Source organism: Pseudomonas sp. PS02302 (genome assembly GCF_029959585.1).
GTDB classification, from domain to species: domain Bacteria; phylum Pseudomonadota; class Gammaproteobacteria; order Pseudomonadales; family Pseudomonadaceae; genus Chryseomonas; species Chryseomonas aestiva.
Window position 1 is genome coordinate 55083 of record NZ_JASCON010000005.1, and the last position, 56721, is coordinate 111803.

At 63.8% G+C, this 56721-nt stretch carries 54 protein-coding genes and 1 other RNA gene (2 of these 55 running past the window's edge); 23 read left to right on the forward strand and 32 right to left on the reverse strand.

Annotated features, from left to right (window positions below):
* Both QMX82_RS03175 and QMX82_RS03180 read left to right on the forward strand, forming a co-directional pair.
* A protein-coding gene (locus QMX82_RS03175; RefSeq protein ID WP_282281237.1) for a sensor histidine kinase crosses the window boundary here: on the forward strand, positions 1–1128 show its 3' portion. 447 nt of this gene lie to the left of the window's left edge; only the last 1128 of its 1575 coding nucleotides appear in the window; the start codon falls outside the window, past its left edge; the stop codon is at positions 1126–1128.
* Between the two features lie 2 nt (positions 1129–1130).
* A complete protein-coding gene (locus tag QMX82_RS03180) occupies positions 1131–2471 on the forward strand; it encodes a sigma-54-dependent transcriptional regulator (protein ID WP_282281238.1) in 1341 nt (446 codons plus the stop codon).
* Here QMX82_RS03180 and thiO read toward each other — a convergent pair whose 3' ends face one another.
* Positions 2472–3575: a glycine oxidase ThiO gene (thiO, locus tag QMX82_RS03185; RefSeq protein WP_282281240.1), complete on the reverse strand. Its 1104-nt coding sequence runs from the start codon at positions 3573–3575 to the stop codon at positions 2472–2474. It abuts the gene before it with no gap.
* 95 nt (positions 3576–3670) lie between these two features.
* Here thiO and QMX82_RS03190 point away from each other — a divergent pair, with 95 nt between their 5' ends.
* The 7 genes from QMX82_RS03190 to QMX82_RS03220 all read left to right on the forward strand — a co-directional run bounded on the left by QMX82_RS03190 (position 3671) and on the right by QMX82_RS03220 (position 11107).
* Complete coding sequence (locus QMX82_RS03190) at positions 3671–4195, forward strand: GspH/FimT family pseudopilin (RefSeq protein WP_208692774.1); 525 nt, start codon at positions 3671–3673, stop codon at positions 4193–4195.
* A 105-nt stretch (positions 4196–4300) separates the two neighbouring features.
* Entirely contained in the window at positions 4301–4777 is a 477-nt protein-coding gene (locus QMX82_RS03195; protein WP_208692776.1) for a GspH/FimT family pseudopilin, read from the forward strand.
* On the forward strand, positions 4774–5265 hold the full coding sequence (pilV, locus tag QMX82_RS03200) for a type IV pilus modification protein PilV (RefSeq protein WP_133861304.1): 492 nt from the start codon (positions 4774–4776) through the stop codon (positions 5263–5265). Before QMX82_RS03195 ends, pilV begins: the two co-directional genes overlap by 4 nt.
* Positions 5262–6269, forward strand: a complete 1008-nt coding sequence (locus QMX82_RS03205) for a PilW family protein (RefSeq protein WP_208692778.1) — start codon at positions 5262–5264, stop codon at positions 6267–6269. The genes pilV and QMX82_RS03205 overlap by 4 nt, the downstream gene beginning before the upstream one ends.
* Positions 6266–6736 carry a pilus assembly PilX family protein gene (locus QMX82_RS03210; RefSeq protein WP_133861305.1) on the forward strand — a complete coding sequence of 157 codons (471 nt, stop codon included), beginning with the start codon at positions 6266–6268 and terminating at the stop codon, positions 6734–6736. Before QMX82_RS03205 ends, QMX82_RS03210 begins: the two co-directional genes overlap by 4 nt.
* A gap of 16 nt (positions 6737–6752) precedes the next feature.
* The gene (locus QMX82_RS03215; RefSeq protein ID WP_282281244.1) at positions 6753–10652 is read left to right on the forward strand and encodes a pilus assembly protein; all 3900 of its coding nucleotides are present in this window, start codon (positions 6753–6755) and stop codon (positions 10650–10652) included.
* Complete coding sequence (locus QMX82_RS03220) at positions 10649–11107, forward strand: type IV pilin protein (protein WP_208692782.1); 459 nt, start codon at positions 10649–10651, stop codon at positions 11105–11107. The genes QMX82_RS03215 and QMX82_RS03220 overlap by 4 nt, the downstream gene beginning before the upstream one ends.
* Positions 11108–11122: 15 nt before the next feature.
* Here the strand turns inward: QMX82_RS03220 and ispH are convergent, their stop codons facing one another.
* The 6 genes from ispH to murJ form a co-directional block, all read right to left on the reverse strand.
* Positions 11123–12067, reverse strand: coding sequence for a 4-hydroxy-3-methylbut-2-enyl diphosphate reductase (gene ispH / locus QMX82_RS03225; protein WP_208692784.1), 945 nt, complete (start codon positions 12065–12067; stop codon positions 11123–11125).
* A gap of 34 nt (positions 12068–12101) precedes the next feature.
* A complete protein-coding gene (locus tag QMX82_RS03230) occupies positions 12102–12548 on the reverse strand; it encodes an FKBP-type peptidyl-prolyl cis-trans isomerase (RefSeq protein WP_183633015.1) in 447 nt (148 codons plus the stop codon).
* Entirely contained in the window at positions 12541–13044 is a 504-nt protein-coding gene (gene lspA, locus QMX82_RS03235; RefSeq protein ID WP_133861310.1) for a signal peptidase II, read from the reverse strand. The genes QMX82_RS03230 and lspA overlap by 8 nt, the downstream gene beginning before the upstream one ends.
* Positions 13037–15871, reverse strand: a complete 2835-nt coding sequence (gene ileS / locus QMX82_RS03240; RefSeq protein ID WP_282281246.1) for an isoleucine--tRNA ligase — start codon at positions 15869–15871, stop codon at positions 13037–13039. The genes lspA and ileS overlap by 8 nt, the downstream gene beginning before the upstream one ends.
* Position 15872: 1 nt before the next feature.
* Positions 15873–16820: a bifunctional riboflavin kinase/FAD synthetase gene (ribF, locus tag QMX82_RS03245; protein ID WP_282281248.1), complete on the reverse strand. Its 948-nt coding sequence runs from the start codon at positions 16818–16820 to the stop codon at positions 15873–15875.
* 79 nt (positions 16821–16899) lie between these two features.
* Positions 16900–18438 (reverse strand): murein biosynthesis integral membrane protein MurJ, encoded by a 1539-nt coding sequence (gene murJ / locus QMX82_RS03250; protein WP_208692789.1) that lies wholly within the window; start codon positions 18436–18438, stop codon positions 16900–16902.
* Positions 18439–18681: 243 nt separating this feature from the next.
* On the opposite strand from murJ, the gene rpsT reads away from it, so the two are divergent.
* The gene (gene rpsT / locus QMX82_RS03255) at positions 18682–18960 is read left to right on the forward strand and encodes a 30S ribosomal protein S20 (RefSeq protein ID WP_007160795.1); all 279 of its coding nucleotides are present in this window, start codon (positions 18682–18684) and stop codon (positions 18958–18960) included.
* Between the two features lie 95 nt (positions 18961–19055).
* On the opposite strand, the gene proB is transcribed toward rpsT, so the two are convergent.
* The 4 genes from proB to rplU form a co-directional block, all read right to left on the reverse strand.
* Positions 19056–20174, reverse strand: coding sequence for a glutamate 5-kinase (gene proB, locus QMX82_RS03260; protein ID WP_282281252.1), 1119 nt, complete (start codon positions 20172–20174; stop codon positions 19056–19058).
* A gap of 15 nt (positions 20175–20189) precedes the next feature.
* Positions 20190–21401, reverse strand: a complete 1212-nt coding sequence (gene cgtA / locus QMX82_RS03265; protein WP_133861314.1) for an Obg family GTPase CgtA — start codon at positions 21399–21401, stop codon at positions 20190–20192.
* Between the two features lie 122 nt (positions 21402–21523).
* The gene (rpmA, locus tag QMX82_RS03270; RefSeq protein ID WP_007160792.1) at positions 21524–21784 is read right to left on the reverse strand and encodes a 50S ribosomal protein L27; all 261 of its coding nucleotides are present in this window, start codon (positions 21782–21784) and stop codon (positions 21524–21526) included.
* A gap of 26 nt (positions 21785–21810) precedes the next feature.
* On the reverse strand, positions 21811–22125 hold the full coding sequence (rplU, locus tag QMX82_RS03275; RefSeq protein WP_007160791.1) for a 50S ribosomal protein L21: 315 nt from the start codon (positions 22123–22125) through the stop codon (positions 21811–21813).
* A gap of 400 nt (positions 22126–22525) precedes the next feature.
* On the opposite strand from rplU, the gene QMX82_RS03280 reads away from it, so the two are divergent.
* Together QMX82_RS03280 and QMX82_RS03285 are read left to right on the forward strand one after the other, a co-directional pair.
* Positions 22526–23500 carry a polyprenyl synthetase family protein gene (locus QMX82_RS03280; protein ID WP_027600172.1) on the forward strand — a complete coding sequence of 325 codons (975 nt, stop codon included), beginning with the start codon at positions 22526–22528 and terminating at the stop codon, positions 23498–23500.
* 137 nt (positions 23501–23637) lie between these two features.
* Positions 23638–23892, forward strand: a complete 255-nt coding sequence (locus tag QMX82_RS03285) for a PA4570 family protein (protein WP_007160789.1) — start codon at positions 23638–23640, stop codon at positions 23890–23892.
* A gap of 12 nt (positions 23893–23904) precedes the next feature.
* On the opposite strand, the gene QMX82_RS03290 is transcribed toward QMX82_RS03285, so the two are convergent.
* The 8 genes from QMX82_RS03290 to QMX82_RS03325 form a co-directional block, all read right to left on the reverse strand.
* Positions 23905–23980, reverse strand: a non-coding RNA gene (locus QMX82_RS03290) — sX9 sRNA.
* Between the two features lie 61 nt (positions 23981–24041).
* On the reverse strand, positions 24042–24659 hold the full coding sequence (locus tag QMX82_RS03295) for an FKBP-type peptidyl-prolyl cis-trans isomerase (protein ID WP_187980262.1): 618 nt from the start codon (positions 24657–24659) through the stop codon (positions 24042–24044).
* A 41-nt stretch (positions 24660–24700) separates the two neighbouring features.
* A complete protein-coding gene (locus tag QMX82_RS03300) occupies positions 24701–24859 on the reverse strand; it encodes a DUF2256 domain-containing protein (protein WP_158891806.1) in 159 nt (52 codons plus the stop codon).
* Positions 24856–26406 carry a cryptochrome/photolyase family protein gene (locus tag QMX82_RS03305; protein ID WP_282281258.1) on the reverse strand — a complete coding sequence of 517 codons (1551 nt, stop codon included), beginning with the start codon at positions 26404–26406 and terminating at the stop codon, positions 24856–24858. Before QMX82_RS03305 ends, QMX82_RS03300 begins: the two co-directional genes overlap by 4 nt.
* A complete protein-coding gene (locus QMX82_RS03310; RefSeq protein ID WP_208692796.1) occupies positions 26403–26708 on the reverse strand; it encodes a DUF6482 family protein in 306 nt (101 codons plus the stop codon). The genes QMX82_RS03305 and QMX82_RS03310 overlap by 4 nt, the downstream gene beginning before the upstream one ends.
* A 147-nt stretch (positions 26709–26855) precedes the next feature.
* On the reverse strand, positions 26856–27344 hold the full coding sequence (locus QMX82_RS03315; protein ID WP_133861321.1) for a TIGR00645 family protein: 489 nt from the start codon (positions 27342–27344) through the stop codon (positions 26856–26858).
* Between the two features lie 80 nt (positions 27345–27424).
* The gene (locus tag QMX82_RS03320; protein WP_007160783.1) at positions 27425–27766 is read right to left on the reverse strand and encodes a PA4575 family protein; all 342 of its coding nucleotides are present in this window, start codon (positions 27764–27766) and stop codon (positions 27425–27427) included.
* A 161-nt stretch (positions 27767–27927) separates the two neighbouring features.
* Positions 27928–30372 (reverse strand): Lon protease family protein, encoded by a 2445-nt coding sequence (locus QMX82_RS03325; protein ID WP_208692797.1) that lies wholly within the window; start codon positions 30370–30372, stop codon positions 27928–27930.
* 229 nt (positions 30373–30601) lie between these two features.
* Between QMX82_RS03325 and QMX82_RS03330 the strand changes: the two genes are divergently transcribed.
* From QMX82_RS03330 to QMX82_RS03340, 3 genes are all read left to right on the forward strand, one after another.
* Positions 30602–30946 (forward strand): hypothetical protein, encoded by a 345-nt coding sequence (locus tag QMX82_RS03330; RefSeq protein WP_208692799.1) that lies wholly within the window; start codon positions 30602–30604, stop codon positions 30944–30946.
* Positions 30947–31015: 69 nt separating this feature from the next.
* Positions 31016–31879, forward strand: coding sequence for an EamA family transporter (locus tag QMX82_RS03335; RefSeq protein WP_282281259.1), 864 nt, complete (start codon positions 31016–31018; stop codon positions 31877–31879).
* 41 nt (positions 31880–31920) lie between these two features.
* Positions 31921–32415 carry a gluconokinase gene (locus QMX82_RS03340; RefSeq protein WP_282281260.1) on the forward strand — a complete coding sequence of 165 codons (495 nt, stop codon included), beginning with the start codon at positions 31921–31923 and terminating at the stop codon, positions 32413–32415.
* A gap of 17 nt (positions 32416–32432) precedes the next feature.
* Here the strand turns inward: QMX82_RS03340 and QMX82_RS03345 are convergent, their stop codons facing one another.
* From QMX82_RS03345 to QMX82_RS03385, 9 genes are all read right to left on the reverse strand, one after another.
* Positions 32433–33227, reverse strand: a complete 795-nt coding sequence (locus tag QMX82_RS03345; RefSeq protein WP_282281261.1) for a thymidylate synthase — start codon at positions 33225–33227, stop codon at positions 32433–32435.
* 128 nt (positions 33228–33355) lie between these two features.
* A complete protein-coding gene (locus tag QMX82_RS03350) occupies positions 33356–34252 on the reverse strand; it encodes an ABC transporter permease subunit (RefSeq protein ID WP_208692807.1) in 897 nt (298 codons plus the stop codon).
* Entirely contained in the window at positions 34249–35157 is a 909-nt protein-coding gene (locus QMX82_RS03355; RefSeq protein WP_208692809.1) for an ABC transporter permease subunit, read from the reverse strand. The genes QMX82_RS03350 and QMX82_RS03355 overlap by 4 nt, the downstream gene beginning before the upstream one ends.
* Positions 35154–36308: a polyamine ABC transporter ATP-binding protein gene (potA, locus tag QMX82_RS03360; RefSeq protein ID WP_133861329.1), complete on the reverse strand. Its 1155-nt coding sequence runs from the start codon at positions 36306–36308 to the stop codon at positions 35154–35156. Before potA ends, QMX82_RS03355 begins: the two co-directional genes overlap by 4 nt.
* Positions 36309–36363: 55 nt before the next feature.
* A complete protein-coding gene (locus QMX82_RS03365) occupies positions 36364–37422 on the reverse strand; it encodes a polyamine ABC transporter substrate-binding protein (RefSeq protein WP_208695047.1) in 1059 nt (352 codons plus the stop codon).
* A 148-nt stretch (positions 37423–37570) separates the two neighbouring features.
* Positions 37571–38668 (reverse strand): polyamine ABC transporter substrate-binding protein, encoded by a 1098-nt coding sequence (locus QMX82_RS03370; protein WP_133861330.1) that lies wholly within the window; start codon positions 38666–38668, stop codon positions 37571–37573.
* Between the two features lie 105 nt (positions 38669–38773).
* Positions 38774–40132 (reverse strand): aspartate aminotransferase family protein, encoded by a 1359-nt coding sequence (locus QMX82_RS03375; protein WP_282281262.1) that lies wholly within the window; start codon positions 40130–40132, stop codon positions 38774–38776.
* A gap of 22 nt (positions 40133–40154) precedes the next feature.
* Positions 40155–41513: a glutamine synthetase family protein gene (locus QMX82_RS03380; RefSeq protein WP_133861332.1), complete on the reverse strand. Its 1359-nt coding sequence runs from the start codon at positions 41511–41513 to the stop codon at positions 40155–40157.
* 34 nt (positions 41514–41547) lie between these two features.
* Entirely contained in the window at positions 41548–42297 is a 750-nt protein-coding gene (locus QMX82_RS03385) for a gamma-glutamyl-gamma-aminobutyrate hydrolase family protein (protein ID WP_282281263.1), read from the reverse strand.
* Positions 42298–42703: 406 nt separating this feature from the next.
* Between QMX82_RS03385 and QMX82_RS03390 the strand changes: the two genes are divergently transcribed.
* On the forward strand, positions 42704–44080 hold the full coding sequence (locus tag QMX82_RS03390) for a glutamine synthetase family protein (protein WP_133861334.1): 1377 nt from the start codon (positions 42704–42706) through the stop codon (positions 44078–44080).
* A gap of 141 nt (positions 44081–44221) precedes the next feature.
* Positions 44222–45319 (forward strand): agmatine deiminase, encoded by a 1098-nt coding sequence (aguA, locus tag QMX82_RS03395; protein ID WP_282281264.1) that lies wholly within the window; start codon positions 44222–44224, stop codon positions 45317–45319.
* A gap of 60 nt (positions 45320–45379) precedes the next feature.
* Here aguA and QMX82_RS03400 read toward each other — a convergent pair whose 3' ends face one another.
* The 3 genes from QMX82_RS03400 to desA all read right to left on the reverse strand — a co-directional run bounded on the left by QMX82_RS03400 (position 45380) and on the right by desA (position 49820).
* Positions 45380–46756 carry an OprD family porin gene (locus QMX82_RS03400; protein WP_282281265.1) on the reverse strand — a complete coding sequence of 459 codons (1377 nt, stop codon included), beginning with the start codon at positions 46754–46756 and terminating at the stop codon, positions 45380–45382.
* A 779-nt stretch (positions 46757–47535) separates the two neighbouring features.
* Positions 47536–48513, reverse strand: coding sequence for a sensor domain-containing diguanylate cyclase (locus QMX82_RS03405; protein WP_282281266.1), 978 nt, complete (start codon positions 48511–48513; stop codon positions 47536–47538).
* A gap of 113 nt (positions 48514–48626) precedes the next feature.
* The gene (gene desA, locus QMX82_RS03410) at positions 48627–49820 is read right to left on the reverse strand and encodes a delta-9 fatty acid desaturase DesA (RefSeq protein WP_208692819.1); all 1194 of its coding nucleotides are present in this window, start codon (positions 49818–49820) and stop codon (positions 48627–48629) included.
* Between the two features lie 250 nt (positions 49821–50070).
* On the opposite strand from desA, the gene oscA reads away from it, so the two are divergent.
* The 6 genes from oscA to QMX82_RS03440 all read left to right on the forward strand — a co-directional run bounded on the left by oscA (position 50071) and on the right by QMX82_RS03440 (position 55800).
* Positions 50071–50256, forward strand: a complete 186-nt coding sequence (gene oscA, locus QMX82_RS03415; RefSeq protein WP_133861339.1) for a sulfur starvation response protein OscA — start codon at positions 50071–50073, stop codon at positions 50254–50256.
* A gap of 77 nt (positions 50257–50333) precedes the next feature.
* Positions 50334–51335, forward strand: coding sequence for a sulfate ABC transporter substrate-binding protein (locus QMX82_RS03420; RefSeq protein ID WP_282281267.1), 1002 nt, complete (start codon positions 50334–50336; stop codon positions 51333–51335).
* A 106-nt stretch (positions 51336–51441) separates the two neighbouring features.
* A complete protein-coding gene (gene cysT / locus QMX82_RS03425) occupies positions 51442–52254 on the forward strand; it encodes a sulfate ABC transporter permease subunit CysT (RefSeq protein WP_133861341.1) in 813 nt (270 codons plus the stop codon).
* 10 nt (positions 52255–52264) lie between these two features.
* Positions 52265–53131 carry a sulfate ABC transporter permease subunit CysW gene (gene cysW / locus QMX82_RS03430; protein WP_273861767.1) on the forward strand — a complete coding sequence of 289 codons (867 nt, stop codon included), beginning with the start codon at positions 52265–52267 and terminating at the stop codon, positions 53129–53131.
* Between the two features lie 6 nt (positions 53132–53137).
* Entirely contained in the window at positions 53138–54106 is a 969-nt protein-coding gene (locus tag QMX82_RS03435) for a sulfate/molybdate ABC transporter ATP-binding protein (protein WP_208692826.1), read from the forward strand.
* Positions 54107–54348: 242 nt separating this feature from the next.
* Entirely contained in the window at positions 54349–55800 is a 1452-nt protein-coding gene (locus tag QMX82_RS03440) for a methyl-accepting chemotaxis protein (protein ID WP_410003745.1), read from the forward strand.
* On the opposite strand, the gene QMX82_RS03445 is transcribed toward QMX82_RS03440, so the two are convergent.
* Positions 55797–56721, reverse strand: partial view of an HDOD domain-containing protein gene (locus QMX82_RS03445; protein ID WP_282281268.1) — the 3' portion only. 272 nt of this gene lie beyond the right edge of the window; only the last 925 of its 1197 coding nucleotides appear in the window; the start codon falls outside the window, past its right edge; its stop codon occupies positions 55797–55799. The two genes, QMX82_RS03440 and QMX82_RS03445, sit on opposite strands and share 4 nt — an antisense overlap.

Sequence of the window (56721 nt, forward strand, 5' to 3'; positions counted from 1 at the left end):
TATGTGCAGGCGGCGGGCCTGGGCACCCTCTGCTTCGCCACGGCCCTGCTGGTGCAGGGCCTGGTCCGGCGGCTGCTGGACAGCCAGGCATTGGCCGAAACCCGCGCCACCGCCGTGGCCGAACTGGAAGCCCTCAACGCCCTCATCCTCGAACGCATGCGGACCGGCATCCTGGTGTTCGATGCCGAATACCAGGTGCTACTGGTGAATCCGGCAGCCCGCCGCCTGCTGGGGGTGGACGACGAGGGCACCATCGCCCCCCTGGCACTGGGGCTCGCCCAGCGCCTCGAGGAATGGGAGCGCAATCCCAGTATCCGGCCCGCGCCCTGGCGCGCCTATGCCAACGGCCCCCTATTGCAACCCAGCTTCGCCCGTTTGCAGCAGGGCGAGGGCGAGCGGGTGCTGACCTTTCTCGAAGACGTCTCACGCATCGCCCAGCAGGCCCAGCAACTCAAGCTCGCCTCCCTCGGCCGTCTCACTGCCGGCATCGCCCACGAGATCCGCAATCCGCTGGGCGCCATCAGTCACGCCGCGCAACTGCTGCAGGAATCCGAAGAACTGACCACGCCGGATCGGCGCCTGGCGCAGATCATCCAGGACCAGTCGCGGCGGATGAACCGGGTGGTGGAAAACGTCCTGCAGCTGTCTCGCCGCCAGCAGGCCGCCCCCCAGCTGATCGATCTGCGCTACTGGGCGCACCGTTTCGCCGGGGAGCTGCGCCCTACCCTGCCCGCCGGCCAGACGCTGCACGTCAAGACCGAGCCGGGTACCCTGCAGACGCACATGGATCCTCACCAGCTGGGCCAGATCCTGACCAACCTGGTGCAGAACGGCCTGCGCTACAGCTGCCAGAAGCACGGCATCGGTCAGGTCTGGCTCAGCACCTACCGCGATCCGGAAAGCGACCTGCCCATCCTCGAGGTGGTCGACGACGGAGCCGGCGTCGCCGCCGAGCAGCTCGACCACCTGTTCGAGCCCTTCTTCACCACCGAAAACAAGGGGACCGGGCTGGGCCTGTACATCTCCCGCGAGCTTTGCGAGAGCAACCAGGCCAGACTTGGCTATCATCCCTTGGCGAATGGCAGCTGTTTTCGCATCACCTTCGCCCATCCCCGCACAATGAGCTGAGCATGGCCCGACAGAAAGTCCTGATCGTCGACGATGAACCCGATATCCGCGAACTCCTGGAGATCACCCTGGGGCGGATGAAACTCGACACCGCCAGCGCCAAGAACATCGCCGACGCCCGGGCCATCCTCGAACGGGAAAGCTTCGACCTCTGCCTGACCGACATGCGCCTGCCCGACGGCTCGGGACTGGACCTGATCCAGTTCATCCAGCAGCGCTTTCCGCAACTGCCGGTAGCCATGATCACCGCCTTCGGCAGTCTGGAAACCGCGGTCCAGGCGCTCAAGGCCGGTGCTTTCGACTACCTCACCAAGCCGGTCGACCTGCCGCGCCTGCGCGAGCTGGTGGGCACCGCCCTGCGGCTGTCCGGGCCTGCCCCGGCAGCGGCCGGCGCCAGCGAAACCCAGCTGCTCGGCGAATCGCCGCCCATGCGCGCCCTGCGGGGCCAGATCGCCAAGCTGGCGCGCAGCCAGGCGCCGGTCTACATCAGTGGGGAATCGGGCAGCGGCAAGGAGCGGGTGGCACGACTGATCCATGAGCAGGGTCCGCGCGCGGGCCGCCCTTTCGTCCCGGTCAACTGCGGCGCCATCCCCTCGGAATTGGTGGAGAGCGAATTCTTCGGCCACCGCAAAGGCAGCTTCACCGGCGCCATCGAGGACAAGCAGGGCCTGTTCCAAGCAGCCCAGGGCGGCACCCTCTTTCTCGACGAGGTGGCCGACCTGCCGCTGCCGATGCAGGTCAAGCTCCTGCGCGCCATCCAGGAAAAGGCCGTGCGCCCGGTAGGCAGCCAGCAAGAGCTCAGCCTGGACGTGCGCATTCTCAGCGCCACCCACCGGGATCTCGCCGCTGAGGTCGCCGCCGGGACCTTCCGCCAGGATCTCTACTACCGCCTCAACGTCATCGAACTGCAGGTGCCAGCCCTGCGCGAGCGCCGCGAAGACATCGGCGCCCTGGCCAGCCACATGCTCGAACGTCTGGCGCGCGATTCCGGCCTGGCCGCGGCCACGCTGGGCGACGATGCCCTGGCCAAGCTCAAGAGCTACAGATTCCCCGGCAACGTGCGGGAACTGGAAAACATGCTGGAGCGGGCCTACACCCTCTGCGACGGCGACGTCATCCGCCCGGCCGATCTGCGCCTGGCCGATGCGCCGGCGGCCACCGCCACTGGCGAAGCCAGCCTGGCCAATATCGCCAATCTCGAAGACCACCTGGAATCCATCGAGCGCCAGCTGATCATGCAGGCGCTCGAAGAGACCCGCTGGAATCGCACCGCTGCCGCGGAACGCCTGGGCCTCTCCTTCCGGTCGATGCGCTACCGCCTGAAAAAGCTCGGCATCGACTGATCAGCCCACCGCCAGCCGCGTGCCTGGCGCATAGGGCGCCGGATCGATGATCGGCGTGCGTTCGGTGAGCAGATCGGTCAGCAATTGGCAGGAGGCCGGTGCCAGCACCAGGCCATTGCGATAGTGCCCGCAGTTGAGCCACAGGCCGGGCAGCTCGGGCACCGGCCCGATGAAGGGCACGCCATCCGGCGACCCTGGCCGCAGTCCTGCCCAGTGCCCCACCGGCGCCTGGCCGGCCAGCGCCGGCAGCAACTCGGCGGCCGAGGCCTGCAAACTGGCCAGTGCCTCGGCGGTTGGGGTCTTGTCGAATTCGGCGTGCTCCAGGGTGCTGCCGATGAGGATATGACCATCGCGCCGCGGAATGGCGTAGCGCCCCTTGGCCAGCACCATGCTGGTCAGAAAGCCCACCGGCTGGCGATACAGCAGCATCTGCCCCTTCACCGGCCGCACCGGCACCGCCAGCCCCAGACTCTGCAGCAACTCACCGCTCCAGGCCCCCGCACACACCACCACGGACTCGGCGTGGATGGCCTCGCGCGCGGTCTGCACGCCCACCACGCGCTCGCCCTGGCGCAGGAAGCCGGTCACCGGCGACTCGCTCACCAGCGTCACATTCGGCATGCGCAGCAAGGCTTCGCGCAGAGAGCGCACCAGCCGGGGATTGCGTACATTGGCCACCCCCGCCATGAAGACCGCCCGTTCATAGCCTGGTCCCAGCACCGGCACCCGCTGCCGCACCTCCGCGACCGATACCGCCGCCAGCGGCCGCACATTACGCCGTGCCCAATCCAGCGCCTCGGCCTCGTCCTCCAGATCGAGCCAGTACAGCCCGGTCACCTCAACCTCGGGGTCCACCCCCGTTTCCTGCCGCAACCGTTCCCCCAGCACCGGATAGAAATCCTGCGACCAGTGCGCCAGCGCCGTCACCGCCGGCTGATAACGCCAGGGGTACAGCGGCGAAACGATCCCGCCACCAGCCCAGGACGCCTCCCGCCCCGGCTCGCCACGCTCGACCACCACCACCCGCCGACCGCTCAAGGACAGGCAATAGGCCGACATAAGCCCTAGCGCACCCGCCCCGACCACCGCTGCATCAAAGATCACGTCACACCTCTACATCCTGCAATTGACTGTTCCGCCGTCTTGGCGCAAAACGGCTAGCGCGGCCAGGAAGGCCGCCTACCCACAAGGACGTCAACATGACCTATCGCATCGCGCGAGGCTTCAGCCTCTTCGAATCCCTGATCTGCCTCAGCGTGCTGAGCATCGTCGCTTCCCTCGCCATTCCCGCCTTTGGTGGAATACTGCAGCGCAATCGTCAGCAGCTCGCCATTCAACAACTCAGGGAGACGGTCAACTTCGCACGGGCGGCTGCCATCAACGGCGCTGGCAGCGTGTCCATCTGTCATGCACCGGCAGGTGACTGCGACAGCTCGAATCTCTGGTCGGTCACCACGCGGGTCTTCCGCGACTGGGATCGCGACGGCCTTCAGTCAGCCGAGGAGCCCACCCTGCTGACCAGTCAGCTCCCCGACGGCCTGCACTGGCGCTGGAACAATTTCCGTACGCTACCTCATCTGACGTTTTTGAACAGCGGCGTGACCAACGCCCTGAACGGCAGCTTCATCCTCTGCCAGGGCACCGAGCCGCGCGCACGACTGGTCCTGAACAAGGCCGGACGGATCGAGACCGCGGATCTTCGCGACAGCGATCGCTGCGCCTGAACCCCCTGACCAGACACCTTCCCGTTTCGACCGGATATCCGCCGTACGCTGTTCCAGGCGCCTGCGATACCCCATGCTTGGCTTTCCAGCCCGGCGAAAACGACGATGCGTACCCAGTACGGCTTTACCCTGATCGAAACCCTGGTAGCGCTCGCCATTCTGGCGATCGTGATCAGCATTGCTGCGCCGTCGTTTACCCGAACGCTACAGAGCAACAGGGCTGCGGTCATGAGCAATGAATTGCTTGGCGCCATGCAGATAGCACGCTCCGAGGCCCTTAAACGTCGCGCTGACGTCACGTTATGTCGGCGCAACATCGCAGGTGATGCCTGCGAAAACGGTACCGACTGGACAGCAGGTTGGCTGATGATTCAGGGCGCGAACGTCATTCGGATCTGGGAGCCCACCACCGGCATTACCTTGACTGGTCTCGTCAATGGCGTCACCTATCGCAGCACCGGTCTCACCACCCTGACTGCCGCCCAATCATTCAGCATCGAAACACCGAGTTGCCGCCGCACGGTTTCGGTAAGCCTCACCGGGAACGCCTTCGTCAACCAGAACGGCTGCCAGTCGCCATGAATGCAAAGCAGCAAAGGGGCGCAACCCTGATCGAGGTATTGGTTGCCATGGTCATTCTGGCCATAGGCCTACTGGGGCTTGCAGGGCTGCAATCGGTAAGCGTCCAGAGCAACCAGGGTGCCTACTACCGCTCACAGGCGACTATCCTGGCCAACGACATGGCTGATCGTATGCGTGCGAACCGTACCGCTGCCTTGGCCGGCAGCTACGCCCTGACCACCTTTCCCGCTCCTTCGACCAGTAACGCCATTACTGGTACCCCTGCCCAGCGCGATACAGGGCAATGGCTCAACAATCTCGCAGCCACGCTGCCACAGGGTACAGGCACCATAGTGACCAGCGGAAAGATAGTGACCCTGACCATCTGCTGGAACGACAGCCGAGCCCGGATCAAGTCCACTCAATACGTGGCGCCACAGAACGACAGCTGTACCTCTACCGCCGAGAATTCGGGCTTCGAAGTCTTCTCCTACAGGACTCGCCTATGAAACACCGGGCGACTCGCCGCCAATCCGGCCTCTCCATAATCGAACTCATGATCGCCTTGCTTCTGGGCCTATTGCTCATGGGCGGCGTCATGCAGGTCTTCCTGTCTTCCCGGCAGACCTATCAGACCAATTCCGCGCTATCCCAGGTACAGGAATCAGGGCGCTTCGCCTTGGACTTTCTGGCCTATGATCTGAAGAACGCCGGCTATCGCGGAGACTGTCTGTTTCCGCTCTATGATCCAACCCCCTCGACTTTGACTAAAGACGAGCGCTATGTCCTCGGCACCGGCATCGAAGGCTGGAATGACACGGGAGAAAACTCGATCCCTGCCTGGCTGAACGACGTCTACACCACAAGCCGGCGAGCCGGAACGGACGTTGTTCTGCTCAAGCATGCCGCTGGCGCGACCGGGATAACACTGTCCAATTCGATAGGTGCGAACACCGACAGGCTTGCAACCACAGCAGCAACCGGCCAGACACCCGGTAGCCTGCTGATCATTTCCGACACAGCCGGTTGCCAGCTTTTCATTAATCAGAGCGCAGCCAACGCAGCCACCCTTACAACACAGCAGGTAATCAACCGCGCTTATGCGCAAACGGCGGTAATCTCGAATTTCCAAAGTTCGCTCTATTACATAGGTCAGAGTTCCGTTGCAGCCGGCCTTCCTGCTCTACGCCGAGTCCGCTATCTGGCCACAACCGACGCTCAGCCTTTGATTGTCGATGAGGAGTTGGTCAGTGGCATTCAGGACCTGCAGATCCAATATGCCGTAGGTGACAGCAACGGTCAGATAACGGGTGAATACAGAGATGCCCAGCTGATTACCGACTGGCAGGCAGTGATTTCCGCTCAGATCAACTTGATCGCCGTGAGTAGAGATACTCAGGCCGTATCGCCCGATCAGCAACTTACCTTCCGTGGCAATACCGTCACCCTTGCCAATGGCCGCCTGGGGCAGGTGTTCAACCAAACTGTCAGCATTCGGAACCACCTGCCATGAGAAAGTCGGTCGAACGCCAACAGGGCGCGGTATTGATCGTGACGTTGGTGATGCTGCTACTCATGACCTTGATCGCTCTCGCCAGCATGAGGGGCACTACGCTGCAGGAACGCATGGCAGGTAACGCCCGCGACCAAAGCCAGGCGTTTCAGGCGTCGGAGATGGCGCAGCGACAGGCCGAAGCCTTCGCCCTCACACGCAGCGTCACCGATTGGCAAAACACTGCCCAAACTGCCAACTGGACAAATGCGGATGCTTTGACAGACCTGCCCAATCAATCCCGCTTCAGGATCAATCCAACACCAGGGGTCAATCCGCTGAGATCCGGCGACGGCCTTCAGGTGATTCCGCTGGATGTCAGTGTGCTGCGCATCGAAACCCAAGGTGCTGGAGCAGCTACCACTGCCGGAGCCGGGTCGGCGTCCACGGCGAATGTCACCATCAACACCATCTTTGTCAGGCGATAGATACTTGGAGAGCGTCATGCCTCATCAGTTGCGATTTCTGACGTGGACTCTGCCTTCGGCGATGGTGCTGCTTCTGGTGAGTACGTCCGGTAACGCCACGGTATCCCAAACTCCGCTGGCCGTAGGAGGGGACATTCCGGGCAGCCTGGCATTGGTGCCCTCGGTAGAATGGCCGACGGTCCTATCTGTAGCCAACCTTGGCAGCTACAGTTCCGGCAATGTCTATAGCGGGTACTTCGATTCGGACAAGTGCTACACCTACGCCTTTGGCGGCTCACTGGACAATAGTTGGTTCAACCCTGTCAGCGCCGCCAATAGCCGCCGCTGCAGCGGTGCCAGGCAATGGAGCGGCAATTTTCTCAACTGGGCCGCTACTCCGACCATCGACCCTTTCCGCAGTGCCCTGACTGGTGGTGCCAGGGTGCGGGACGATGTTGGCCTTACCGTCCTGCAAAAAGCCCGTCACAGCGGGCAAAACTCTGCTGGCAACCGTTTGAATAGCGGTCAGGGACTGCTTCCAGCGTCAGAGATTGCTGGCGCTACCCCCTTTGCGGCCAACTGGGTCGGCTTCTATGTTCGTCTGGAAGGCCAGGGGTTCGACATGCTGTTCTCTAACTGGAACGATCGAATCGGTGGCGGCGGCTCTGCCGACTATGGCGCAGGCAACAATATGTCGAGCGTCTGGGTGAATCTGGATCCAAACGACAACAACCAATGGAGCGGAAATTTACTCAAGGCTGACTATACGGCGGGCTCGATACTCAACTCAACTCGCTATAGTGTCTATCGAGTAAGAGTTCAGGTTAAAGTATGCGACCCTACCATTGGCCTGGAAGCCAATTGCAAAAGATACTCGGCGAGCAACTACAAGCCAGAAGGCCTTCTGCAACAATATTCTGACAAGCTGCGCTACTCGGTATTCAGCTATCTGAATGATTCCAGCGCAACACGCGATGGCGGTGTCCTGCGGGCCAACCAAAGCTTCATTGGCCCGCTCAAACCAGATCTCAGCAGTAACTCTGCACGCGCCGAATGGGACCCGCAAACTGGCATCCTGGTGCGCAATCCTTCTGCCAGTGAAGCCTCGTCGACAGGCTTTGGAGTAGCAGATAGCGGTGTCATCAACTATCTGAACAAGTTTGGCTCAATGCCTTATGCGCCGAATACCTACCTGAACCTAAAGAGCAATGACCCGGTCAGCGAGCTCTATTATACAGCGCTACGTTACTTCAAGAACCAAGGGAACGTATCTGCCTACAGTACCTTGTCCGGCTCTACGGATACCGACAAATACGCCCAAGCCGACGGCTTTCCCGTAGTGACCAACTGGCAAGACCCCATCACCTATTCCTGTCAGAAGAACGTCATTCTCGGCATCGGCGACACGAATACCTGGAATGACAAGAATCTACCGGGAGGTATCACTTCCTCGGGCGGAGAACCGGCCAAGCCAGCGGAAGTGACCAGCGACACCTCTATAGATGTAGAGGCCTTGACACAGAAGGTCGCCAGTCTCGAAAACATCACCATAAGCACACCCTTCACCGGTCGTGGCAACTCTGCTTACATCGCCGGCCTTGCCTATGATGCCCATACGCGGGATCAGCGAAGCGACAAAGCAGGTAGCCAGACCATCTCCACCTACTGGATGGATGTCCGCGAGAACCAAAGTCTGGCCGGCAGATCGTCGAACCAATACTGGCTCGCTGCTAAATATGGCGGCTTCACAGTCCCTCAAGGGTTTGCCAGTAGTTCAGCCACCGCTGCTAGCATTACCGACGATCTCTGGTGGACCAGCGGTGAGTATCTCTCTTCCAATTACAAGCGCCCTGACAATTTCTACGTTGCTAGCGACGCCCCCAACATGATCAAGGGTCTTCGTGCGGCCTTTGCCAAGATCGTTCAAGAAGTAACTACTTCGACCACCTCGATCAGCACCAACGGCCAGCAACTCGATACCGGCAGCGGCACCTTTCAAACTCAATTCGAAGCCAAGTTCTGGAGTGGCGATCTTCTGGCCAGAACGCTAAGTGCTTCGGGTGTAGCCAGCTCCTCCAGTTGGAGCGCGGGAAACAAGCTTGACACCCTTGAGCCAAGTAGCCGGAAGATTTTTACGAGCAATACCCTAACCGCCCAGAGCAACAACGCCTATTCCTTGGCTGCAGGCCAGGGCGTCAATTTTCTCTGGAGCGGCTTGGATGCCGAGAGCAAGGTCGCGCTGCAAGCAACCGCGACGACAGGTACCAACGTAAGCACTACAGAAGGGTCGCGACGTCTCGACTATCTGCGCGGTGATCGGAGCCAGGAGACCGTCACTAGCAATCCCATGCGCAAACGCAAGAGTCGCCTGGGCGACATCGTAAACTCAGACCCTTTATATATAGGAAAACCAGATTACGGCTATAACCGTCTAGCCGGATCCGTATGGGGAAGTGCGGGTGAAAGCTATCTGACCTACCGTCAAAGCACAGCCTATCAGGCACGCAAGTCGCTGGTCGTAGTAGGCGCCAATGACGGCATGCTTCATGGTTTCGACGCCAGCCTGGCCGATGGCGGCAATGAACTGTTCGCCTATGTGCCTCGTACCCTGATGGGTGAACTCTACCGCCTAACCGACCCCAGCTACAGCCATCGTTACTATGTAGACGGCTCGCCAACGGGAGGAGATGCCTGGATCAACAATAGCTGGAAGTCCCTCATCGTGGGGACGGCGGGCGCCGGAGGAAACACCGTGTTTGCGCTGGACGCGAGCGACCCGGGTAACATGGCTCCCAGCAACGTACTTTGGGAGTTCTCTTCGCCCGACATGAGGTATCCCATTCAGAAGCCGGCTCTGGTCGCGCTGGAGAATGGGAAGTTCGGTGTGATCGTGACCAGTGGCTTCAGCGACAGCAGTGTCAGCCAGGGCAAGATCTGGATCTTGGACGCCGCCACTGGCAGTGTCCTCAAGACCCTTACTGTCGCTACGACCGGCGGCTTGGGAGAGCCGCTTGCCATTGATACCAATAACGACCGCATCGTAGACCGCCTTTATGCGGGCGATACTGCCGGCAATATCTGGCGCTTCGACCTGAAAGGCACCAACCCGGCGAACTGGGACGCTCCTGCAGCCCTAAAGAGCGGGGCAAACATTCTGCCCTTGTTCATTGCAAGGACAGCCAATGGCGCCGGCAATCCCACTCAACCTATCACCGCGCCTCTCGAAGCCGCCCTCAACAGCGACGGCAACCCGATCATTCTTTTTGGTACCGGAAGCTACTACCAGATTGGAGACAATGAGGTACCTGCCAACCCGCGCCTGGAAACCTTCTATGGCCTGATCGACAGGGGACAGCAAATCAGCCGTAGCAATCTCGTCGAACAGGCCATTATTGCCCAACAAACCATCGGTAACCGCCGTGCCCGCGCAGTCACCAGTGCCGAGATCGGTGCGGATAAATCAGGCTGGTTCATGGATCTGGCGTGGAAGAGCAGCAATGGCGGGTCCGGAGCGCTAACAAGCGAAAGGGTCATTGCCCGGCCGACGCTGAGAAACGGCGTCTTGGTCTTCACTACCATGACACCCAACAGTGATCCCTGCGGCGGCGGAGGTACAAGCTGGATCATGACGTTGAATGTGCTGAATGGAGGCACTCTCAACTTCAGTTTCTTCGACTACAACGGTGACGGAACCTTTGATCAGCGTGACTATTACAGCTTGGCAAATGGCACCAAAGTCCCTTTCTCTGGGATCTCAGACGATCAAAGCGGCATCATCAAGACGCCCAGCTTCGTTCGCGGTAACGGCAACACGACCGACGGCTCTACAGCAACCGGAAAATTGTGCCACTCGGACGCGAGTGGCAACACGATCTGCCAAGATATCAATGACCCGAATAGCAGTTCGAAACGCATGACCTGGCGCGAAATCAGATGAAGTCAATTACGCAAAATCAGCACTCAAACCACCAAAGAGGCTTCACGCTCATCGAACTGATGATCGTTGTGGCTATAGTTGGCATCCTGGCGGCCATTGCCTATCCGTCTTACACGGAGCACGTACGCAAGGGGAACAGGGCTGACGCTGAGGCTTCGCTCATGGAATTGGCGCAGCTCATGGAGCGAAACTACACCCGCCTCGGACGCTATACGACGGATGTGGCTGGTACAACGGCACCCACTCTGCCGTTCACTACCACTCCCAAGGATGGCGGGCGGGCCATCTACGATTTGAGCCTGAGTGCAGTCACGGCTACTAGCTATACGCTTCAGGCGGCCCCACGTGCAGGCGGCCCCATGGCAGGTGATCGATGCGGAAGTCTGACATTTACCAATACCGGGCTAAAGGGACAAGCAACCGGCGCCACCACCGCCGACTGCTGGCGCCGCTAGGGCGCCGGGGACGTCCTATACCGCCTTTACCCTGAGCTCTCGTGGCAGGGTGAAGGTGATGTGTTCCGGCTCGCCTTCCAGCTCGACCTCGCCGGTGGCGCCCCAGCTCTGCAGCTGGTCGATGACGCCGCGTACCAGGACCTCGGGGGCCGAGGCGCCGGCGGTGACGCCGATGCGCTGGACGCCTTCGAACCAGCTCTGCTGCAGGTCCTCGGCTCCGTCGATGAGGTAGGCCGGAGTGCCCAGGCGTTCGGCGAGCTCGCGCAGACGGTTGGAGTTGGAGCTGCTGGGGCTGCCCACTACCAGCACTACGTCGCTTTCCAGCGCCAGGGTCTTTACCGCGTCCTGGCGGTTGGTGGTGGCGTAGCAGATGTCGTTCTTGCGCGGGCCGTTGATGTGGGGAAACTTGGCGCGCAGGGCGTCGATCACAATGCGGGTGTCGTCCATCGACAGGGTGGTCTGGGAGACGTAGAACAGGGCTTCGGGGTTGCGCACCTCGAGCCTTGCCACATCGTCCTCGTCTTCCACCAGGTAGATGGCACCGCCGGCACGGTCGTCGTACTGACCCATGGTGCCCTCCACTTCCGGATGCCCGGCGTGGCCGATGAGGATGCATTCCTGGCCGTCGCGACTGTAGCGCGCGACTTCCATGTGCACCTTGGTCACCAGCGGACAGGTGGCGTCGAACACCTTGAGGCCACGCTCGGCGGCCTCGCGGCGCACGGCCTGGGAGACGCCATGGGCGCTGAAGATAAGGATGACATCGTCCGGTACGTCGGCCACGTCTTCGACGAAGACGGCGCCCCGGGCGCGCAGGTTGTCGACCACGAACTTGTTGTGCACCACTTCGTGACGCACATAGATGGGCGGACCGAAAACGTCCAGCGCCCGATCGACGATGTCGATGGCGCGGTCCACGCCGGCGCAGAAGCCGCGGGGATTGGCGAGCTTGATCTGCATAGGCTCCTCTGCCCGCTTCACGGGCGGCGGTAGATCAATGGGAGACGGCAGGCTCGATGGCCAGGATGTCCACGTCGAAGGTCAGCACACGGCCGGCCAGCGGGTGGTTGAAGTCGATGATCACCTGCTCGTCATCGTAGCTTTTGACCACGCCGGGCATCTCGCCGCCGGCGGCGTCGCTGAAGATGATCAGCAGACCGGGCGACAGCTCCATGTCACTGAAGTCGTCCCGGGCCATGGTCTGCAGGTTGCCGTCGTTGGGCTGGCCGAAGCCGCGCTCCGGCGGAATGGTCAGGCTGGTCTTGGTACCGGCTTCCAGGCCGAACAGCGCCTGCTCGAAACCGGGCAGCAGATTGCCGTCGCCGACGGTGAAGGTGGCCGGCGCCTTGTCGAAGGTGCTGTCCACCACGTCGCCGTTCTGCAGCTTGATGGCGAAATGCAGGGTGACCCGGGTATCCGGGCCGATGGTGATTTCAGCCATGGGCTTCCTCGGGCTTCTTCTTGCGGAACATGTCCAGGGCCAGCATCACGGCACCGACGGTGATGGCACTGTCGGCCAGGTTGAAAGCCGGGTAGTACCACTCCTGGCGCCAGTGCACCAGGATGAAGTCGATGACGTGGCCCAGCACCAGGCGGTCATAGAGATTGCCCAGGGCACCACCAAGGATCAGGGCCAGGGCGATGGCGGTCCAGGTATCGTTGCGCAGGCGCTTGAGCCAGACCACCAGGACCACGCTTACCACCGCCGCGATGCCGGCGAAGAACCAGCGCTGCCAACCGGAGTGATCGGCCAGGAAGCTGAAGGCAGCGCCCGGGTTGTAGGCCAGGGTCCAGCTGAGGATGTCCGGAATCACCGGCACCTGCTGGTAAAGCGACAGGTTGGCCTGGAAGTAGAGCTTGGTCAGCTGATCCAGCAGGATCACCAGCACACTCAGGGCCAACCAGGGCAAGGCACCGAAACGCTGGGCGTCACGCATGCTCACGGACCTCGCCCGCGCCGTAGACGTTGGTCACGCAGCGCGCGCAGATTTCCGGGTGCGCGGCATCCTGGCCGACGCTGTGGCTGTGGTGCCAGCAACGGGCGCACTTGGGCGCCTCGGACTTGCGCACCACCAGCTTGAGCCCGCTCAGCTCGCTGGTCACGGCGCCTTCCGGGGCCTTTTCCAGCGGCTGGACAGCGGCCTGGGACGAGATCAGCACGAATCTGAGTTCGTTGCCCAGAGCCTCCAGCACGGTCTGCAGGGCGCTGTCGGCGTAGAGGGTGATCTCCGCCTGCAGGCTGCCACCCAGGGTCTTGGCGGCGCGCTGGTTCTCCAGCTCCTTGTTGACCGCGGCCTTGACCGCCATCACCTGATCCCAGTAGGCGCGATCCAGGGTCGCACCCTCGGGTAGGGCGAAGAGGCCGTCGTACCAGGTGGTCAGCATCACCGACTCTTCACGCTCGCCCGGCAGGTACTGCCAGATCTCGTCGGCGGTAAAGGACAGGATGGGCGCGATCCAGCGCACCAGGGCTTCGGCGATGAGATACAGCGCGGTCTGGCAGGAGCGCCGCGGCAGGCTGTCGGCGCCGGTGGTGTACTGGCGGTCCTTGATGATGTCCAGGTAGAAGCCGCCCAGCTCCTGCACGCAGAAGTTGTGCACCTTCTGGTAGACGTTGAGGAAACGGTACTCGGCGTAGGCCTGCTCGATTTCCCGCTGCAGCAGCAGGGCGCGATCCACGGCCCAGCGATCCAGGTCGATCATGTCTTCGGGCGCGACCCGGTTGACCGCCGGATCGAAGCCGGACAGGTTGGAGAGCAGGAAGCGCGCGGTATTGCGGATGCGGCGATAGGAGTCGGCGCTGCGCTGCAGGATCTGGTCGGAGACGGCCATCTCGCCGGTGTAGTCGGTCGACGCGACCCAGAGGCGGAGGATGTCGGCACCCAGGCTGTCGATGACCTTCTGCGGAGCGACCACGTTGCCCAGCGACTTGGACTGCTTGCGGCCCTGCTCGTCCACGGTGAAACCATGGGTCAGCAGTTCCTTGTAGGGGGCATGGCCGTCGATGGCGCAACCGGTCAGCAACGAGGAGTGGAACCAGCCGCGATGCTGGTCGGAACCCTCAAGGTAGAGATCGGCCACCGGGCCCTGGTCATGGGCGAGTTCGGCGTGGGAGCCGCGCAGCACGTGCCAGTGGGTGGTGCCGGAATCGAACCAGACGTCGAGGGTGTCGCGGCTCTTGTCGTACTGGTCGGCTTCTTCGCCGAGCAGTTCGGCGGGATCGAGCTTGAACCAGGCTTCGATGCCCTCGCGCTCGACGCGCTGGGCGACCTCTTCCATCAGCTCGACGGTACGCGGATGCAGCTCGCCGCTTTCCTTGTGGGTGAAGAAGGGAATCGGCACGCCCCAGTTGCGCTGGCGCGAGATGCACCAGTCGGGCCGGCCGGCGATCATGCCGTGCAGCCGCGCCTGGCCCCAGGCCGGGACGAACTGGGTCTGCTCAATGGCCGCCAGGGAGCGCTCGCGCAGGGTGGCGCCCTCGTTGGGCTGCTTGTCCATGCCGACGAACCACTGGGCAGTGGCGCGATAGATCAGCGGGGTCTTGTGGCGCCAGCAGTGCATATAGCTGTGATTGATCGCCTCGTGCTTGAGCAGGGCGCCCGCCTCTGCCAGCGCGGCGACGATGGCCGGATTGGCCTTCCAGATGAACTGGCCACCAAACAGCGGCAGCGATTCGGCGTAGACGCCGTTGCTCTGCACCGGATTGAGGATGTCGTCGTTGCTCAGGCCGTATTGCTTGCAGATACGGAAGTCGTCCTCGCCATAGGCGGGCGAACAGTGCACCACACCGGTCCCGGCGCCCAGCTCGACGTACTCGGCCAGGTAGATGGGCGACAGCCGCTCGTACAGCGGATGGCGGAAGTTGATCAGCTCCAGGGCGGTACCCGGGGCGGTGGCGATCACCTCGCCCTGCAGGCCATAGCGCGCCAGACAGCTTTCCACCAGCTCCTCGGCCAGCAGCAGCAGACGATCGCCGACGTCCACCAGCGCATAGGTGAATTCGGGATGCACGTTGAGCGCCTGGTTGGCCGGAATGGTCCAGGGGGTGGTGGTCCAGATGACGATGGCGGTGGGCTTGGCCAGCGTACCGAGGCCGAAGGCGGCCGCCAGCTTGTCGGCATCGGCGACCGGGAAGGCCACGTCGATGGCGTCGGATCTCTTGTCCTGGTACTCCACCTCGGCCTCGGCCAGTGCCGAGCCGCAGTCGAAGCAGAAATTGACCGGCTTGAGGCCCTTGAAGACGAAGCCCTTCTTGACCAGTTCGCCGAGGGCACGGATCTCGCCGGCCTCGTTGGCGAAGTTCATGGTCAGGTAGGGGTTGCTCCAGTCACCGAGCACGCCCAGACGGACGAAGCCGGCCTTCTGCTCTTCGATCTGCTCGCTGGCATAGGCGCGGCAGCGCTCGCGGGTCAGGTCCGCCGGCTGATTCTTGCCGAAGGTGGTTTCCACCTTGTGCTCGATGGGCAGGCCATGGCAGTCCCAGCCCGGCACATAGGGGGCATCGAAGCCGGCCAGGGTCTTGGAACGGGTAATGATGTCCTTGAGGATCTTGTTCAGCGCATGACCGATGTGGATGCTGCCGTTGGCATAGGGCGGACCGTCATGCAGGATGAAGGTCGGACGGCCCTTGCCGATGGCGCGCAGCTTCCCGTACAGGTCGATGTCCTGCCAGCGCTTGAGCGCTTCCGGCTCGCGCTGCGGCAGGCCGGCTTTCATCGGGAATGCCGTTTCCGGCAGGTTGAGCGTCGCTTTGTAATCGGTCATGTCAGTCCAGGCTCGTTGACGGTTGCCCCTGCCAGTAGGCGCGGGCCGTGGCGACGTCCGCTTCGATCGCCGCCTTGAGGGCCTCCAGAGAGGCGAATTTCTGTTCGTCACGGACCTTCTGCACGAAGGTCACGCTGAGGTGGCGGCCATAGAGGTCGCCGGAAAAGTCCAGCAGATGGATTTCCAGGTGCGGACGGCCATCGCCCTGCACCGTCGGCCGCTGGCCAATGTTGGCCACACCCGGCACCACCTGCCCATCGATCAGGCTGCTGACCAGATAGACGCCGCGCAGCGGCGGCCGGCGCCGCTTGAGCTGGACGTTGGCGGTCGGCCACCCCAGCTGACGCGCCAGCTTCTGGCCGTGCAATACCCGCCCCGAAAGGCTGTAGGGGCGCCCCAGCATACGCGCAGCCAGGGCCAGATCGCCGTCGACCAGGGCCTGGCGGATCAGGGTGCTGCTCACCCGCAGGCCGTCCAGCTCGACGGTGGTGGCGGCTTCCAGGGTGAAGCCGTGGTCGCGGGCGGCCAGGTTCAGATAGGTAAAGTCGCCGGCGCGGTCGCAGCCGAAGCGGAAGTCGTCGCCGATCTCCAGGTGTTTCACCCCCAGGCCTTCCACCAGCACCTGCTGGACGAAGGCCTCGGCGGACAATTCGCGCAGCCGCCGATTGAAATTCAGGCAGAGCACGTTGTCGACGCCCAGGCGCGCGAAGCATTCCAGTTTCTCGCGCAGGCGGGTCAGGCGCACCGGCGCGATGTCGGGCAGGAAGAATTCGCGGGGCTGCGGTTCGAAGATCACCACGCAACTGGGCACCCCAAGCTCCGCCGCCCGCTCACGCAGCCGCGCGAGGATGGCCTGGTGCCCCAGGTGAACCCCGTCGAAGTTGCCAATGGTGGCAACGCAGCCCTTGGGAAAGGCGTCGAGATGATGGAGACCGCGAAACAGCTGCATGGATAGGGATTGCTCAGAAATTAATCGATTATATCCGGATGCCCGCCGCGAGGACAGGCGCACACCCGGCCTTGTGCAATCACAGCACCGCGCGCCGATTGAAGTCGCGCACGCGGAAGCCGAGCAGGAAGAGACTGGCGAAATAGGCCAGCACCCCCGCCGCGACCAGCCCGCCCAGACGCAGCAGGCGCTGCCACATCAGCCCCTCGCTCCAGCTGGGCAGCAGCTGCATCAGACCGAACAGGACGGCGGTCATCACCGCCACCGCGATCAACAGCCGGAGCAGGAAGCCCGTCCAGCCAGGCTGAGGCATGAACAGGTTATGGCGGCGCAACTGCCAGAATAAAAGGCCGGCGTTGAGACAGGCCGCCAGACCTATGGCCAGGGCCAGGCCAACGTGCTGCAGCGGTCCGATCAGGATCAGGTTGAGCACCTGGGTCACTGCCAGGGTGAAAATGGCGATCTTCACCGGCGTCTTGATGTTCTGCTGGGCATAGAAGCCCGGCGCCAGCACCTTGACCAGGATGATGCCGAGCAGCCCCACGGCATAGGCGACCAGCGCCCGCTGGGTCATCAGGGCGTCATGGGCATCGAAGCGACCGTACTGGAACAGCGAGACGGTCAGCGGCTCGGACAGCAGCGCCAGGGCCGCGGAGCACGGCAGCACCAGCAGGAAGCACAGCCGCAGGCCCCAGTCGAGCAGCCGTGAATACTCCTCGCGATCGGCCTTGGCGTAGGTGCGCGACAGCGCCGGCAGCAGGATGGTCCCGAGCGCCACGCCGAGCACCCCCGAAGGCAACTCCATCAGGCGATCGGCGTAGTACATCCAGGACACCGAGCCGGCCGCCAGGAAGGAGGCAAAGATGGTGTTGATGATCAGCGAGATCTGACTGACCGAGACCCCGAGGATCGCTGGCCCCATCTGCTTCATGACCCGCCAGACGCCGGTGTCGCGCAGATTCAGCCGGGGCAGCACCAGCATGCCGATGCGCTTGAGGTGTGGCAGCTGATAGAGGAACTGGGCCAGGCCACCCACCAGGGTCGCCCAGGCCAGCGCCATGATCGGCGGATCGAAATAGGGGGTCAGGAACAGCGCGAAGATGATCATGCTGATGTTGAGCAGGGTCGGCACGAAGGCCGGCACGTTGAATCTGTTCCACGTATTGAGTACGGCGCCGGCCAGGGAGGCCAGGGAGATCAGCAGGATGTAGGGAAAGGTCACCCGCAGCAGGCTGGACGTGAGGGCGAATTTCTCCGGGGTATCGACAAAGCCCGGCGCGGTGATCCAGATCACCAGGGGCGCGGCCAGCATGCCCAGCACCGTGACCACCGCCAGCACCAGGGTCAGCAGGCCGCTGACATAGGCCAGGAAGGTCCGGGTAGCCTCCTCGCCCTGCTGGGCCTTGTATTCGGCCAGGATGGGCACGAAGGCCTGGGAAAAGGCGCCCTCGGCGAAGATGCGGCGCAGGAGATTGGGCAACTTGAAGGCGACGAAGAAGGCGTCGGTGGCCATGCCGGCGCCAAAGGTGCGGGCGACGATGGTGTCGCGCACGAAACCCAGCACGCGGGACAGCATGGTCATGGAGCTGACGGCGGCCAGGGACTTGAGCAGATTCATGGCTGGGAGAGGACTCGGTGAACGCAGCGGGACGTGACGATGGAAGCGCGCAGGCGCAGTCGTGCGATGGGCACAAGCGATCGAGTGTAACGAGGCCCTTCATCGGCGACCAGCCGGATATCCATCCAGACGGCCTTGACAGCCGCCGCCAGGGACGTCAAGATTCGCGACCTTAATTTAGCTCTGTACTTGCTACAGAGTTCGCTCTGTACCCAATACAGTCTTTTTCGAAGGAGCTCCACGGTGGCTAACTCCCCCTCCGCCAAAAAACGCGCCAAACAGGCTGAGAAGCGTCGCAGCCACAATGCGAGCCTGCGCTCCATGGTGCGTACCTACATCAAGAACGTCGTCAAGGCGATCGAAGCCAAGGACCTGGAAAAAGCCAAGTCCGCTTACGTCGCTGCCGTTCCGGTCATCGACCGCATGGCCGACAAGGGCATCATCGACAAGAACAAGGCCGCTCGTCACAAGAGCCGCCTGAACGCTCACATCAAGGCCCTGGCTACCCCCGCCGCTGCCTGATAAGCGCTCGAACAAAAAACCGGCCTAGGCCGGTTTTTTATTGCCTGGGCTTCGAGCGCCCAACGCCTCCGGAGAGGCGCCAGGATCGACGATCGTCAGACCAGGACCAGATTGTCCCGGTGGATCAGTTCGGGCTCGTAGACGTAGCCCAGCTCGACGACGATGGCATCCGAGGGCCGACCCAGGATGCGCCGCGCTTCGGTCGCACTGTAGTTGACCAGGCCACGCGCCACTTCGCGCCCATCCGGACCGACGCAGGCGACCATCTCGCCACGCCGGAAGCTGCCTTCCAGTTCGCGCACCCCCACCGGCAACAGACTGCGATGACCGCCCACCAGGGCCTGCACCGCCCCCGCATCCAGGCGCAGGGTGCCGCGCACCTGCAGATGCCCGGCCAGCCACTGCTTGCGCGCCGCCACCAGGCCGCGCTCGGGTGACAGCAGGGTCCCCAGCTGCTCGCCCTGCTGCAGGCGACTGAGCACCTGCTGGATACGCCCGCCGACGATGACGGTATAGGCACCGGAACGCGCCGCCAGGCGAGCAGCACGCAGCTTGGTCTGCATGCCGCCACGCCCCAGGGCACCGCCGGTACCGCCAGCGACCAGATCCAGGGCCGGATCGTCGGCACGCGCCTCGCTGATAAGACTGGCGTCGGGGTTGTTGCGCGGATCGGCGTCGAACATGCCATCGCGATCGGTGAGGATGACCAGCAGATCGGCCTCGACCAGGTTGGCCACCAGGGCAGCCAGGGTGTCGTTGTCGCCAAAGCGGATCTCGTCGGTCACGACGGTATCGTTTTCGTTGATCACCGGCACCACGCCCAGGCTCACCAGCGTCCGCAAGGTGCTGCGGGCGTTGAGATAGCGCTTGCGATCGGACAGGTCGTCATGGGTCAGCAGGATCTGCGCGGTCTGCACCTGGTGCTCGGCAAAGCTGGATTCCCAGGCCTGCACCAACCCCATCTGCCCCACCGCCGCGGCCGCCTGCAACTCGTTGATGGCGGTCGGACGCTGCGTCCAGCCGAGTCGGCTCATGCCGGCCGCCACCGCACCCGAGGACACCAGCACCAGCTCGATGCCCGCCCGGTGCAGGGCCACCATCTGCTCGACCCAACCGGCCATGGCCCCACCGTCCAGACAACGACCGTCGTCGGTCAGCAGGGCACTGCCGATCTTCACCACCCAGCGCTGGGCGCCAGAGACCTGATCACGCATGGGCAAGCTCCTTTCTTACCGTACGTAGAAGATTTCCGGACCGTCGCCGTCGTCTTCGTCATCGAAGTCGTCATCGGCGTCGTCCACCGCCTTGACGCCGGAACGGCGCAGGGCACGCTGGTCATCCAGCGCCTGCAGCCGCGCCCGCGCCTCGTCCTCGATGCGCTGATCGAGCTCTTCCAGCGCCTCGGCATAGGCCGGATCCTCGGCGAGGCGCAGGGTACGCTCGTCGAGATACTGCATGATCGCCTGACAGAGCTGCTCGGTCCCCTCGCGCTCCAGCGCGGAGATGACGAAGACCGGACCCTGCCAGTCCAGATGCTCGACCACTGCCTTGAGGCGCTCTTCGCGCTCGTCATCGAGCAACTGGTCGGCCTTGTTCAGCACCAGCCAGCGATCACGCTCGCCCAGCGCCGGACTGAATTTGGTCAGCTCGTTGATGATGGTCTCGGCGGCCTCGGCCGGATCGCTCTCATCCAGGGGCGCCATGTCGACAAGGTGCAGCAGCAGACGGGTTCGCGCCAGGTGCTTGAGGAAACGGATCCCCAGACCGGCGCCTTCGGAAGCCCCCTCGATCAGCCCCGGAATGTCGGCGACCACGAAGCTCTTGAAGCGCCCCACGCTGACCACACCCAGGTTCGGCACCAGAGTGGTGAAGGGATAGTCCGCCACCTTGGGCTTCGCGGCCGACACCGCACGGATGAAGGTGCTCTTGCCGGCATTGGGCAGGCCGAGCAGACCGATGTCCGCCAGCACCTTGAGCTCCAGCTTGAGATCACGCTCTTCGCCGGGCTTGCCGGGCGTGGTCTGCCGCGGCGCACGGTTGGTGCTGGACTTGAAACGGGTATTGCCGAGGCCGTGCCAGCCGCCCTGGACCACACGGATGCGCTGACCGGGCTGGGTCAGGTCACCGATGATTTCCTGGGTCGCCGCATCGATCACCGTGGTGCCCACGGGGACCGGCAGCACCAGGTCTTCACCCTTGGCGCCGGTGCACTCGGTGCTCCCACCCTTTTCACCGTTCTGCGCGGTGAAACGTCGGGTGTAACGGTAATCGACCAGGGTGTTCAGGTTGATGTCGGCTTCGAGCCAGATCGACCCGCCATCGCCGCCGTCACCGCCATTGGGGCCACCCTTCTCGATGAATTTCTCCCGGCGGAAACTCATCATGCCGTTGCCGCCGTCACCCGCTTTTACGTGTATGGATACTTCATCGACGAATTTCATCTGGACCTCCCGCGCTCGCGGGCCGCTGCAAACAAGGAAATAGCTTAACTACAAGGGAAATAGCTTAACTACAAACGAAAAAGCCCCGTCGGGTAGACAGGGCTTTTCTTTCGTCACGGGCCTTAGGCGGCGGCGACGATGCTCACGTAACGACGACCGAAGGCGCCCTTCACGTCGAACTTGATCACGCCGTCCACTTTCGCGAACAGGGTATGATCCTTGCCGAGGCCCACGCCGTAACCGGCATGGTACTGGGTGCCGCGCTGACGCACGATGATGTTGCCGGCCTTGACGACCTGGCCGCCGTACAGCTTCACGCCAAGGCGTTTGCTTTCGGAATCGCGACCGTTACGAGTAGAACCACCCGCTTTTTTGTGTGCCATGAGTCAATTCTCCGTTAGAGGCGAGATCAGGCCTGGATGCCAGTGATCTTGATTTCGGTGAACCACTGACGGTGGCCCTGACGCTTCATGTGATGCTTACGACGACGGAATTTGATGATGGTGACCTTGTCGTGACGGCCCTGGGCGGTCACTTCGGCGGTCACTTTGGCACCATCAACGACCGGCAGACCGATCTTGACGTCGTCACCGTTGCCAACCAGCAGAACCTGGTCGAAGGTGACGGTTTCACCGGTGGCGATGTCGAGCTTCTCGACCTTCAGGTATTCGCCTTCGGCGACCTTGTATTGCTTGCCACCGGTAACGATAACTGCGTAGGACATGGTAAATCTCCGTTAAACCTGCTCACCCGGTGCTTTATAGGAGGTATCGTCGACCGGCATGGCTGCACGGGACCGGAAGGACCGCCGCGCAATTGCGTAAGACAGGGGGTCAACCCTAGGAATGTTCAGGGCCCGCGATTCTACGCAAGCCCGGGCCAGGAGGCAAGAGCCGCCCGCCCGCGCCTTGACAGCCCCCCACCCCACCCCTAGCATGCCGCGCAACCTCGTTCAGCGGCCATGCCGGGCCGGTGCCCAGCCGAATCGGCAGGAGCGGCGAGCCGCGGGAGCGCGATGGCAATCCCTGGGCATGGCACTCGTGCCGGTCCCTAGGGCATAGTCTGGCGGTCATGCGCCATCCGGCCGCCTGAATATTGCCCGGACCTCCAGTGGACACCTCTCAATGACGCAGCAATCCCAGTCCTTCTATCGCGTGGTGACGGACGATTTCGCCGCCGTAGACGGCATCATCCGCCAGCAGCTGACCTCGCGCGTGCCGCTGGTCGAGAAGATTGGCGACTACATCGTCTCCGCGGGTGGCAAACGCCTGCGTCCGCTGCTGGTGCTGCTGGCCGGCAAGGCGCTCGGGCGCGCCGACCACGATCTGCAGCTGCTGGCGGCGACCATCGAATTCCTGCACACCTCCACCCTGCTGCACGACGACGTCGTCGATGCCTCGGGGATGCGCCGCGGCCGTTCCACTGCCAACGCGCTCTGGGGCAATGCCCCCAGCGTGCTGGTCGGCGACTTCCTCTATGCCCGCTCCTTCGAGATGATGGTGGCGCTGGGCTCCATGGAGGTGATGCGCATCATCTCCCAGGCCACTCGCGTCATCGCCGAGGGCGAGGTGCTGCAGCTGTCGAAGATCCGCGACGCCAGCACCACCGAAGAGATCTACATGGAGGTCATTCGCGGCAAGACCGCCATGCTCTTCGAGGCCTCCACCCACAGCGCGGCGATCCTGGCCGGCGCCAGCGCCGAACAGGCGGACGCCCTGCGTCGCTATGGCGATCATCTGGGCGTGGCCTTCCAGCTGGTCGACGACCTGCTCGACTACCAGGGCGACGCCGTGGCCCTGGGCAAGAACGTCGGTGACGACCTGGCCGAAGGCAAACCGACCCTGCCGCTGATCGTGACCATGCGCGAAGGCACTGCCGAACAGGCCGCGCTGGTACGTCAGGCGATCCGCCAGGGCGGCAGCCAGGATCTGGAAGGCGTGCGCGCCGCCGTCGAAGCCGCCGGCGCCCTGGACTATACCGCGCGCAAGGCGCAGGAATTCGCCGAGCGAGCCATCGCCTGCCTGGATGCCCTCCCCGCCAGCGAATATCGCGATGCGCTCGCTGACTTGGGTCGCTTCTCGGTGGCCCGTACCCACTGAGGCCTGCCGTCGACTGACCAAGCCCGCCGTCGCCAGACTGCGGGCTTTTTCATGTCCTACTAAAAAAGTCAGGTAATCGGCTTGCTATTTAGCGAATAAGAATTATTCTCATAAATAGCACAGCAGGAGCTCTTGCCATGACTTATCTGATCGACGCCTGGCTGGACCGGCCGCATCCCTATCTGCGCATCCTCAACCGGGAAACCGGCAAGGTCTGCGCGGAACTGGACGAGACGGCCCTGGAAGAACTCAAGGACCTGGGCGAGCTGGACCTGCACAGCCTCACCTCCAGCGAACCGCGGGTGGTGAAGGAGCAGATCCGCCAGGTCTTCCTGTTCAGCTATGCCCTGGCGCTGCGCCCGGACAACGAGGCGCTGCGGCTGGACTGCTGAAGGCCGAAGAGTGGCCAACAGCACGTAGCGAGCGGTTGTTAGCCGGGTGCGCGCGGAGCGCAGAAACCGCAATGTACAAGTGGTACATGAGGATTTCGAGCACGGCACGCACCCACCTGGCGGACGCGCAGTAGTTTTGTCGGTCGCTCTTAAAGGACGTCGAGCAACTCGACGTCAAACACCAGCACGCTGTGCGGCGGGATGCCGCCGACGCCCTGGGCGCCATAGGCCAGTTCGCTGGGCACATGCAGGCGCCACTTGCTGCCGGCAGGCATCAGTTGCAGGGCTTCGGTCCAGCCGGCGATCACGCCGCCCACCGGAAACTCGGCCGGCTGGCCGCGCTGGTAGGAGCTGTCGAACACGCTGCCGTCGATGAGGGTGCCGTGGTAGTGGGTACGCACCTGGTCTTCGCGAGTCGGCGTAGCGCCTTCACCCTGGGTGAGCACCTCGTATTGCAGACCGGACGGCAGCACCACGACGCCAGGGCGCTCGGCATTGGCCTTCAGGTAGTCGACGCCTTCCTGGGCGGCCGCGGCGGCCTTGATCTGAGCTTCCGCCTGCATGCGCTCGCGGATGACCCGGAAGCTGGCGTTCAGCGACTCGACGTCCACCCGGGACTCCTGGCCGTCGAAGGCCTCGTTGAGACCGGCGAGCACGGCTGCCAGCTGCATGCCGGGGACCGGATTCTGGCGCAGCTGATCGCCCAGCTGGCGGCCGATGCCATAGCTGACGCGGGCTTCGTCGGTGTCGAGCAGGATGTCGTTCATAGCAGCCTTTCCATCGTCAAAAAGGAGCCGAGCCTAGCACATCAGGGACTCGACTCGCCGCCGCCCAGACTGCCCCGCTGCCGCCGACAGCGCTCGGAGCAGTAGCGCACCTCGTCCCAGTTGCGCTCCCACTTCTTGCGCCAGGTGAAGGGCCGCTGGCAGACCGGACAGAGCTTGGTGGGCAGATCGGCCTTCTTCATAGGGATTCTCCTGCGTCGAGACGCGCCAGCAGTGCCTCACCCCGTTGCCAGAGCGCCTGCTGCCGCTCGGGCGTCTGACGATCGAGATTGCGATAGAGATTGAGCATGCGCGGATAGTGGACGAAGCGCCCGCGATGGCGGATCAGGAAATGCCAGTAGAGGGCATTGAAGGGGCAGGCCCGCTCGCCCAGTGCCTCGCCAACCTGATAGTGGCAGCCCTTGCAGTAGTCGGACTGGCGACGGATGTACTGGCCGCTGGCGCAATAGGGCTTGCTCGCCAGATAGCCACCGTCCGCGTGCATTACCATGGCCTGGGTGTTGGGCAGCTCGACCCACTCGAAGGCATCCAGATAGACCGCCAGGTACCACTCGCCGATGGCCTGGGGCGCGATGCCGGCCAGCAGGGCGAAGTTGCCGGTGACCATCAGCCGCTGGATATGGTGAGCGTAACCCAGCGCCAGGGTCTGGCCGATGGCTTCGCGCATGCAGGCCATGCTGGTCGTCCCGGTCCAGTAGAACTCCGGTAGCGCCCGGCTATTGCCCAGCACATTGAGCTCCCGGTAGTCGGGCATGCGCAGCCAGTAGACGCCATGGACGTACTCCCGCCAACCGATCAGCTGACGCAGAAAACCCTCGGCGCTGTTGAGCGGCACCCTGCCCTCGCGATAGGCGACGTCCACGTCGGCGCAGAGCTGACGCAGGTCCAGCAGCCCGATATTGAGCGCCGCGCTGATCCGGGCGTGATGCAGATAGGGTTCGCCGCGGGCCATGGCGTCCTGGTAGCTACCAAAGTCGCGCAGGCCCGACGCCAGGAAGTGCTGCCAGAGGCGCTCAGCATCGGAACGCGTCACCGGGTAGTCGAAGCCCTCCAGCCGGCCATAGTGGTGGGCGAAGCGCTGCCCGACCAGGTCGAGCACCTCCCGGGTACAGGCATCGGGCGGGCAGCTGAAGGGCTCGGGGACAGGATGGTCCCTGGGCAGGGCCTTGCGATTGTCCTTGTCCAGATTCCAGACCCCGCCACAGGGTTCGTCCTCCCCTTCCATCAGCCAGCCGTGTCGTCTGCGCATGCCGCGGTAGAAGGCCTCCATCCGCAACTCGGTGCGCGCCCCGGCCCAGCGGGCGAAGGCGGCGCGGCTGCAAAGGAATCGGTCGTCGCCGTGCCACTGCACAGGCACCGCCAGAGCGAGCCCCCGCAAGGCCTGTTCCAGACGCCATTCGCCGGTTTCGGTCAGATGAACCTCGCGCGCGCCCGTTCCTTTCGCCCAGAAAGCGATCTCGGCCGGCAGCGAGCCCTGGTTGTCCGGGTCATCCAGGGTGCGGTAATGGACCTGGAAGCCACGCGTGCGCATCTCGCTGGCGAAGTGGCGCATGGCGCTGAAGATCAGGGCGATCTTGCGCGGATGGTGCGGGACGTAGCTGGTTTCTTCCTGGACCTCGGCGAGCAGCAGTACGTCCTGGGCGGGATCGGCATCACGCAGGGAGGCCAGCCGGGGCGACAACTGATCGCCAAGGATCGGCAGCAGGCGCCGGACGGCGCCGTGGCTCAAGAGGCGTTCCGGTAGTTCAGCGGGATCTTCAGGGGTTCCGAGGAGCGTGGCGCCATGCCGACCATCTCGTCATAGGCGCTGTGCTGAATGAGGAAGCACGGCAGCGGCGGCAGGTCGGCCAGCAGACGGCGGGCCTGGGCAGCGGAGCCCAGGCGGTAGAAGTGGCCATCCCGCCCGGTCAGCCGCGTGCGACCGTCCTGGGTGAGCACCTCGAGCACATAGAAGCCGCCTTCGATGGACAGCAGATTGAGTTCACGGACCTCGCCGGCCTGGGCGCGCTGGATCAATTCCGGCAATTGCATGGAAACCTCCGGGTCGAGATCGACGCCAGGAAGGGCGTCGATCGGCAGCTGTAAGCATTCGACAACCTAGGACAAGCCAGCGCAGCGGCGCAATCCACAAAGCGTAAACGAAAGCTGCCGGCGGCGGACGAATGGCCGCCTGGCCCGTCAGTGCTTGGTCAGCCGATCCAGATAGCCCATGGCGAAGGCCGAGACCACGAACACCAGATGGATGATCACGTACCACTTGAGGTATTCGGGATTGGTGTTCTGGGCATCCATGAAGATGCGCAACAGGTGGATCGAGGAGATGGCGACGATGGAGGCAGCCACCTTGTTCTTCAGCGAGCCCGAATCCATCTTGCCCAGCCAGCTGAGCTTTTCCGAGCCTTCATCGATGTCCAGCTGGGAGACGAAATTCTCGTAGCCGGAGATCATCACCATGACCAGCAGGCCACCCACCAGCGCCATGTCAATAAGCGACAGGACCAGCAGGATCAGTTCGGCTTCGGTGGATTGGAAGATGTGCGGCAGGACGTGGAAGACTTCCTGAAAGAACTTGAGCGCCAGCAGGACCAATGCCAGGGACAACCCCAGATAGATGGGGGCCAGCAGCCAGCGGGAGGCGTAAAGGGCTTTTTCGATCAGACGTTCCATGCAGACTCGCTCGGATTACCAGGGCCGGGCGAGTATACCGGGGCGGTGCAGGCGGACCAATGCGGCAGGTTGTACCTGACTCAGGCGTCGGGACCGACCTGGAAACGCACCTGCTGGTGGGCGCGCTCGCCGTTCATCTTGCGCAGCTCGCTCTGCATGTGCAGGCGCCAAATCTGGGTCTCTTCGACCTGGATATAGCCCTGTTCAACCAGGTTTTCGGCGATGGCGGTCATGACGCCTTCGGCCGCCTTGGGACCGTGGAAAGGCCCCTGGGCCTTGATCGCAGTGGGCTGCTGGCCATTCAGACCGGCGGCGCACAACAGGGTCCAGAGGCCCTGTTCCTGACCGAGCGGCTTGATTTCGCATTCGATACGGGTGACGAGGCCCAGGCAGGGACGGATCAGGGTAATGGTGCGGGACATGGCGTCATCCTCTCGAAGCGCTCAATGCTCGCCGGTCCTAGGCCAGAGGTATCCACAAAGGCTGTGGACAACCCTGTTGGTCAAAAGGGGGCAAGCGGGTCTAGGCGCCGTGCTACTTGGGCTACGACGCCTTGTACAAAATCCGACCTGCCCCCTGGAGCTCAGTTCTCCTGCGCTTCGTTGTTTTTCCCTTTTGCCTTGGAGTTATCACTGAGTTTGTCGGCCAGTTCATCTTCCAGCTCGAGCTCGGCGATTTCCTTGAGACGCTGTACCACGCGCGCATTGACGCTGCCGTCCGGGAAGCGCCCCTTGGCATCCGGTGCCCCGGCGGGCTCGCCCACCAGCAGCGACAGAGCCTCGTCCGCCTGGCGCACGGCATAGACATGGAACAGCCCTGCGCGAACCGCTTCCAGCACGGTCTCGTCGAGCATCAGGTTGGTGACGTTGGCGCGCGGGATGATCACACCCTGCTCGCCGGTCAGACCGCGGGCCTGACAGAGGCGGAAGAAACCCTCGATCTTCTCGTTCACGCCACCGACCGGTTGCACTTCGCCGAACTGGTTGATGGAGCCGGTGATGGCGAAGCACTGCTTGAGCGGCGTACGCGACAGCGCGGAGATCAGGGTGCAGGCCTCGCCGAGGGAGGCGCTGTCGCCATCGACATAGCCATAGGACTGCTCCAGGGCGATGCTGGCCGAGATCGACAGCGGGAATTCCTGGGCATAGCGACTGCCCAGGTAGCCGGTCAGGATCATCACGCCCTTGGAGTGGATGGGCTGGCCCAGACTGACCTCGCGCTCGATGTCGAGGATGCCGCTGGCACCCGGGTAGACGGTGGCCGAGATGCGCGCCGGCATGCCGAAGGCGGAATCGGCCACCTCCAGCACGGTGAGGCCGTTGCACTTGCCCACCGCAGCGCCCTGGGTGTCGATGAGGATGAGGCCGGTGAGCATGTCGTCCAGCACCCGGGCGCAGACGCGACCGGTGCGGGTCTCCTTGGCCTTGAGCGCGCGCTCGACATGGCCCTTGTCGGTACGCTCGTCACCGGCCAGGTGGCGGATGAAGTCGGCTTCGCTGACCAGCTGGAACAGATCGCCGATACGCGCCGACAGCCGCCCCTGGTGCTCGGCCAGGCGCGCGCTGTAGGTGGCCAGACGGGCCACGGCCGCCGAGGTCAGGGGCGCCATGCCCTCTTCCGAGGTGCGCGTCTTGAGCAACTGGGCGAACTGCTCGAGGCTTTCGTCGCGCAGCGGCAGCTCTTCGTCGAAGTCCACCAGCACCCGGAACATCTCCTGGAAGTCCGAATCCAGCTCCTGCAGGGTGTAGTAGATGTTGCGCGAGCCGATGATGATGACCTTGAGCTGCAGCGGGATCTGCTGCGGCGCCAGGCTCATGGCGGTGAGCCGGCCCAGCTCGGCCAGCGGCGATTCCATCTTCAGCTGACGCGAATGCAGGGCGCGCTTGAGGGCGTCCCAGACGAAGGGCTCGGTCAGCAGCTTGTCCGCCTCGACGATGAGGAAGCCGCCATTGGCGCGGTGCAGCGCGCCGGGGCGCAGCTGGCGATAGTTGGTGTAGAGCGCGCCCTGATCGGACTGGTATTCGATACGGCCGAAGAGGTTGTCGTAGGTCGGATGGGACTCGAACACCACCGGGGCACCACCGGTGACGTGGTGGCCGATGATCAGATTGGGCTCGTACTGCTCGCGCAGCTCCTTGCGCCGCTGCATGTCGGGCTTGGCGTCGTCGGCCAGTTGCTCGACCACCGTCTTGAGCAGGTCCACCTGCATGGCCTGCAGGTAGGCGCAGACCCCGGGGTTGTCGTTGTACTTTTCCGACAGCGGCGCCAGCAGCGGTTGCAGGGCCTGGATGATGGTGTCTTCGTTCAGGGCACGCAGCTGGTTGCTCGATTCCCGGCGCCACTGCGGCAGGCTGGCCAGCTCTTCGTTGAGACGCTCTTCCAGGCTGGAGATGTCGGCGTGGAAACGCTCCCGCTCGGCCTCGGGCAACTGGGCGAAGTCGGCTTCATCCAGCGCCTTGCCTTCCTTCATCGGGGTGAAGGCGACATTGTTGGCGTCGCGGTAGAGGGCGATTTCCTTTTCCAGGGCGAGCTTTTCCACCACGTCCAGCGCCTGGTCATAGCGCTGGTTGAAGGCGCGCTCGATGGCGCTCTTCTTCTGCTGGAAGGCCGGATGCTCGAACACCGCCGGAAAGGTGGCCAGGAGGTTGTCGATGAAATGGGCCATGTCGGCCACGAAGGCCTCGCCCTCGCCGGGGGGCAGCTCCAGCACGCTTGGCGCCCGGGGCTCTTCGAAGTGATTCAGGTACACCCAGTCGTTGGGCGTCGGCTGGCGCTTGGCTTCGGCCTTGAGATAGCGCTGGACGAAGGAGAAACGACCGGTGCCCGGCTCGCCCATGACGAAGACGTTGTAGCCGGGCCGCGGCATGGCCACGCCGAACTGCAGGGCTTCCACCGCGCGCTCCTGACCCAGGATGCCGCGAAAGGGCTCGAGCTGATCGGTATCGGCGAAGGAAAACTGTTCGGGGGCGAAGGGGCGGGTCAGCTCATCAGGGGCGAGCCGGAGACCGGCTGCGACGGGATCGTGCATCGTAAGTCCTTGTCAGGCATGCAAGCAGTGCCCGCATTCTGCGACCGGGATGACAGCCGAAGCAAGGCAAGCGGCGCTCCGCCGCATATTTAAGCGCAGCGGTTCGAGGGGCTTGCCATGACGTCCGTCGGTATTTTTCAACCCAGGCGTTTTTTGACGAAATTCTCACCAGGCGCCAACTAAGCTTTCTCCATAGGGATCAGACGTAGTATCCCGTAAGGAGGCTCCCATGGCTGTCTCTCGTCGTCTCGCCTCGTTGTTCGTCCTGCTGGCCAGTCTCGCGGCCTGCACCAGTTACCACGACCAGCTCATCGCCAAGGGCTATCCCCCGGCCTATGCCGATGGCTTCAGCGACGGTTGCCAGACCGGCAAACAGGCGGTCAATGGCATCGGTTACGAGCACAAGGACGCCCGCCGCTTCGCCGCGGAAAAGCCCTACCAGCAAGGGTGGGACGCGGGCTACGCGCAATGCGTGCAGGTGGCCCAGCGCGAAGAGCAGCAGCGCTTCGTCGAGCAGGTCCGGGAAAATCGCGAAAGCGCCGAGTCGCTGCTGCAGCGCTCGAGAACACGTTGAGGTCGCAGCCAACCTTGCGGCTCTGAGCGGATGACCTATGCTGGCGGGCCCGCTAGTCGAGCCCTGCCGATGTCTGCCCGCTCTCCGCTGTTCGCCGTCGCCCTGCTGCTGGTCGCCATGACCTCGATCCAGACCAGCGCCAGCCTGGCCAAGACCCTGTTCCTGCGTCTCGATCCGGTCGGCGTCACCACCCTGCGGCTGATCTTCGCGGCCCTCGTCCTGCTGATCGTGCTGCGCCCCTGGCGCAACTTCCGCCGCGCGGCGCTGGGCAGCCTGCTGGGCTATGGCGTCGCCATGGGCGTGATGAACCTGACCATCTACCTGGCCATGCAACGGCTGCCGATCGGCATCGCCGTCGGCCTGGAATTCGTCGGACCGCTGGTGGTGGCGCTGTGCGCCCTGCGCCGCGGGCTGGACCTGCTGTGGATCGTGCTGGTGGTGGCCGGCCTGGCCGTGCTCCTGCCCTTCGGCCACAACGCCTCGGCCCTGGATCCGCTGGGCACCACCCTGGCGCTGGGTGCCGGCGCCTGCTGGGCGATCTACATCGTCCTGGGCAAGCGCGCCGGCGCGGTTCACGGTACCGGCACGGTGGCTTTCGGCGCCTCCATCGCCGCCCTGGTCGTGCTGCCCATCGGCATCGTCCACAGCGGCAGCAATCTCTTGCAACCGGAAATCTGGCCGCTGGCGCTGGCCCTGGCGCTGATGTCCACGGCCATTCCCTATGCCCTGGAAATGGCCGTCCTGACCCGCCTGCCGGCCGCCACCTTCGGCACCCTGATGAGCCTGGAACCGGCGCTGGGCGCCCTTTCCGGCTGGGTATTCCTCGGCGAGATCCTGGGCGTCGCCCAGTGGTTCGCCCTTGCCTGCATCATCGTCGCGTCCGTCGGCGCCACCTGGAGCAGCCGCCTGACCCCGGAGCAAACGCCGCTCTAGACACTCTATAGCGAGGCGAATCCTCACGTGGAGCGACGACGATGATCTATCTGATAATGGGCGTCTCGGGCAGTGGCAAGACCACCCTGGGCGAGCTCCTGGCCAGCCGGCTGGACTGCCGTTTCGACGATGCCGACACCTTCCACAGCCAGGCCAACAAGGACAAGATGGCCAAGGGCATCGCCCTCACCGACGCGGATCGCTGGCCCTGGCTGGATGCCATCCACGCCGCCATGCAGCAGGCGCAGGCCGAAGGCACCACCCGGGTGTTCGCCTGCTCGGCGCTGAAGAAGGTCTATCGCGATCGCCTGCTGAACGGCCTGCAAGGCGTCCGGCTGCTGTTCCTCAAGGGCTCACCCGAGCTGCTGGCCAAGCGCATCGGCAGTCGCCGGGGGCATTTCTTCGATCCCAAGCTCTTGCAGAGCCAGCTCGACACCCTGGAGGCGCCGGATCACCTGGAAGCCCAGGTGCTGGACGTGCGCAAGGCGCCCGAGCAACTGGTGGACGAGGTGCTTGAGCACGGCCACGGCGCCTGAGCGCGGCGGCCGCCGGCTCAGACCGCGACCGGCGCCTTGATGTGCGGATGGGCCTGGTAGCCTGCCAGTTCGAAATCCTCGAAGCGGAAGGCGAACAGGTCCGTGACCGCCGGATTGACCTTCATGGTCGGCAGCGGCAGCGGTTCGCGGGTCAGCTGCAGATCGGTCTGCTCCAGATGATTGGCATAGAGGTGGCAATCACCGCCGGTCCAGATGAATTCGCCCGGTTGCAGTCCGGTGACCTGGGCCACCATCAGGGTCAGCAGCGCGTAGCTGGCGATGTTGAAGGGCACGCCGAGGAAGATGTCGGCGGAACGCTGATACAGCTGGCAGCTCAGCCGGCCATCGGCGACATAGAACTGGAACAGCGCATGGCACGGCGGCAGCGCCATCTCGTCCACCAGCGCCGGATTCCAGGCCGAGACGATCAGCCGCCGCGAGTCGGGCTTGGCGCGGATCATGTCCACCACCCCGGCGATCTGGTCGATATGGCGACCATCCGGTGCCGGCCAGCTGCGCCACTGGTAGCCGTAGACCGGGCCCAGTTCGCCGTTCTCGTCGGCCCATTCGTCCCAGATGGACACGCCGTTTTCCTTCAGGTAGCGGATGTTGGTCTCGCCCTGCAGGAACCACAGCAGTTCGTGGATGATGGATCGCAGATGGCACTTCTTGGTGGTGACCAGGGGAAAGCTCTCGGCCAGATCAAATCTCATCTGGTAGCCGAAGACGCTATAGGTCCCGGTGCCGGTGCGGTCGCTCTTGAAGGTGCCGTGTTCACGCACGTGGCGCATCAGGTCGAGGTACTGTTTCATGGCGGGAGCGCTACCTGGCAAAAGGCAAATGGTATCAAATCGCGCCTCGCGAGAGCGGTCGCGCTTGTCGCAGCCCTGACCATCGGACACAAAAAAAGCGGCCCTGAGGCCGCCTTTTCCATCGATCCTCAGCTGTTGGCCGGCGGCGCCATGAGGGTCGCCGTTTCGCGTTCGCGCCGGGTGATCTCCGAGGCCGTGGCGTCCATGGCTTCCTGCAGGCCCTGCAGGCGCTTCTTCTCGGCGCGGCGCGTGAAGTACCAGGCGAAGAAGGTGAACAGCGAGACCGCCAGGAGGATCAGGCTGGCGATGGCGTTGATCTCCGGCTTCACGCCCAGGCGCACCGCCGAGAACACCTCCATGGGCAGCGTGGTCGAGCCGGGGCCCGAGACGAAGCTCGCCAGCACCAGGTCGTCCAGCGACAGGGCGAAGGACATCATGCCGCCCGCCGCCAGCGAGGGCGCGATCATGGGAATGGTGATCAGCAGGAACACCTTCCACGGCCGGGCGCCCAGGTCCATGGCCGCCTCCTCGATGGACAGGTCCAGTTCGCGCAGGCGCGAGGAGACCACCACCGCCACATAGGAGGAGCAGAAGCTAGTGTGGGCGATCCAGATGGTGGTCACGCCGCGGTCCTGCGGCCAGCCGATCAGTTGCGCCATGGAAACGAACAGCAGCAGCAGCGATAGACCGGTGATCACCTCGGGCATCACCAGCGGCGCCGTGACCATGCCGCCGAAGACGGTGCGGCCGCGGAAGCGCGGGATGCGGGTCAGCACGAAGGCCGCCAGGGTGCCGAGGATCACCGAGGAGATGGCCGTGTAGAAAGCGATCTCCAGCGAGCGGAACACCGCACTCATCAGCTGGGTATTGTCCAGCAGGCCGACGTACCACTTCACCGACCAGCCGCCCCAGACGGTCACCAGGCGCGACTCGTTGAAGGAGTAGATGACCAGGATGACCATCGGCAGATAGATGAACAGCAGCCCGAGCACCAGCATCAGGTTGGTGAACTTGAGGCCTCTCATAGCTTGCCCTCCAGTTCCTTGGCTTGGTTTCTGTTGAACAGCACGATGGGCACGATGAGGATCACCAGCATCACCACCGCCAGGGCGGAGGCCACCGGCCAGTCACGGTTGTTGAAGAATTCCTGCCAGAGCACGCGGCCGATCATCAGGGTCTCCGGGCCACCCAGCAGCTCGGGAATGACGAACTCGCCCACCGCCGGAATGAACACCAGCATGCAGCCGGCGATGATGCCGTTCTTGGACAGCGGCACGGTGATTCTCCAGAAGCTGGTGAAGCGACTGGCACCCAGGTCGCCAGCGGCTTCCAGCAGGGTCAGGTCATGCTTCACCAGGTTGGCGAACAGCGGCAGGATCATGAACGGCAGATAGGAATAGACGATCCCCAGGTACACCGCGAAGTTGGTGTTGAGCATCTGCAGCGGACTGCTGATGATCCCCAGACTCATCAGGAAGCTGTTGATCAGGCCATTGGTGGACAGCAGCCCCATCCAGGCATAGACGCGGATGAGGATGGCGGTCCAGGTCGGCATCATGATCAGCAGCAGCAGCACCGTCTGCTTCTCGCGACCGGCCCGGGCGATGGCATAGGCCATGGGATAGCCGATCAGTAGACAGATCAGGGTGCTGATGCCGGCCATCTTCAGCGAGCCGAGGTAGGCGTCCAGATACAGCGGATCGCCGGCGAACATCAGGTAGTTGCCGAAGTTGAGCGCGATATCCAGTTGCTGGTCGGCGTAGCTGAACAGTTCGGTGTAGGGCGGGATGGCCACGTCCGCGACCGAGAAGCTGATCTTGAGCACGATCAGGAACGGCAGCAGGAAGAACAGGAACAGCCACACGAAGGGCACGCCGATGGTCAGGCGGCGGCCATCGAGCAGGCGCTTGAGCAAGGGAGGTCTGGTCATGCTTGCAGTACCACGCCGCTGTCGTCTTCCCAGTACACCACCACGGCGTCATCCCAGGTGGGTCGCTTGCCGAGGCGCTCGGCATTGGCGATGAAGCACTGGACGATGGGGCCGGTGCCCAGCTTGACGTGATAGACCGAGTGCCCGCCCAGGTAGGCGATGTCGTGCACGGTGCCGCTGCACCAGTTGTAGTCGGGATGCTCGTGATCCGCCGGCAGGCTGGTGCCCATCAGCAGTTTCTCGGGGCGCAGGGCGAAGGTAACCTGCTTTTCCTGGGCGCGGGTGCTGATGCCGTGACCGATGTAGATCGGTCGCTCCAGTTGCGGACTGTGGATGATGGCGTGGTCGGCACCGTCGTCGGTCAGCTCGCCGTCGAAGACGTTGACGCTACCGATGAACTCGCAGACCAGGCGGCTCGCCGGGGTCTCGTAGATGTCCATGGGGCTGCCCACCTGGGCGATCCAGCCCAGGTGCATGATGGCGATGCGCTCGGCCATGGTCATGGCCTCTTCCTGGTCGTGGGTCACCATCACGCAGGTCACGCCCACGCGCTCGATGATCTCCACCAGTTCCAGCTGCATCTGCGAACGCAGTTTCTTGTCCAGGGCGCCCATGGGTTCGTCGAGCAGCAGCAGCTTGGGCCGCTTGGCCAGGGAGCGCGCCAGGGCCACCCGCTGGCGCTGGCCACCGGAGAGCTGGTGCGGCTTGCGCTTGGCGTACTGGGTCATGTGCACCAGCTTGAGCATCTCGGCCACGCGGGCGTCGATCTCGGCCTTGGGCAGCTTGTCCTGCTTGAGGCCGAAGGCGATGTTCTGCTCCACGCTCATGTGCGGGAACAGCGCATAGGACTGGAACATCATGTTGATCGGCCGCTCGTAGGGCGGCATATCGGTGATGTCCACGCCATCGAGGAAGATGCGCCCTTCGCTGGGTCGCTCGAAACCGGCCAACATGCGCAGCAGGGTCGACTTGCCCGAACCCGAGCCGCCGAGCAGGGCGAAGATCTCGCCCTTGTTGATGGTCAGGGAGACGTCGTCGACAGCGACGGTTTCGTCGAACTTCTTGGTGACCCGGTCGATCTTGACCAGGACTTCCTTGGCTTTCTTGTCGCCGGTGGCGGCTTTCTTGAAGGCACTGGTGGCAGTCGCCATGTACATCTCCCCAGGAAAATCGGGGACCGGCCGAGCCGGTCCGCTTTAGCGTTGGTTATTTGCCGGACTTGACCCGCGTCCAGCTGCGGGTTTCCAGGCGCAGGATCTGCGGGGGCAGTTCCTTCATCACGTACAGCTTGTCCATCACCGCCTGTGGCGGATAGACGGTCTCGTCCTGCCGCAGCTCGGCATTCATCAGCTCGCCCGCCTGCGGATTGGGGTTGGCGTAGCCGACATAGTCACTGACCTTGGCGATGACCTCGGGCTGCAGCAGATAGTTGATGAAGGCATGGGCCTCCTTCACGCTCTTGGCATCCTTGGGGATGGCCAGGAGGTCGAACCAGAGGTTCGCGCCCTCCTTGGGAATCGCGTAGCCGATGTTGACGCCCTTCTTCGCTTCCTCGGCACGCGAACGCGCCTGAAAGACATCGCCGGAATAGCCGAACGCCACGCAGATATTGCCGTTGGCCAGATCCGAGATGTACTTGGAGGAATGGAAATAGGTGATGTATGGCCGCACCTTGAGCAGCTGGGCCTCGGCCTTCTTGTAGTCGTCGGGGTTGGTGCTGTTGGGGTCGAGCCCCAGGTATTGCAGAACCGCCGGATAGACCTCGTCAGGCGAATCCATGAAGGAAACGCCGCACTTGCTCAGCTTCTTGAGGTTTTCGGGTTCGAACAGGATGGCCCAGGAATCGAGCTTGTCGGTGCCCAGCGCGGCCTTGACCTTGTCGATATTGTACCCGATGCCATTGGTGCCCCACAGGTAGGGAACGCCGTATTGGTTACCCGGATCGCTCTTTTCCAGCTGCTTGAGCAGCGCCGGATCGAGATTCTGCCAGTTCGGCAGCTGGCTCTTGTCAAGTTTCTGGAAGGCGCCCGCCTTGATCTGCTTGGCCAGGAAGTTGCTCGAGGGCACCACCACGTCATAGCCGGTGTGGCCGGCCAGGAGCTTGCCTTCGAGGGTTTCGTTGGAATCGAAGACGTCATAGACCGGCGTGATGCCGGTGGCCTTCTGGAAATCCTCGAGCGTGGTCTCGCCGACGTAATCGCTCCAGTTGTAGACGCGTACCGTCGGCTCGGCGACGGCGGTTCCCATGACGGTCAGGGTGGTCATGGCCAGCAGGGTTTTACGCAACGAAAGCACGGGCGGCTCCTTTCATGGTGGGCATCAGGGCGACACCCTTTCAGCGGTCCATACAGACGGACGGCACGCCGGAGTGACTCCGGCGTGCCGTTCTTTCAGCCGCACGCGGCGGCGGAACTCACTTACCGGACTTGATGGTGGTCCAGGTACGGGTCATCAGACGCTGGGTCTTGGCCGGAAGATCCGGGAAGGCGTACAGCTTGGTCATGGTTTCCTGGGTCGGATAGATCCCCGGGTTGGTGCGGATCGCTTCAGCTACGAGCGGGGTCGCTTCCTTGTTGCCGTTGGGATACTGCACGTAGTCGCTGACCGCCGCGATCACCTTGGGCTCCATGATGTAGTTGATGAACTTGAGCGCGCCCTCGGGATTCTCGGCGTCCTTGGGAATGGCCATGGTGTCGAAAAAGGTGCCGGCGCCTTCCTTGGGAATGTTGTAGGCCACGGTCACGCCGTTCTTGGCGTCGGCCGCGCGGGCCTTGGCCTGGGCGATGTCGCCGGAATAGCCGACCGCCACGCAGACGTTGCCGTTGGCCAGGTCCGAGATGTACTTGGAGCTGTGGAAATAGGTGATGTACGGCCGCACCTTGAGGAACAGCTCCTCGGCCGCCTTGATCTCTTTGGGATCCTGGCTATCCGGCTTGTAGCCGAGGTAGTGCAGACCGGCGGGAATGATCTCGGTGGGCGAATCCAGCACGGCCACGCCGCAGCCCTTGAGCTTGGAAAGGTTCTCGGGCTTGAAGATCAGGTCCCAGGAATCCACCGGGGCGTTGTCGCCCAGGGCAGCCTTGACCTTGGCCGGGTTGTAGCCGATGCCGATGGTGCCCCACAGGTAGGGGATGGCGTACTGGTTGCCCGGATCGCTGACTTCCAAGGTCTTCATCAGCTGCGGATCCAGGTTGCTGTAGTTGGGCAACTTGGACTTGTCCAGCGGCTGGTAGACGCCGGCCTTGATCTGCTTGGCCAGGAAGGAGTTGGACGGCACCACCACGTCGTAGCCGGAACGGCCGGCGAGCAGCTTGGCTTCGAGGGTCTCATTGCTGTCGTAGACGTCATAGACCACCTTGATCCCCGACTCCTTCTCGAAGTTGGCGATGGTGTCTTCGGCAATGTAGTCGTTCCAGTTGTAGACGTGCAGGACCTTGGGGTCCGCCGAGGCGTTACCGGCAAAGAGGCCGGCCAGGCTCAGCGCTAGAAGAGTCTTGCCAAAAACATTCATGCGGTGGTGCTCCTCAAGTCATCGTTGATCTTTTGATTCGGTACGCGGCCAGCGCCCGCGCGCAGTCTGGCAAGGTCCGCCGCCAGGCTCAAGCCTTGGCGGCCATTAGCCACGCTGGCGCAGCAGCTCATGGGTCTGATCGAGGCTCAGCCGCGCCAGGGTGACCAGTTCGTCGATGGACTCCGGCGTGATCACCAGCGGCGGCGCGATGATCATGGTATCGCCCACCGCGCGCATCACCAGGCCATTGCGGAAGCAGTGCTCGCGACAGAGCATGCCCGCCCCACCCTCGTACCGCCCCCTCGTCTTCTTGTCGCGCACCAGCTCCAGCGCCGCCACCATGCCGACACCCCGGGTCTCGCCCACCAGCGGATGGTCGGCCAGCTCCGCCCAGCGTTTCTGCAAATAGGGTGCCGTGGTGCTGCGAACCCGGTCGACGATGCCTTCGTCGCGCAGGATGCGGATGTTTTCCAGGGCCACGGCCGCGGCCACCGGATGCCCGGAATAGGTGAAGCCGTGATAGAACTCGCCGCCCTCGTCGAGCACCCTGACCACTTCGTCACGCACCACCACGCCGCCCATGGGCACATAGCCGGAGGTGAGCCCCTTGGCGATGGGCATCAGGTCCGGAGCATTGCCGTAGTACTGGCTGCCGAACCATTCGCCGGTGCGACCGAAGCCGCAGATGACCTCGTCGGCGATGAAGAGGATGTCGTATTTGTCGAGGATCTGGCGGACCCGCGGCCAGTAGCTTTCCGGCGGAATGATCACCCCGCCGGCGCCCTGGATGGGCTCGGCGATGAAGGCGGCGACGCGCTCCTCGCCGACCTCCAGGATTTTCCGCTCCAGTTGATCGGCCGCCCAGACGCCGAATTCCTCCGGATTCATCTCGCCGCCCTCGCCGAACCAGTAGGGTTGCGGGATATGCACGATATCGGGCAGCAGGCCGCCCTGCTCGTGCATCGCCGCCATGCCACCTAGGCTGGCACCGGCCAGGGTCGAGCCGTGGTAGCCATTCCAGCGGCCGATGACCACGCGCTTCTCCGGCTGGCCCTTGGTTGCCCAGTAATGGCGCACCAGGCGCAGTACGGTGTCGTTCGCCTCCGAGCCGGAACCGGTGAAGAACACGTGGTTCATGCCCTCCGGTGCCAGCTCGGCGATGGCCTTGGCCAGCTCCAGCACCGGCGGATGGGCGGTCTGGAAGAACAGGTTGTAATAGGGCAGTTCGCGCATCTGGCGGCTGGCCGCCTCGACCAGTTCTTCACGACCGTAGCCGACGTTGACGCACCAGAGTCCGGCCATGCCGTCGAGGATGCGCTGACCCTCGCTGTCCCAGAGGTGCACCCCCTCGGCGCGGGTGATGATGCGCGCACCCTTCTCGTTGAGCTGGCGATAATCGGTGAAGGGCGCCAACAGGTGTCGGCGACTCAGGTCCTGCCAATGGGCGGTGGTAAAGGTAGTCACGAAGCCTCTCCTTGAATCGCGGTCAGACGCTGAGCAGCAGGAATTCCCGCTCCCAGGAACTGATCACGCGCTTGTAATTCTCATGCTCGGCGCGCTTCACCGCGACGTAGCCGCGGGTGAAGCGACTCCCCAGATAACGCTCCAGGGTGGCCGACTGCTCCATGCGCTCCAGGGCGGCTTCCAGGGTCAGCGGCAGGCGCAGGTTGCGACGCTCGTAGCCGCGTCCCTGCACCGGGGCACTGGGCGAGACATTCTCGATCATGCCCAGATAGCCACACAGCAGGCTGGCCGCCAGGGCCAGATAGGGATTGGCATCGGCGCCGGCCAGGCGGTTCTCCACCCGGCGATTCTGCGGATCGGAATCCGGCACGCGCAGACCCACGGTGCGATTCTCCTCGCCCCACTCGACGTTGACCGGCGCCGAGGTGTCGGGCAGGAAGCGGCGGAAGGAATTCACGTTGGGCGCGAACAGCGGCAGCGCCTCGGGAATGTATTTCTGCAGGCCACCGATGTGGTGCAGGAAGAGCTCGCTCATGCTGCCATCGGGGTTGGAAAACACCGTCTTGCCGGTCTTCAGATCCACCACGCTCTGGTGCAGGTGCATGGCGCTGCCGGGCTCACCGGTCATGGGCTTGGCCATGAAGGTGGCGGTGACGTTGTGCTTGAGCGCCGCCTCGCGCAGGGTGCGCTTGAAGACGAAGATCTGGTCGGCCAGGTGCAGCGGATCGCCGTGGCGGAAGTTGATCTCCATCTGCGCGGTGCCTTCCTCATGGATCAGGGTATCCAGATCCAGTGCCTGGGCCTCGCACCAGTCGTACATGTCTTCGAACAGCGGATCGAATTCGTTGGCCGCATCGATGGAAAAGGACTGGCGCCCGGTTTCCTGGCGCCCGGAGCGGCCTACCGGCGGCTGCAGCGGATAGTCGGGATCGTCGCTGCGCTTGGTCAGGTAGAACTCCATTTCCGGCGCGACGATGGGCTGCCAGCCGTGCTCGGCATAGAGCTTGAGCACCTTCTTGAGCAGGTTGCGCGGCGACAGCTCGATGGGAATGCCGCGCTTGTCGTAGGTGTCGTGGATCACCAGGGCAGTGGGTTCCAGTGCCCAGGGCACCAGGAACACCGCACGATCATCCGGGCGGCAGTGCATGTCGATGTCGGCCGGATCGAGCAATTCATAGTAGATGTCGTCGTCGACATAGTCCCCCGTCACGCTCTGCAGGAGCACGCTCTCCGGCAGGCGCATGCCCTTTTCGTTGAGGAACTTGGCGGTGGGGGAAATCTTGCCGCGGGCGATACCGGTCAGATCGGCGACCAGGCATTCCACTTCAGTGATCTTGCGTTCTTTCAACCAGGCGGTGAGCCGGTCAAGCGGGGTGCTCATAAAGACCTCGAAGGTTCGAGCGGGATGAACAGCATCAACGTTCGGCAGCGCGCACCTTGCAGGCCTTGCCGAACGCCTTGAACAAGGCGAGATAGACCGGGTGACTGCGCACCCTCCACTCCGGGTGCCACTGCACGCCGCAGGCGAAGGCACGGGCCTCGCGGACCGAGACGGCCTCGATCAGGCCGTCGGGCGCCAGGGCCTCGGCGCGCAACCCCGGCGCCAGGCGATCGATACCCTGGCCATGGATGGAGTTCACGTCGAAGCGTGCCGGCAGCTCCAGGGACTCGAACAGGCCACCGGGCTGGACCTCGACCGGATGGTGCAGGCCATAGTGCTCCTCCAGGGTCTCGCCGCGTTCGCGGTGGTCCATGAGGGAACCGACCTCGTGCACCTTCTGGTGCAGGCTGCCGCCAAAGGCCACGTTCATTTCCTGGAAGCCGCGGCAGATGCCCAGCACCGGTACCCCGGTCGCCACGGCGGCGCGCAGCAGCGGCAGGGTCACGGCATCGCGGGCCGCGTCGTGCAGGGTGCCGGGCTCGCTGGGCGTGCCCTGATAGTGATGGGGCTCGACGTTGGATGGCGAACCGGTGAACAGCAGACCGTCCAGGCGCTCCAGTAGGGCCTCGGTGGCGATGAGATCGGCCAGGGCCGGAATCACCAGTGGCATGCCCTCGGCACCCTCCACCACCGCGCGCAGATACTTGTCGCCGGCGATGTGAAAGGGATGCAGGCCAAGTTGCCTGGTACAGGCTGTGACACCTATGAGGGGCAGCGCGGACATGGGACACCGGGTTGAACAGGAATCATCCGAGCCTAGTCTTGTTCGTTATTTTTCACAACCACCGGCAAAAAGTTTCGAGATTCTGCACAGAAGCGGCGAAACAGAGGCGTTCCCGCCCCGCTGAATGCGCCAAAAACAGGCACCTGCGCACCACCCCTGAGCAGGGTTGCCTCCAGTTGACTTTGGTCCGCCTTTCGGATTGACTCCAGGGTGGTAACTCCGCTGATTGATATTTTTAACAGGGGCGCTGACAAAGCGTCGGAGCGCAGGCGAGACCGTACTCTCAGGTCGCTGTCGGATCGATAGCGGGCACTCGTGCCCTCACTGCGGTTGGCCCACTGGGCAAACAGGCGCATCAGGCGCTAACCGTTTTGTCGAGCGCAGCCAAAAGCAAAGGTGTTTCATCATGTCGGTACCCCCGCGTGCCGTTCGTTTGGATGAAGCGACCGACTTCCTCAGGGAACATCCTGAGGTCCAGTTCGTCGATCTTCTGATTGCGGATATGAATGGCGTGGTGCGTGGCAAACGCATCGAGCGCACCAATCTGCCCAAAGTCTTCGAGAAAGGAATCAACCTCCCCGCTTCGCTGTTCGCCCTCGACATCACCGGCTCCACCGTCGAAAGCACCGGTCTCGGGCTCGACATCGGCGACGCCGACCGCGTCTGCTTCCCCATCACCGACACCCTCTCCATGGAACCCTGGCAGAAGCGCCCCACCGCGCAGCTGCTGATGACCATGCACGAGATGGAAGGCGAGCCCTTCTTCGCCGATCCCCGCGAGGTCCTGCGCCAGGTCGTCCAGCGTTTCGACGAGCTCGGACTCACCGTCTGCGCCGCCTTCGAGCTGGAGTTCTATCTGATCGATCAGGAGAACATCAACGGCCGCCCGCAACCACCGCGTTCGCCCATTTCCGGCAAGCGTCCCCAGTCGGTCCAGGTCTATTCCATGGACGATCTGGACGAGTATGCGGACTGCCTGCAGGACATCATCGACGGCGCTCGCGCCCAGGGCATTCCGGCCGATGCCATCGTCGCCGAATCGGCTCCGGCGCAATTCGAGGTCAACCTCAATCACGTTGCCGATCCGATCAAGGCCTGTGACTACGCCGTGCTGCTCAAGCGCCTGATCAAGAACGTCGCCTATGACCATGAGATGGACACCACCTTCATGGCCAAGCCCTACCCGGGCCAGGCGGGCAACGGCCTGCACGTCCATATTTCCCTGCTGGACAAAGACGGCCGCAACATCTTCGCCGGCGAGGATCCCGAGCAGAACGCCGCATTGCGTCATGCCATCGGCGGTGTGCTCGAGACCCTACCCGCCTGCATGGCCTTCCTCTGCCCCAACGTGAACAGCTATCGCCGCTTCGGCTCGCAGTTCTTCGTGCCCAATGCGCCGAGCTGGGGCCTGGACAACCGCACCACCGCCCTGCGCGTTCCCACCGGCACGCCGGAGGCGCATCGCATCGAGCATCGGGTAGCCGGCGCCGACGCCAACCCCTACCTGCTGCTGGCCGGCGTTCTGGCCGGCGTGCACCATGGCCTGACCCGGCAGATCGAGCCCGGCCCGGTCACCGAGGGCAACTCCTACGAACAGCACGAGCAGAGCCTGCCGAACAACCTGCGCGATGCCTTGCGCTACCTGGACGACAGCTCGGTGATGGCGGAGTACATCGATCCGAAGTACATCGACATCTTCGTCGCCTGCAAGGAGCACGAGCTGGAGGAATTCGAGCACTCCATCTCCGACCTCGAGTACAACTGGTACCTGCACACCGTGTAGGGACCTGCCTGCCGACCGGTCCCGCACCGGTCGGCAGCTGTTCTGCGGTACCGCCGGAGTCCTGCGCGTATTCACGCCCGCGGCGCCCTGCCGGCCTTCCCCCTTCTTAGCCAACGACGACTCTGGACGGAGAGCTTCGCCATGACCATTTTCACCACGCCGCGTGCCGACGGCTTCCACATGCCGGCCGAATGGGCCGACCAGCGCCAGATCTGGATGGTCTGGCCCGAGCGCCCGGACAACTGGCGCCTGGGCGGCAAGCCCGCCCAGGCCGCCTTCACCGCAGTCGCCCAGGCCATTGCCCGTTTCGAGCCGGTGACCATCGGCGCCTCGGCGAATCAGTACGAGAATGCCCGTGCCCGCCTGCAGCACCCGAACATCCGGGTGGTGGAAATCAGCAATGACGACGCCTGGTGCCGTGATACCGGTCCGACCTTCGTCAGCGACGGCCAGGGTGGCGTGCGCGGCGTGGACTGGAGCTTCAATGCCTGGGGCGGCCTGGATGGCGGCCTCTACTTCCCCTGGCAGCGCGATGACCAGGTCGCTGGCAAGATCCTCGCGATCGAGAATCTGTCGGGCTATCGCACCCAGGACTTCGTCCTCGAAGGCGGCTCCATCCATGTCGATGGCGAAGGCACCCTGATCACCACCGAGGAATGCCTGCTCAATGCCAATCGCAATCCGCACCTGGATCGCGAGGCGATCGAGCGCTACCTGAGCGATTACCTGGCGGTGGACAAGGTCATCTGGCTGCCCCACGGTCTCTACAACGACGAAACCAACGGCCACGTGGACAATTTCTGCTGCTACGTGCGTCCGGGCGAGGTGCTGCTGAGCTGGTGCGACGATCAGGCCGATCCCAATTACAGCCGCTGCCGCGAGGCCCTGGCGGTGCTGGAGCGCGAAACCGATGCCCGCGGCCGCACCTTCAAGGTGCATCGGATCGTCACCCCGGGTCCGCTATTCGCCAGCGAAGAAGAATGCCGCGACGTGGATGCCTGCCTCGGCACTCAGCCGCGTAGAGCCGGTGAGCGGCTGGCCGCCTCCTACGTCAACTTCCTCATCGTCAATGGCGGCATCATCGCCCCGACCTTTGGCGTTTCCGAGGACGCCGAGGCCCTGCGTACCCTGCAGGCCTGCTTCCCGGAGCACGAGGTGGTTCAGGTTCCCGGCCGCGAGATCCTGCTCGGCGGTGGCAACATCCACTGCATCACCCAGCAGCAGCCATCTGGTCGCTGATTTCCGGCAGAAACGAAAAAGCCCGTCTTGCGACGGGCTTTTTTCTGACCTGAGCGCGGCTTAGAGCAGCGGCAGGGTGTAGCTGACGATCAGACGGTTTTCGTCGACGTCACGCTGGCCCGGTACACCGGCTTGGGAAACGGCCGGCAGGTCGGAACGCAGCATGGCGTTACGCCAGGTGAAGCCCAGACCTTTCAGCTGGCCTTGCGGGATCACGTAGCTGACGGTCAGATCGCGTTCCCATTCCATGGCGTCGCCAGTACGGGTACGGATGTTGTCACCGCGCTGATAGATGACGCCGGCGGTCAGACCCTTGACGCCCAGCTGAGCGAAGTCATAGGAGTAGCGAGCCTGCCAGGTGTCTTCGCCGGAACGGGTGAAGTTGTTGATCTGAATATCGGTGATGGCATAGGTCGAAGCGCCACCGTTCTCGTTCAGGTAGGGGAAGGCGCTGTTGCCGTTGCTGCCCTGATAGCCCAGACCGAAGGTGTGGCCGTAGATCGAGTAGGTAAACAGGCCGCTATAGAGGCGGTTGTCGATCTCGCCGGTGGTACGGGTACCGCCGTAGTAGCCGCTGGACACGTAGAGACCGGTGCTGTCGGCCTTGCGGTTTTCGCCCTGGCTGTTGCTGTCGAAATAGCGCAGGTCGGTCTTGAAGGTACCGTCGCCCAGCTTGACGCTGTGCACCAGACCCAGGAAGTGCTGGTTGTAGAAGTCTTCCAGTTGACCGAAGTAGTACTGCAGGGTCAGGTCTTTGGTGACCTTGTAGTCGGCACCGACGAAGCGGAAATGGTCGCTGTTGCGACGCAGGGCGGCATTCGCAGCACCGTTGGAACCGGCGATGGACAGATCGTCTTCGTCGGTGGAGTTACGGTTCTTGGCACGCTCGAGCTGGCCGGCGGTCAGGGTCACGTCCTTGATGTCCTTGGACGTGATCTGAGCACCCTGGTAGGTCTGCGGCAGCAGACGACCGTCGTTGGAGACCACGACCGGCAGCTTCGGTATCAGGGTGCCGTAGCGGAACTCGGTTTCGGAGATCTTCATCTTGGCGGTAGCGCCCAGGCTGCTGAACTCGTCTACAGCGCTGTTATCGGTATCGCGCGGGAACATGGTGCCGTTCTGCACGCTGCCACCGGTGCCGCCAGTGGCCTTACCACCGCTGTCCAGACGCAGACCCAGCATGCCGACCGCATCGACGCCGAAGCCAACGGTGCCCTGAGTGAAGCCCGACTGGTAGTTCAGCATGAAGCCCTGACCCCAATCCATCACGCGGGAAGGATTGGCAGTACCGTTGCGGTTGTCTGTGTTGATGTAGAAGTTACGCAGACTGAGGGTGGCTTTGCTGTCTTCGACGAAGCCGGCAGCGTGGGCGGCGGCAATGAGGGACAGGTTCAGACAGGCCGCGGAGACCGCGACCACCAGTGGCTTCTTGACCATGAGTGCTCCAGGGGTGAATCGTTGTTATGCGGCCACCAGAGGTGTCAGCGCCTGCTGGTGGTATGCCCGACGGGCCGTGCGGAAGGGAAAGCTAGAGGGCTTTTGTTTCAATTTGGAGATTTATCCCCGGCCTGGTCGACTTTTAATTTGCGACTTCAAGCACAGGTCCCCTGCCACCGTCTTCCACGTTGCGAAAGCTAATTGCAAAAAAGCATTTCGTCTAGCGATACCTGGTTGAAAACCCGCCCTGTGGTCTTCCGCTCTGACTGTTCGGTCATGGCCTGAGGGAACCTGCGCGGCCTATGCCTATGGAAAGGTTCGCCTTTTCCTCGGAATACGCCAGCCAAATCCGCGCACCCCAAGGCTCTGGGACGGGACTTCCGAGGTACCAGCCTGGTCTGCAAAACCGGCCAGCTTCAGCACTGAGGATGCTGGATCCGAAGGAATTTCCTATCTACTTCAAGGACTTGTAATTGTCTGCGACTGCTCTTCAGCCGCTCTGCCCTGGAGACGACGCCCGTTGCCCGGCGTGACGCACTGGGTGCCCTGCTGCAAGAGCGACCTTGCCCAGTGGGTCGCGCAGGAACATTCCTGCTAATCGACGGGGTGCCGCTGCCTCCGCAAGGACGGCCAACAGGACAGGGAGCAGAGATCGACTGCAGGCCAGATGGACGAGGAAGCAAGGGGGACGGAGGACCGAGGGAGAGGGCGTGACAGCGGTGGGCGAAACCACGAACCAGGCCGCCCGAGTGCCCTCGGCGCGGTCTGGCAAGGGATATTCAGCCCTGGACGACTTGATCCTTGCCCTGGCGCTTGGCGCGGTACATGGCCTCGTCCGCACGCACATAAAGGGTGTCGAGAGACTCATCGCCCTCTCGCAACACGGTGACGCCCTGGCTGATGGTGACCTTCAGCGGACCCTGGGCGCTGGGCACCGCCAACTGCCGCACGGCGCGCTGCAGGCGCCCGCCGATCTGCAATGCCAGGTCGCTGTCGCAACCCGGCAGCAGCAGGGCAAATTCTTCACCCCCGATACGGCCGAACAGATCCCCCCGGCGGGTGGTCTGGGCGCCGCATTCGGCAACACGCTGCAACACTTGATCGCCCATCTGGTGACCGAAGCGGTCATTGATCTTCTTGAAGTCGTCGATGTCGAGTAGCAGGAAGGCCAGAGGCTCGCCTTCGCTCTGGGCGAATTCGAAAGCGCGCTGGGCACTCTCGAAGAAGTGTCGACGATTGCTGCTGCGGGTCAGGACGTCGGTGGTGGCGAGCCGTTGCAGCTCTTCCTCCATGCGCTTCTTGTCGGTGATGTCTTCGGCGATGCCTACGACCAGCAGCGGCATGCCGGCCTCGCTGCGCTGACTGACAAAGCATTTGTCGCTGAGCCAGCGGATCTCGCCATCGGCGCGGATGATGCGGTACTCGCGGGACTCCACGGCGCCCTGCTCGATCACCTGCTCCAGGGTGCGCTGGGCGTACTCCAGATCGTCGGGATAGATGTTGTTGAGCCAGGTGCTGTAGTCGCTCAACACCTGCGACTGGGAGCGACCGAAGATCTGTTCGTAGGCGGGGCTGACATAGATGATCTGGCGAGTGCGCCAGTCCAGGGCCCAGAGCACCGCGTTGACGCTTTCCAGCAGCGCGCTGAACAGCTGCTCCCGATCACGCAGGCGATCTGTCTCGGCCCGCGAATGCAGGAGAGCCAGCAGATTCTCTTCCGGAGTGGGAAGAGCAGACAGAGGAGGTTGTTCATCCATATACAAATGCGCCTACGCGGGGTCCTGAGGGAGTTAGAGACAGCTGAAACCAGCCTGGTTCAATCCCCGCATAGCGCAGCCCACCGCTTCGGCGGGCTTTTGTGAAGCCTTTCTCAAGCGGTTCCGGCCGGCCGCAGGGAATAGGTTTTCAGCTGTTCGGCGAATTCGCGCAGGGACTGAATGCCGCTCGCTTCGGCTTCGCCGATCCACTGCCGGGTCGCGGCCAGCATGTCGTGGCCGTTGGCACTGGTCCGGGCCCAGATCTGCTGCAGCGCCAGGCGCCTTTCGTAGATCAGCTTCAGCGCCTGACTGTGCTCGAGCAGTTCGTCGATGCGCACCTGGTGGCGAGCCTTGAGCAGACTGGTCTCGCGGGCCAGCAGACCCCGGGCGCGCCGGAACAGCGGACGCTGGGAGGGCGCCGCACTACCCCGCTCCTGCCGCAGCAGCGGGCCGATCACCTGCTGGCGGTACTGGGCCATGATCTGGAAGCGGTTGTTGAGGATGGCCATGGCGGTGTCCATGTCCAGCTGACCCTTGCCTTCGATGCGATGGGCGATGGGGGCGACGCGGTTGACCTTGGCCAGACGCAGCCAGGTGAACAGCTTGATCCAGGCCCAGCCCATGTCGAACTCCCAGCGCTTGACCGACAGCTTGGCCGAGTTGGGGTAGGTATGGTGGTTGTTGTGCAGCTCTTCGCCGCCGATGACGATGCCCCAGGGGATGAGGTTGGTGGCGGCATCGCGGCATTCGAAATTGCGATAGCCCACGGCATGACCCAGGCCATTGACCACACCCGCGGCCCAGAAGGGAATCCAGACCATCTGCACGGCCCAGACGGTGAGACCCAGGGCGCCGAACAGGGCGATGTCGATCAGCAGCAACAGCACCACCCCCATATTGCGGGTGCGCGGATGGGAGTAGAGCTTGCGCTCGATCCAGTCGTCCGGGCAGTTCTTGCCGTAGATGCGCAGGGTATCGGCGTTGTTCGCCTCGGCCTTGTACAGCTCGGCGCCGCGCCGGACCACGGTGGCAAGGCCCTTGTGCACCGGGCTGTGCGGGTCTTCTTCGGTTTCGCACTTGGCGTGGTGCTTGCGATGAATGGCGGTCCACTCACGGGTATTCATCGCTGTGGTCAGCCACAGCCAGAAGCGGAAGGCGTGCTTGAGTGCGGGATGCAGCTCCAGCGAACGGTGGGCGGAGTAGCGATGCAGGTAGACGGTGACACTGACAATGGTCAGGTGGGTCAGTACCAGGGTGACCACCACCAATTGCCAGACCGACAGGTCAAGCAGGCCGTTGTAGCTCATGGACGCAGAGGACCTCGCGCGGGTTGTGTAGTGCAGCTGTCACGAAAAGTTCAGTGAACAGGCGTTCGCGCATTATTGCCGGGGTGGGCGATAAATCCAGCCCTCCCTTTTGCTACACAACGTGTCCTTCACAGACTGCTAATTCTAAAAGCGAATAAACAAAGCATTATTAGCAATTTTAAGAAATAACGATCGGCCTCTTAAGATGGCGCCACCTCCCCGCCCACCGCTGTACACGAGGACGCCACCCATGAGCTCCGTTCCGTTCCGCAGCCTTGAAAACCAGGACGAAACCGCACTGCTCCGCGATATCCAGCAGGCTTTGCGCGGGCTGAGATTCGGCGCCATCGAGATCACCGTGCACAACGGCCAGGTGGTGCAGATCGAGCGCAAGGAAAAATTTCGGCCTCAGACCGGCCAAGCCAACAAGCCCTGAGTTCTCGCGGTCAGCGGACGAGCGGGCAAGGTGCCCGCCAGACGGTGTCCGGCTTTCTCACGTCAAGGAGCCTTTTCATGTCGATTCGCCGTTTCGCCCTGGCCGCGCTGGCCGGAGCCCTGTTCGCCACCCAGGTCCATGCCGTTGAATTGCTCAACGTGTCCTACGATCCGACCCGCGAGCTCTACCAGCAGTACAACGCCGCCTTCGCCAAGCACTGGAAGACCGAGACCGGCGAAGACGTGACCATCAAGAATTCTCATGGCGGCTCCGGCAAGCAGGCGCGCTCGGTGATCGATGGGCTGCAGGCCGACGTGGTGACCCTGGCGCTGTCCGGCGACATCGATGCCCTTAATCTGCACCAGCAGCTGGTCGACCCGAATTGGCAGAAGCGTCTGGCGGACAACAGCACCCCCTACACCTCGACCATCGTCTTCCTGGTGCGCAAGGGCAATCCCAAGGGCATCAAGGACTGGGATGACCTGGTGAAAAAGGACGTCCAGGTCATTACTCCCAATCCCAAGACCTCTGGCGGCGCCCGCTGGAATTTCCTCGCTGCCTGGGCCTATGCCAAGGCCAAGTACGGCAGCGATGCCGAGGCCCTCACGTTCGTTACCGAACTCTATCGCCACGCTCCGGTGCTCGATACCGGCGCACGCGGCGCCACCATCAGCTTCGTGCAGCGCCAGCTGGGCGACGTCTTGATCGCCTGGGAAAACGAAGCCTATCTGTCCCTGAAGGAAGAAGGCGGCGACCAGCTGGAGATCGTCACCCCGTCGCTGTCGATCCTGGCCGAGCCGCCGGTGGCCGTGGTGGACAAGGTGGTCGACAAGAAGGGCACGCGCAAGCAGGCCGAGGCCTACCTGCAGTATCTGTACAGCCCCGAGGGCCAGCGCATCGCCGCGCAGAATTTCTATCGCCCCCGCGATGCCAAGGTGGCGGCGGAATTCAAGGATCAGTTCAAGCCGGTCAAGCTGGTGACCATCGACCAGGAATTCGGCGGCTGGAAAGCGGCGCAGCCGAAGTACTTCGCCGACGGCGGCGTGTTCGACAAGATCTTCGCCGACATCAACAAATAGCGCCCCGGCCGGGACGGCTCACGCTGACCGGCCCGGAACAGGTATCGTTCCACCCCTCTGCGCCCTGGCGAATGCATCGCCGGGGCGCCTTGCAGAAGGACGTCTCATGTCTCGCCGTCTCTCCCCGGTCATACCCGGCTTCGGGTTGACCCTGGGATTCTCCCTGACCTACCTCGCGCTGATCGTGCTGATCCCGCTGGGCGCCATGTTCCTGCATGCCAGCCAGCTGACCCTCGGGCAGTTCTGGTCGCTGATCACCGGGCGCCAGGTGCTGGCCGCGCTGCAGCTGTCCTTTGGCACGGCCCTGCTCGCCGCCCTGGTCAACGGCATCCTCGGCACCCTGCTGGCCTGGGTGCTGGTGCGCTACGAATTTCCCGGGCGCAAGCTGATCGATGCCATGGTCGACCTGCCCTTCGCCCTGCCCACCGCGGTGGCCGGCATCGCCCTGACCGCGCTCTACGCACCCAACGGCATGATAGGTTCGCTGTTTCCCTTCAAGATCGCCTATACCCCGATCGGCATCACCCTGGCGCTGATCTTCGTCACCCTCCCCTTCGTGGTGCGCACCCTGCAGCCGGTACTGGCGGACATTCCCAAGGAAATCGAGGAAGCCGCCACCTGCCTGGGCGCGCGCCCCTGGCAGGTGTTCCGCTACGTGCTGGTGCCGACCCTGCTGCCGGCCTGGCTGACCGGTTTCGCCCTGGCCTTCGCCCGCGGCGTGGGCGAGTACGGCTCGGTGGTGTTCATCGCCGGCAACATCCCGTTCAAGACCGAGATCCTGCCGCTGCTCATCGTCTCCAAGCTGGACCAGTACGACTACACCGGCGCCACCGGCATCGGCGTGTTCATGCTGCTGGTGTCCTTTGTCATGCTGCTGCTGATCAATATCCTGCAGCGCCGCATCCAGCCCAACATCTAAGGACGACCGCATGAGCCTCATGACTTCGACCAAGGCCGATGCGCGCGCCAGCAAGCAGCGCACCCCGGTGGCCATCGCGCTGATCGCCAGCGCCTGGCTGATCTTCCTGCTGGTCCTGGTGCTGCCGCTGTACATGGTGCTGAGCCAGGGCCTGGCCAACGGCATCGGCGCCTTCTGGGACGCCATCAGCGAACCGGATGCGATCTCGGCGCTCAAGCTGACGCTGTTCGCCACCGCCATCTCGGTGCCCCTGAATCTGGCCTTCGGCCTGGCCGCGGCCTGGTGCGTGACCAAGTTCGAGTTCACCGGCAAGAGTCTGCTGATCACCCTGATCGACCTGCCCTTCTCGGTCTCGCCGGTGATCGCCGGCCTCATCTATGTGCTGCTGTTCGGCGCCCAGGGATTGATGGGTCCTTACCTGCAGAGCGTCGATGTGCAGATCGTCTTCGCGGTGCCCGGCATCGTGCTGGCGACGATCTTCGTCACCTTTCCCTATGTGGCCCGCGAACTGATCCCGCTGATGCAGGAACAGGGTACCCAGGAAGAAGAAGCGGCGCGCCTGCTGGGCGCCAGTGGCTGGCAACTGTTCTGGCACGTGACCCTGCCCAACGTGAAGTGGGCGCTGATCTATGGCGTGGTGCTCTGCACCGCGCGGGCCATGGGCGAGTTCGGTGCGGTGTCGGTGGTCTCCGGCCATATCCGCGGCCTGACCAACACCCTGCCGCTGCACATCGAGATTCTCTACAACGAGTACAACATCGTCGCCGCCTTCAGCGTGGCGATCCTGCTGCTGATGATGGCCCTGGTGATCCTGCTGCTGCGGCAGTGGAGCGAGAGTCGCCTGAGCCACCAACTGCAGCACCGTGACGAGGAATAAGGCGCCATGAGTATCGAGATCCAGGGTATCAACAAGAGGTTTGGCGCCTTCCAGGCGCTCAAGGACATCAACCTGCACATCGAGAGTGGCGAGCTGGTCGCCCTGCTCGGCCCGTCGGGCTGCGGCAAGACCACCCTGCTGCGCATCATCGCCGGCCTGGAAGCGCCGGACACCGGCAACATCGGCTTCCACGGCGAGGACGTCTCCGGGCGTGACGTGCGCGACCGCAACGTCGGCTTCGTCTTCCAGCATTACGCACTGTTCCGCCACATGACGGTGTTCGACAACGTGGCTTTCGGCCTGCGCATGAAGCCGCGCCGCGAGCGGCCGAGCGAGGCACAGATCGCCAGCAAGGTGCACGAGCTGCTGAACATGGTGCAGCTCGACTGGCTGGCCGATCGCTATCCCGAGCAACTCTCCGGTGGTCAGCGCCAGCGCATCGCCCTGGCCCGCGCCCTGGCGGTGGAGCCCAAGATCCTGCTGCTCGACGAACCCTTCGGCGCCCTGGATGCCAAGGTGCGCAAGGAGCTGCGCCGCTGGCTGGCACGGCTGCACGAGGAGATCCATCTGACCTCGGTGTTCGTCACCCACGACCAGGAAGAAGCCATGGAAGTGGCCGATCGCATCGTGGTGATGAACAAGGGCCAGATCGAGCAGGTCGGCTCGCCCGCCGAGGTCTACGAACAGCCGGCGAGCGACTTCGTCTATCACTTCCTCGGTGACTCCAACCGCCTGGCCCTGGGCGAGCAGGAGGTGCTGTTCCGTCCGCACGAGGTGGAGCTGGAGCGCGAGCCGCGAGCGGGCTATCACGCCGCCGAAGTGCGCGACATCCGGCCGCTGGGCGCCACCACCCGGATCACGCTGAAAGTGCCGGAGCAGACCGAGGTGATCGAGGTGGAGCTGGTCAAGGACCACCCGGTGCTGGCCGGGCTGCAACGGGGTGCGCCGCTGCATTTCCTGCCGCGTACGCCCTGAGTCCGTCGCTGGCGGCTAAGACCAAAGTCGTAGCCGCCAGGACCAGACAGCGGTTGCAACCTCCGGAAAGCGGGCTCCATGATCGACGAAACTGACAGCCGTCACACTTCGTCCTCGATCGAGCAGAATAACAAGGAGGTCGCATGCCCAGGCGCTGGCCCGTCGTGTTGTCGCTTCACCTGGCCCTCCTCGTGGCCACGCTGCTGCTCTGGCAGTGGCTGGCGCTACCCATGGCCGCCGGCATGGGACTGGTGCTCGCCGCTGCCCTCTGGCCCTGGTGGCTGCTGCGCAGGCCCACAGCGCCGCCCGCGCCGAGCCAGGCCTTCGACGAGCTGACCAGCGATCTCTCGCGCAGCACGGCGCGCAACGCCGTGGCCATCGCCGGTGTGGCCTCTGCCGCCCAGCAACTGGCGGCCCGGGTGCAATCCCAGGCCAGCACGGCCGCGCAGATCTCCAGCAGCGCCTCTGCCCTCACCCAGACCGAGCACCACAGCGCCGACAGCGCCCGCCAGGCCCTGGCGGTGGCGCAGCAGGTGCACCAGCGCAGCGAGGCCGGCCAGGACGCCCTGAATGCCGCGATCGCCGCCATCCGCGCCCTCAGCGAGCACGCCCGCCAGAGCCGCGAACTGATCGCCGGCCTGAGTGCCCGCACCGACAAGATCCAGCAAGTCACCGAGGTCATCCAGGGTATCGCCAGCCAGACCAACCTGCTGGCGCTCAATGCGGCCATCGAGGCCGCACGCGCCGGGGAACACGGGCGCGGCTTCGCGGTGGTCGCCGACGAGGTGCGGGGCCTGGCGGCGCGGACTTCCAGCGCAACCGGCGAGGTGGGGCTGATCGTCGCCGACATCAGCCAGCAAACCGACGCCGTGGTGGCGCAGATCCAGCAGCTGGCCCAGGCGCTGGACGACGGCGTGCGCCAGGTCGAGCGCACCGGCGAAGGCCTGCAGGAGATCGCCCAGCTGGCGCAGACCGCCGAGCGCCAGGCGGCGGATATCGCCCAGGGCACCTCGGCCAATCTCGCCCAGCTGGAAAGCCTGGCCCAGGCGGTGGAGCAGGTGCACCGCGACCTCGCCGACAGCGAGCGCCAGACCAGCCGGCTCAGCGGCGCCGCCGACGAACTGGTGGACATGGCCGAAGCCAGCAGCGAACGCCTGGCCGAGGTCGGCCTGGACAGCTATCACCAGCGCATCTTCGAACTGGCGCGCCAGGGCGCGGATGCCATCGGCCGGCGCTTCGAGGACGACCTGGCCGCCGGGCGCATCACCCAGGACGCCCTCTTCGACCGCCAGTACCAGCCTGTGCCCGGCAGTCAGCCGGCCAAGTACCGCACCCGTTTCGACAGCTATACCGATGGCGTGCTACCGGCGATCCAGGAGCCGCTGCTGGACCAGCATCCCGGTCTGGTCTTCGCCATCGCCTGTACGCCGGAAGGCTATGTGCCCACCCACAACCGCGCCTTCGCCCAGGCACCCACCGGTGACGTGGCGGTGGATACGGCGCGCAGTCGCAGCAAGCGCCTCTTCAGCGATCGCACCGGCAAGCGCTGCGGCAGCCATCAGCGCCGCCTGCTGTTGCAGACCTACATGAGAGACACCGGCGAGGTGATGCACGACCTCTCGGTACCGATCATGGTGAACGGCCGGCACTGGGGCGGACTGCGCCTGGGCTATCGCCCCGACAGCGCACACTAACCAAGCTTGAGCTGGGTGACCGCCAGTTGCCAGACCGCGGCCTCCAGACCGAGCATGCGCCCGGCCTTGTGCTCGAGCAGGGTGTCGAGAGACTCGCCCGGGGCGGGATTCGCTGCCTGGGCCGCCAGGTGCAGGATCAGCGACGGCTTGGGCAGCACGCCGTGCAGGCTGTGCACCGCGGCCACCAGCTCGCGCAACTCCAGTGGTAGCCGCCAGTGCCGCTGCAATTCCGCGGAAAACTCCAGGCTGTAGCTCAGCAGCGCGCGCTCCAGCGCGGCCTCGTCGATCACGCCACCCCCGTCGCACCAGCGCTGCACGCCTTGCAGCACCGCCAGTTCACCTAGGCGATGCAGCAGGCCGGCGGTGTAGCAACGCTCGGCGTCTTCGCGCACATAGCGTAGCGCCAGCAGCCGGGCGCAGTCGGCGGCGCGTTGGGCGAGGCGCAGATAGCCCTCGGCGCGTCCGGCCAGCAACGGCTCGGCCAGACGGGTCGCCCGTCGCAGACTCAGGCCCAGGACCAGATTGAGGGTGAAGCCGACGCCCAGCCGCGGTAGGGCCTGGCTGAGGGTCTGACAGGATTGGCCGACGCGCTGGGAAGCGCTGTTGGCCGCCGCGATCAGGGTCGCCGTGACCAGGGGATCCTGGCCGAATTCGGTTTCCAGCTCGCCCAGGCTGCAGCTCTCGCCCTCGCGACAGCGCTCGATGATGGCCGGCAGATCGGCGAACAGCGGCACGGCGTCGATTTCAGCGGCCATGCGCTGCAGATGATCGTCCAGGGAGGCCAGGACGGCGGCACTGGCCGCCTGAAACGCGTCTCCCGCGGGTGGCAACAGACTGCGCAGACGACGCAACACCTCTTCCGCCGCATAGGGTTTGACCAGATAGGCGGTGGGCGCCAGGCGCAGGGCCGCGCGTACAGAG

Coding starts and splice junctions, on each gene's coding strand:
- QMX82_RS03355 (WP_208692809.1), bottom strand. CDS start 35,157: ATGACCAGACCTCCCTTGCTCAAGCGCCTGCTCGATGGCCGCCGCCTG.
- QMX82_RS03380 (WP_133861332.1), bottom strand. CDS start 41,513: ATGAGCACCCCGCTTGACCGGCTCACCGCCTGGTTGAAAGAACGCAAG.
- QMX82_RS03220 (WP_208692782.1), top strand. CDS start 10,649: ATGAAGTCAATTACGCAAAATCAGCACTCAAACCACCAAAGAGGCTTC.
- proB (WP_282281252.1), bottom strand. CDS start 20,174: ATGCGTGATCAGGTCTCTGGCGCCCAGCGCTGGGTGGTGAAGATCGGC.
- QMX82_RS03325 (WP_208692797.1), bottom strand. CDS start 30,372: ATGCACGATCCCGTCGCAGCCGGTCTCCGGCTCGCCCCTGATGAGCTG.
- cysT (WP_133861341.1), top strand. CDS start 51,442: ATGTCTCGCCGTCTCTCCCCGGTCATACCCGGCTTCGGGTTGACCCTG.
- rplU (WP_007160791.1), bottom strand. CDS start 22,125: ATGTCCTACGCAGTTATCGTTACCGGTGGCAAGCAATACAAGGTCGCC.
- QMX82_RS03440 (WP_410003745.1), top strand. CDS start 54,349: ATGGGACTGGTGCTCGCCGCTGCCCTCTGGCCCTGGTGGCTGCTGCGC.
- murJ (WP_208692789.1), bottom strand. CDS start 18,438: ATGAATCTGCTCAAGTCCCTGGCCGCCGTCAGCTCCATGACCATGCTG.
- lspA (WP_133861310.1), bottom strand. CDS start 13,044: ATGCGTGACGCCCAGCGTTTCGGTGCCTTGCCCTGGTTGGCCCTGAGT.
- QMX82_RS03280 (WP_027600172.1), top strand. CDS start 22,526: ATGACGCAGCAATCCCAGTCCTTCTATCGCGTGGTGACGGACGATTTC.
- QMX82_RS03230 (WP_183633015.1), bottom strand. CDS start 12,548: ATGGCTGAAATCACCATCGGCCCGGATACCCGGGTCACCCTGCATTTC.
- QMX82_RS03215 (WP_282281244.1), top strand. CDS start 6,753: ATGCCTCATCAGTTGCGATTTCTGACGTGGACTCTGCCTTCGGCGATG.
- QMX82_RS03190 (WP_208692774.1), top strand. CDS start 3,671: ATGACCTATCGCATCGCGCGAGGCTTCAGCCTCTTCGAATCCCTGATC.
- rpmA (WP_007160792.1), bottom strand. CDS start 21,784: ATGGCACACAAAAAAGCGGGTGGTTCTACTCGTAACGGTCGCGATTCC.
- QMX82_RS03370 (WP_133861330.1), bottom strand. CDS start 38,668: ATGAATGTTTTTGGCAAGACTCTTCTAGCGCTGAGCCTGGCCGGCCTC.
- QMX82_RS03205 (WP_208692778.1), top strand. CDS start 5,262: ATGAAACACCGGGCGACTCGCCGCCAATCCGGCCTCTCCATAATCGAA.
- QMX82_RS03320 (WP_007160783.1), bottom strand. CDS start 27,766: ATGTCCCGCACCATTACCCTGATCCGTCCCTGCCTGGGCCTCGTCACC.
- QMX82_RS03385 (WP_282281263.1), bottom strand. CDS start 42,297: ATGTCCGCGCTGCCCCTCATAGGTGTCACAGCCTGTACCAGGCAACTT.
- QMX82_RS03405 (WP_282281266.1), bottom strand. CDS start 48,513: ATGGATGAACAACCTCCTCTGTCTGCTCTTCCCACTCCGGAAGAGAAT.
- QMX82_RS03345 (WP_282281261.1), bottom strand. CDS start 33,227: ATGAAACAGTACCTCGACCTGATGCGCCACGTGCGTGAACACGGCACC.
- QMX82_RS03350 (WP_208692807.1), bottom strand. CDS start 34,252: ATGAGAGGCCTCAAGTTCACCAACCTGATGCTGGTGCTCGGGCTGCTG.
- QMX82_RS03315 (WP_133861321.1), bottom strand. CDS start 27,344: ATGGAACGTCTGATCGAAAAAGCCCTTTACGCCTCCCGCTGGCTGCTG.
- QMX82_RS03300 (WP_158891806.1), bottom strand. CDS start 24,859: ATGAAGAAGGCCGATCTGCCCACCAAGCTCTGTCCGGTCTGCCAGCGG.
- QMX82_RS03195 (WP_208692776.1), top strand. CDS start 4,301: ATGCGTACCCAGTACGGCTTTACCCTGATCGAAACCCTGGTAGCGCTC.
- QMX82_RS03400 (WP_282281265.1), bottom strand. CDS start 46,756: ATGGTCAAGAAGCCACTGGTGGTCGCGGTCTCCGCGGCCTGTCTGAAC.
- QMX82_RS03420 (WP_282281267.1), top strand. CDS start 50,334: ATGTCGATTCGCCGTTTCGCCCTGGCCGCGCTGGCCGGAGCCCTGTTC.
- QMX82_RS03365 (WP_208695047.1), bottom strand. CDS start 37,422: ATGACCACCCTGACCGTCATGGGAACCGCCGTCGCCGAGCCGACGGTA.
- QMX82_RS03285 (WP_007160789.1), top strand. CDS start 23,638: ATGACTTATCTGATCGACGCCTGGCTGGACCGGCCGCATCCCTATCTG.
- QMX82_RS03330 (WP_208692799.1), top strand. CDS start 30,602: ATGGCTGTCTCTCGTCGTCTCGCCTCGTTGTTCGTCCTGCTGGCCAGT.
- QMX82_RS03335 (WP_282281259.1), top strand. CDS start 31,016: ATGTCTGCCCGCTCTCCGCTGTTCGCCGTCGCCCTGCTGCTGGTCGCC.
- ribF (WP_282281248.1), bottom strand. CDS start 16,820: ATGCAGCTGTTTCGCGGTCTCCATCATCTCGACGCCTTTCCCAAGGGC.
- QMX82_RS03340 (WP_282281260.1), top strand. CDS start 31,921: ATGATCTATCTGATAATGGGCGTCTCGGGCAGTGGCAAGACCACCCTG.
- desA (WP_208692819.1), bottom strand. CDS start 49,820: ATGAGCTACAACGGCCTGCTTGACCTGTCGGTCTGGCAATTGGTGGTG.
- QMX82_RS03390 (WP_133861334.1), top strand. CDS start 42,704: ATGTCGGTACCCCCGCGTGCCGTTCGTTTGGATGAAGCGACCGACTTC.
- QMX82_RS03435 (WP_208692826.1), top strand. CDS start 53,138: ATGAGTATCGAGATCCAGGGTATCAACAAGAGGTTTGGCGCCTTCCAG.
- ileS (WP_282281246.1), bottom strand. CDS start 15,871: ATGACCGATTACAAAGCGACGCTCAACCTGCCGGAAACGGCATTCCCG.
- QMX82_RS03210 (WP_133861305.1), top strand. CDS start 6,266: ATGAGAAAGTCGGTCGAACGCCAACAGGGCGCGGTATTGATCGTGACG.
- QMX82_RS03295 (WP_187980262.1), bottom strand. CDS start 24,659: ATGAACGACATCCTGCTCGACACCGACGAAGCCCGCGTCAGCTATGGC.
- potA (WP_133861329.1), bottom strand. CDS start 36,308: ATGGCGACTGCCACCAGTGCCTTCAAGAAAGCCGCCACCGGCGACAAG.
- aguA (WP_282281264.1), top strand. CDS start 44,222: ATGACCATTTTCACCACGCCGCGTGCCGACGGCTTCCACATGCCGGCC.
- cysW (WP_273861767.1), top strand. CDS start 52,265: ATGAGCCTCATGACTTCGACCAAGGCCGATGCGCGCGCCAGCAAGCAG.
- ispH (WP_208692784.1), bottom strand. CDS start 12,067: ATGCAGATCAAGCTCGCCAATCCCCGCGGCTTCTGCGCCGGCGTGGAC.
- QMX82_RS03180 (WP_282281238.1), top strand. CDS start 1,131: ATGGCCCGACAGAAAGTCCTGATCGTCGACGATGAACCCGATATCCGC.
- QMX82_RS03310 (WP_208692796.1), bottom strand. CDS start 26,708: ATGCAATTGCCGGAATTGATCCAGCGCGCCCAGGCCGGCGAGGTCCGT.
- cgtA (WP_133861314.1), bottom strand. CDS start 21,401: ATGAAATTCGTCGATGAAGTATCCATACACGTAAAAGCGGGTGACGGC.
- pilV (WP_133861304.1), top strand. CDS start 4,774: ATGAATGCAAAGCAGCAAAGGGGCGCAACCCTGATCGAGGTATTGGTT.
- oscA (WP_133861339.1), top strand. CDS start 50,071: ATGAGCTCCGTTCCGTTCCGCAGCCTTGAAAACCAGGACGAAACCGCA.